This is a genomic window from Kocuria sp. UCD-OTCP, from assembly GCF_000349605.1.
GTDB classification, from domain to species: domain Bacteria; phylum Actinomycetota; class Actinomycetes; order Actinomycetales; family Micrococcaceae; genus Kocuria; species Kocuria rosea.
In genome coordinates, this window is the sequence record NZ_AOSQ01000016.1 from 57672 (window position 1) to 98474 (window position 40803).

The following is a 40803-nucleotide window of genomic DNA, read 5'->3' on the forward strand; positions in this document are numbered from 1 at the left end:
CCCGGCCCGTGCGGGCGTAGAAGGGCCCGCACACGGCCGGGGCGCCGATGTCGTGGGCCAGCCGGATGCAGGCGCTGAGATAGTGCTGGGTGCGGGTGATCACGGCGTCGTCCGCCAGGACGAGCTCGCGCCCGGGCGCCATGGCGCCGACGAGCAGCGGGCTGAGCCCGCCGAGGGCGTCCCGCACCGCCCCGGCCGAGAGGTCGCCGACGTTCTCCAGCGGGAGCTCGACGGCGTCGAAGCCCATGTCCGCGATCCTCGCCAGGAGCGGGGGCAGGTTCGCGTCGGTGAGGGGGGACTCCCACACCCAGGTGTTGACGGCGATCGGGCGCTGCACGGGTCTGCCTCCTCTCGTTGCGGTGGGCTGGATGGCGCCCCGCCCGCCGCCGGGGTGTCCCGGGGCCGGGCCGGTGGCGGGCAGGGCGCGGTCGGGCGGGTCAGGGGATGACGCGGTCCCGCCAGACGTCGGGGTAGCCGGGCAGGTCCTCGCCGCCGAACTTGGCGTAGTGGCCGTCGGGCATCCCCTCGTTGTCGGCGAGGAAGTCCGCCCGCTGCTCCTCGGTGATCGGCTCCTGCGGCAGGACCCACTCGGCGGGGACGTCCTCGCCGGCGAAGATCTGCTCGAGCGCCAGCAGCGGGGTGCGCCACTGGAAGTTCGAGTACACCGGGGCGAGGCCGGTCAGGCCGGTGTCCTCCCACTTGCGCAGGTAGCTCATCTCGTCCTCTCCGGTCATCACCGGGTAGTCCGCGCCGGCGTCCTCGAACGCCTCGATGGCCGCGACGGCGCCGTCGCCGGCGTCCATCCACACGCCCTGCACGTCCCCGGTGGCGAGCTCGTCGGAGATGATCTTCTTGATCTCGGTGGGGTCGGCGCCGGTGAAGTAGTCCGTCGCCTCGATCCCGTTCTCCTCGAAGATCCGCTCGGCCGCGGCCCAGCGCTGCTCCAGGACGTCGACGCCCGGGAGGATGCGCAGGGCCACCACCTTGTCACCCTCCTGCAGGTTGTCCACCAGGAAGTTCGCCGAGTCGATGCCCCAGGCGAAGCCGCCGATGGGGTGGATGAACGTCGTCGCGCAGTCGGTCTCCACCCCGCGGTCGAAGACCACCACCGGTTTGCCGGTCTCGCAGGCGCGCTCCACGGCGGGCGTCAGGGCGGCGGTCGAGTTCGGCGAGATGATGAACCCGTCGCACTCGCCCTCGGCGATGAAGTAGTCGATGTCGGCGATCTGCGTGTTGTCGTCGTCCTGGGCGTCGCGGGTCTCCATCTCGGAGATCACCCCGGAGTCCTGGAGCACCTTCAGCTGCTCGTTCATGGTGATCCACCCGGTCTGGCGCCAGGGGTTGGAGATGGAGGCGTTGGAGAAGCACACCTTCTGCGGGCCGTCGGCGGCGAACTCCCCGGTGGCGGTCGTCTCCCCGTCGATGTACTGCGTCCAGGGCTGCTCCGGGTCCCCCTCGAAGGAGGCGGAGCGCTGCTCGAGCTGCCGGTCGTACTCCGCCTGGTCGAACCACTCGTCACCGCCCTCCGGGGCCGGCGTGGCGGCGGCCTCCGCGCCCCCCGTCTCGGCGGGCGGCGGCTCCTCCATCGACTGGTCGGTGGTGCAGGCGGTCAGTCCCAGCAGCGCTGCCGCTGCCACCACGGTGATCCTTGACTGGATGCTTCGGCGCATCATGTTCCTTCCTCGTCGGTGCCCGGGGTGGGCGGTGCTGCGATGGCACGTCTCGGCTCCTGCGCCGCCGCGGTCCGGCCGCGCCGGCGGCGCTTCCAGGTCTGGGTGCCGGCGGCGACGGCGAGGATGATGATCGCGCCCTGGACGGTGTCCCGCCAGGTCGACTGGACCCCCAGGAAGTTCAGGAGCGCGAAGAGGGTCTCGAGGGCGAAGGCGCCGGCGGCCGCGGAGAGCACCCAGCCGCGCCCGCCGCCCAGCACGACCCCGCCGAGGACCACGGCGGTGATGGCCGTGAACTCGTAGCCGCGCCCCACGGACGGGTGCACGCCGGCGTAGCCGACGAGGATGATCCCCGCCACGGTGGCGGCCAGGGAGGAGAGCATGAACGCCCGGGTGCGCACCCACCAGACCCGGGCCCCGGTCAGCGCGGCGGCCCGGGGGTTGTCGCCCACGGCGACGAGCGTGCGGCCGTAGGGCCGGCGCATGAGCCAGAGGGCGGCGAGCGCGACGACCGTCACCAGGACCACCGGGTAGGGCAGGATCCCCAGGACCGGGACGTCCTGGATGCCGCCGCGGCCGATCTGCCGGAAGCTGTCCGCGGGGTTCCCCGTCGCGGCGCCGCCCGTCCAGTAGAGCACCAGCCCGAGCAGGGCGAGCATGGTGCCGAGGGTGACGATGAAGCTCGGCACCTTCAGGAGCGTGGTGACCAGCCCGTTGACCAGGCCCACGAGGGCGCCGAGGACGAGCATCAGGACCAGCACGGGCACCGTCCGGCTGTCGTCCTGGCCGATGAGGTTGCCGGCCACGAACACCTGGGCGGTGACCACCGAGCCCATGGACAGGTCGAACTCCCCGGAGACGATCACGAAGTACTGCCCGATGGCCGCGATGGCGATCGGCGCCGTGCGGCCGACGAACCGGATCAGCGAGCCCGGTTCGCCGAAGGACGGGTTGACGGCGACGGCCGCGACCAGCAGCACCAGGAGGAGCACGAAGACGGCCCCGCCGGGTGTCCGCAGCCCGCGCAGCACGCGCTCGTGCCACGGTGACCGGTTCTGCTGCAGGACCGCGGTGCGGTCCGTGACGGTGGCGCTCATGCCGTGACCTCCTGCGCGGTCCGTCCGCTCCGGTCGTCGAAGCGCGCGGGCCGGCTGACCACCCGGCGCCGGGCGTAGACGGCCACGGCGACGACGATGACGATGCCGCGGACCACGTCCTTGAGGAACGGGTTGATCTGCATCACGCTCATGATGTTGTCGATCATCGCGAAGATGAGGACCCCGCCCAGCGTCCCCACCAGCGATCCCTTGCCGCCCGCCAGGAGCGTCCCGCCCAGGACCACGGCGGCGATGGAGAGCAGGTCGTACCCGCCCTGGGACCCGATCGTGGGGCTGCCCACCCCGAGCCGCGCCGCGAGCAGCAGCCCCGCGAGACCGGCCATGACGGAGCAGATGACGTGGGCGGCCACGATCGGGGTGCCGGTCCGGATCCCGGACATCCGGGCCACCCGGATGTCCCCGCCGACCGCGTACATGTGGTGGCCCAGGCGACTGCGGGTCAGCATGAGCAGCACCGCGCCCGCGCAGGCCAGCATGATCAGCGTGGAGATGGGGACCGGGCCGATGCCCGTGGCCCCGATGAGGCGGAAGGCCACCGGGGTCTGCCCCGAGCTGCCCTTGTAGTTGGTGGCGAGGTAGCCGCTGACGACGAGCCCGGTGCCCAGCGTGGCGATGAACCCGTGGACCTTCAGCCCGGACACCACCAGGCCGTTGACCAGGCCGATGCCCGCGGAGACGACCAGGGCCAGCGCCACGCCGGGCAGGACGTTCCCGGGCTGGTTCGCCATGAGGCCGGCCGAGAGCAGGCTCGCGAGGCTGATGACGTACGGCACGGACAGGTCGAGGCTCCCCACCAGGATCACGAGCGTCTGGCCGATCGCGATGAAGCCGAGGACGCTGGTCCCGGTGAGGATTGCGGAGATGTTGCCGGCGCTGACGAAGCTGCGCCCGGTGGCGCCCACGAGCACCGTGCCGACCACGACGGTGAGCAGCACCACGAGGTAGACGATGTGGGTGGACGTGAGCCTCGAGAACGCGTTCACGGTCTCGCCCCTTCCGTGCGGGCGCCGGTGGCCAGCCGCAGCACCTGCTCCTCGGTGCTGTCCGGCGGGAGCTCACCGGCGATCCGGCCGTCGCGCAGGACCACGATCCGGCTGGACATGCCGAGGACCTCCGGCAGTTCGCTGGAGACCATGAGGATGGCCCTGCCCTCCGCGGCGAGCATGCGCATGAGGTTGTAGACGGCGATCTTGGCGCCCACGTCGATCCCTCGGGTGGGCTCGTCGAGCAGCACGACCCGCGGGTCCACGGCCAGCCACTTGGCGAGGACGACCTTCTGCTGGTTCCCGCCCGAGAGGTACTGGACCTCCTGGTCCAGGTCCCGGGCCACGACCTCCAGCGAGGAGAGGACCCCGGGGACGTCCTTGCGGGCCGCGGCGGTCCGCCGCGGGAAGACGGAGCGGATCACGCCCAGGGCGTTGTCCAGGATGGACTGGTCGAGGCTCAGCCCCTGGGACTTGCGGTCCTCCGTGATCAGGGCCACGCCCTGCCGGACGGCCTGCCGGGGCGAGGTGGCCGTGTACGGCCTGCCGTCCAGCGCCATGGACCCGCGGGTGAAGGGGTGGACGCCGAAGACGGCCTCCACCAGCTCCGTCCGCCCCGAGCCCTGGAGCCCGGCGACCCCCACGATCTCCCCGGCGCGCAGGGTCAGGTCGATGCCGTCGAGCTGGTCGTTGCCGCCGCCGTCGATCCTCAGGAGCTCCCGCCCCACCCCGGTGCCGGGCACCGCCTCCGGGAAGTAGGCGGAGATCGGGCGGCCCACCATCATCCGCACCAGGGCGGCGTCGTCCATGGCGGAGGCGGGCTCGGTGCCCACCACGCGGCCGTCCTTGAGGACGGTGATGGTGTCGCACAGGTCGAAGATCTCCTTCAGCCGGTGGGACACGTACAGGATGGCGGTGCCGCGCGCCCGGAGCCGGCGGACGATCGCGTAGAGCAGGTCCACCTCGGGGCCGGCGAGGGCCGCGGTCGGCTCGTCCATGGAGATGATGCGGGCGTCGTAGCTGATGGCCTTGGCGATCTCCACGATCTGCTGCTGGGCCACGGACAGCGAGCTCACGGTCGTGGTCGGCCGGATGCTGGTGATGCCCAGGTCCTCGAGCAGCTCGCTCGTCCTCGCGTTCATGGCCCGCCGGTCCACGAGCAGGCCCCGGCGCGGCTCGCGGCCGAGGAACACGTTCTCGGCCACGGTGCGGTCGGGCAGCAGGTTGAACTCCTGGAACACCGTCGACAGCCCGGCCACGTGCGCCTGGGTGGGGTGGTGGAACTCGACGGGGGTGCCGCCGATCTGCACGGTGCCCGCGTCCCGCTCGTGCACCCCGGCGAGCACCTTCATCAGGGTGGACTTGCCGGCGCCGTTCTCGCCGACGAGCCCGTGCACCTCGCCGGCGTGCAGCCGCAGGTCCACGTCCTCGAGCACCGGCACCCCGAAGAAGGACTTCGACAGGCCGGTGACGTCCAGCACCGGGGAGCTCGTGCGCTCGTTCATGCGGTCACTGTGACACGCACCACAGACTTCTGTCGACAGTCCTGCAAAAGTTGTTCCATCACTGTGCGTTTGTGACGTGCTTGACCCCCCTAAGGGGGCATGCTCTACTGAAAAAGTGCTGCAGAGTCCTCCGTCGGCGCCGTCGCCGCGCTCCTCGGACTCGCCCGCCCCGGGGGCGAGCGAAGTCTTCCAGCTGCTGCGCGACGGCCGCCCGAGGACCCGGGCGGAGCTCGCCCAGCTGACCGGGCTGGCCCGCTCCACCGTGGCGTCCCGCGTGGACACCCTCATGACCCTGGGACTCGTCGCACCCTACGGCGGGGCCGCCTCCACCGGGGGGCGCCCACCCTCGCTCTTCGCCCTGAACCCGGGCGCCCGGGTGGTGGTCGGCGCGGACTTCGGGGCGACGCACGCCCGGGCCATCCTGGCGGACCTCTCCGGCCGGGAGCTCGCCGAGGAGCGCCAGGCGCTCGCGATCGGCGAGGGCCCCGAGGCGGTCCTGGGCTGGCTCGTGCGCACGGTCGCCGCGCTGCTCGAGCGCGCGGACCGCCCTGCCGCGGACCTCGCCGCCATCGGCATCGGGCTGCCCGGTCCGGTGGAGCACGAGACGGGCCGGCCGATCAACCCGCCCATCATGCCGGGGTGGGACCGCGTCGACGTCCCCGCCCTCGTGCAGGCCCACTACGAGGTGCCCGTGCTGGTGGACAACGACGTCAACATCATGGCCCTGGGCGAGCGCAGCCTCTTCTGGCCCGCAACCACCGAGCTGATGTTCGTCAAGGTGGCCACGGGCATCGGCGCGGGGATCATCTCCGGCGGCGCGCTCCAGCGCGGCGCCCAGGGCACCGCGGGGGACCTCGGCCACGTCCGGGTGCCGCGCGGCGACGAGCTGCTCTGCCGCTGCGGCAACACCGGATGCCTCGAGGCGCTCGCCGGCGCTCCCGCCCTCGTGCGGACGCTCAACGAGCAGACCGCCGGCACGCTGTCCACCAGCCAGGACGTGATCGACCTCGTCCGCTCCGGGGACCCGCTGGCCGTGCAGGCGATCCGCCAGGCGGGGCGGGACATCGGCGACGTCCTGGCCACCTGCGTGAACCTCATCAACCCGTCCGTGATCGTGATCGGCGGCAGCCTCGCCCAGGCCGGGGAGCACCTGCTGGCCGGCATCCGGGAGGTCGTCTACCGGCGGTCCCTGCCCCTGGCCACGGAGCACCTGAGTGTGGCGCCCTCGGTCGCCGGCGAGCGCGCCGGCGTCATGGGGGCGGCGGTGCTGGCCATCGACCACGTCCTGTCCCCGGAGTCCATCGAGGCCGCGTGCGCGGCCCTCGGCGCAAGCTGAGCCCGTCGCCGCTCCGGGCCGCCTCCGGCGCTCTCGCCCCACGCCGTCGCGGCCGGCTCCGGCCGGACCCGTCCGCGCGGCGGGTCAGTCCTTCTGCAGGCGCTCGTAGTACTCGCTCCACTTGGCCTCACCGCGGTCGTAGACGGCCCGCCAGTCCTGCTGGTGCCGGTCGTCGGCGGCGCCCCAGTTGGCCTGGTGGGTCCGGTCGCCCCAGTCCCAGACCGTCGCGCCCCGCTCGTCGAAGAAGTCCCAGACCTCGCGGCGCACCTGTTCGTCCACGTCGGCGCCGAGCAGGTTGGCCACGCGCTTGCCCTGGTTGGCCTCCTCGTTGGCGGTCCGCTTGATGCGGTTGCCGACCTCATTGGCGAGCCGCTTGTTGGCGTTGCCCGCCTCGTTGATCTCCCGCAGCTCGGTGTTGCGCCACTCGTTCCAGGCCCGGGCCATCGCCGTGTTCTGCTCCCGCCAGTAGGTCTCGAGCTCCGCCCGGGAGCCGGCGCGGGTGTACTCGCCGCCCCCGGCGGCGGCGATGTCGGCCAGTGCCCGCTGGTCGGTGTCACCGGCCTGGAAGCCGATGACGTTGATCACCGGCTCGACACCGGACCCGCTCAGCCGCTCGGCAGCCGCCACGGGGTCGCCGCCGCAGGTCTCCACGCCGTCGGTCACCACGTAGACGATGCCGTCGGTCGCGTCGTCGGGAAAGTCGGCGGCGGCCTCCTCGATGGCCCGGGCCAGTGGGGTGTAGCCGGTGGGCCGCACTCCGGCGAGGACGTCCGCGAGCTCCGCGGCGTCGGCGTCACCTGAGTAGGCGACCTCGGTGGTCGTGCACGACTCCTTCTTCCCCGGCGCAGAAGTGTCCCCCGCGTTCCCGTAGAGCCGCAGGCTCACCGTGCTGCCCTCCGGCAGCTCCTCGACGAACCCGGTCAGCGCCGTGCGCGCCGCGTCCATCCGCGAGCCGTCGCCGGAGTCCCCGGCCATCGAGTCGCTGGCGTCCAGGACGAGCGCGAAGTGGTTCGTGCCCACGCTCCGGTCGCCCACCGGTCCGGTCACGGCGTCGGTGGGCTCCGCGCCGCGCTCCCCGGTGCCCGGGTCGAAGCGCACCACCGTCTTGACGTCCTCGGCGTAGTCGCCATGGATCTGCGCGAGGATCGCCGCGCTCCACTCCCCGGCGGTGCGCGGATCACGCTCGCGGGCGGCGGCCAGCACCTCATCGTCGGTCCCGTCCTCGGCGTGCGGTCCGGGTTCGACGAGCAGGGACCGCTCCAGGGCGGTGAGTTCCCGCGGGGCGTCCTCGAAGGACACCGCGGCCAGCCCGTGCTCCACAGACCCCGGCCCGGTCTCCGCCCTGCCGGCCGAGGACGCGGTGGTGGACGGCGTGGCGGTCTCCCCCGGTTTCCCCGCGTCCCCGACGGCGCACCCTGCCAGAAGCACCACGACGCAGACGGCTGTCAGGGATGAGCACACACTGTTCCGCACGGGGACCCTTCCTCGGTCATCCAAAGTTTTCCATTGCACACTCTAAGCCTCACCGGTCGGGATGCCGCGGACGAGGGACACCGTCGAACGGACGCACCCGCAGAACCGTCGAGGACGGTGGTGTCCCGCTGCGGGAGCGGGTGGCCGACGGGCCGCTGCCTTCACGTGCGGCCCCGGCATGGCCGATGGACGACGAACGCGCCGCGGGCCGGGACGGGAATCGGGGCGCTGTCCGTGCACCCGCTGCGGCGGCGGACCGGCTGCGCCCTGGCCGCATCGGAGCGGCTCGGGGTCGGTGAGCCGGTCAGCGGGTGAACTCACCGCAGGCGTGCAGCAGTGCCAGGGCTGAGGCGGTGGTGGTGTCCGTGATCCGCCCGGAGCACAGGTGCTGGAGCAGCTGCTGATCATCGGCCCACTCCACCCCGGGGATGCCGGCCGGCTCCAGTGCCTCGCCGTACTCGGCATCGGTCCGGCGCGCCACTGCGAGCAGCACGTCGATCCGCTCCTCCTTGCGCGGATCGACGTAGAGGATCCCCAGCGGAGCGATCACCGCCGCGGACATGCCCTGCCCGAACTCCTCCTCCAGCAGCACCGCCGCCCCGGCGCGCAGTTCGTCGGGGTCAACCACCGGGCCCTGCGGGAAGATCAGCATCTGCCCGCCCGGGTCCAGTTCGGCCTGCACCAGCCCGTAGCGGGTCCGGGCGCCGGAGCCGTCGTGCACCCTCGGAATCACGACGATCGAACGCTGGGCTGGTACGGGGTGCAGCATCGCCGGTCGGTCCGGAGCGACGTCAGTCATCAAGCAGTCCTCATGTCGGGGAACGCATCGGCGCCTGCGGCCTCGGAACACGCAGGCGATGCGCACGAACAGCCTACGATCGACTGCTCAACGCAGCCCGGGAGGAGCACGTGCGGGACCTCCACAGGCTCCTCTCCCAGGTCCCAGGGTGGTTCCGCTCCGTGAGTCAGGTCACTAGGGTGGAAGGCACGGCTCAGCACAGGAGGTTCTCCATGACCACCCCGCACAACGACGACGCCCCGGACCTCGACGACGTCATCGAGCCCGAGGGCGACGCCCTGCCCGACCCCATCCACCAGGGCCACGCCGGGATGCCCGAGCATCTCGACGACGAGGCACTGGCCGCAGCCACCGAACAGGAGCGGGTGGCCGCCGGGCTGACCGACTACGCGCCCGGGCAGGTCCCACCGGCCACCGACCCGCTGCCGGAAGACGCCTCCGAAGCGGCCGACCGCGCCCAGCGGGGTCTGCTCGAGGAGGACGGGAACGCCTGACGGGCCGTCCCACCGAAGTATGCCGTCCCATCCCTGCAAGGAGATCGACAGGGCCGAGCGAGGCAACACCAAGCACAGCGCGGAACTGGACGACCAGATGAAGCACGAGGTCGCCGGCGAGGTGGCCGGCATCCAACCCGACCACGTGGAGGAGCACCGCCAGACCGAGCCCTGGGTCGACGACGCCGACGACCCGGAGGTGCGCTCCGCGGTGGAGGAGCGCGAACGCGCCCCCCCCCGTCCCGACAACCAGCAGCAGCGCCCCCGGGCGGGTCGGGTCGGTTCGGTGCTGGCGAAGAACTCTCCCGCCGGGCACGACATCCTGCTTACCCGTCGGGGCGGCTCCCCGACACGACGTCCGTCGACTTCAGAGCCGGAGCCCGTTCGGATGCCCCGCGTTGCGGATTCCGGTTCCCGGCCGGCGGGCCCACCCCCATGTGCCGTTCGGTCGTGGGCGAGGTCCCGGTGGATCCCGTCGGCACGGCCGTCCGCTCCGCGGTGGACCCGGGCTCAGAGGATCGGCTTGCCGCCGGTGACGGCGACCCGCGAGCCGGAGATGTAGCTGCCGTCGTCCGAGGCCAGCAGGACGTAGACGGGCGCGAGCTCGGCGGGCTGGCCGGCACGGCCCAGGGGTACGTCGTCGCCGAAGGCTCCCACCTTCTCCGCGGGCATGGTCGCCGGGATCAGCGGCGTCCAAATCGGACCCGGGGCCACGCTGTTGACCCGGATGCCCTTCTCGCCCAGCATCTGCGCAAGCCCGGCGGAGAAGTTCGCGACCGCCGCCTTGGTGGCCGCGTAGGGCGCCAGCTGCGGGGACGGCTGGTCGGACTGCACCGAGGAGCTGCCGATGATCGCCGAGCCCGGAGGCATGTGGGGCACGGCGGCCTTGGTGAGGTGGAACATGGCGCCGATGTTGAGCCGGAACGTGTAGTCCCACTCCTCGTCGCTGATCTCGTCGAGGCTGTCGCGGCTCATCTGGTAGGCGGCATTGGAGACCAGCACGTCGATCCGACCGAACTCCTGCACGGCCCTGTCGACGACAGCCCGGCAGTGGGCCGGGTCCGAGAGGTCTCCGCGGACCAGGACGGCGCGACGCCCGGCCTCCTCGATCCAGCGGGCGGTGTCCTGGGCGTCGTCGTCCTCCTCGAGGTAGGCGATCAGGACGTCGGCGCCCTCGCGGGCGTAGGCGATCGCGGCGGCACGGCCGATGCCGCTGTCCCCGCCGGTGATGATGGCCGCCTTGCCCGCGAGCTTGCCGGAGCCGCGGTAGCTGTGCTCGCCGCAGTCCGGGACGGGGGTCATCGCGGCCTGGACGCCGGGGACCTCCTGCTGCTGCTCTGGCTGGCTCATGGCGTGGTCCTTCCGTGGTCGAGTGGTCCGGACGGTGCGCGCGCTGCTCACCGGGCTGCCCCGATGATCAGCACACTGTCCACTTTAGATGCTCGTGACGGAGTTGTCGTGCTCCGTCCCGCGCCGCAGGCCGGGCACGACGACCAGCAGGGACGACCCGGGTCCCCGAGACCCCTCAGCCCGGTCGAACTGCTGACCCCCAACGGATTGCGCGCCCACGGGCCTGCCCCACTCCCACCTCGCACCGCCCGCAGACCCTGGGGCGGAACGACCCAGGGTGCCCGGCCTCAGCTCATCTGATACCCCCCTCCATTCAATAAGCAGGCTTCCCTTTTGGGGGCCGGATCACTAGCGTGGAGATCAGAGCCGGGAATCACGGGCGCGGTGTGCCGCGCCACCGCCGGCCGCAGCAGCCGATGACGGAGGTCAGCATGTTCTTGCACCAGCAGAAGCTCCAGTACAAGTCCACCCCCGAGGCCCCGGACGCGGTCTACGCGCGCAAGCTCCAGGAGGTGATCGGCGGGCAGTACGGGGAGATCACCGTGGCCATGCAGTACAGCTTCCAGGCCTGGAACGCCCACATCCCGGGCAAGTACCGGGACCTGCTCTTCGGAACCGCCGCCGAGGAGTTCGGTCACATCGAGATGCTCGCCACGATGGTCGCCCAGCTGTTGGAGAAGGCCCCGCTGGGCATCACCGAGGACGCCGTGCAGGGCGACCCGGCGGTCGCGGCGGTGATCGGCGGCACCGACCTGCAGCACGCGATCGTGGCCGGGGCCGGGGCACGGCCGGTGGACTCGATGGGCAACCCGTGGTCCGGGTCCTACGTCACCGCCTCGGGGAACCTGCTGGCGGACATGACTGCCAACGTCAACGCCGAGATGCAGGGCCGCACCCAGGTCGCCCGGCTCTACCACATGACCGAGGACAAGGGGATCCGGGACATGCTGTCGTTCCTGCTGGCGCGGGACACCATGCACCAGAACCAGTGGATGGCCGCGGTCAAGGAGCTGCAGGCCGACGGGCTGGAGCAGATGCCGGTGCCCTCGAACTTCCCGCAGGCCAAGGAGGCCACCGAGTTCTCCTACGACTACTACAACTTCTCCGACGGCGCGGCCGCCGCGGAGGGGTCCTGGGCCTCCGGGCCGACGCCGGACGGCAACGGGCAGTTCGGCTACCAGGACCAGCCCATGGCGGGGGTGCCGATGCCGCCTCCCACCCACCCGGACGCCCGGTTCTACGGCACCACCGAACAGCCCAACATCATGGAGAAGGCCGCTGGCAGCATCCAGGACAAGCTCAAGAAGGAATAGCCGCCGGCTGGGTCCGCATCTGAGGCCCACCGACGGACACCGTTCGTTCCCACGGAACAACGAGAAGCGGCTCCCCACCACGGGCGGGGAGCCGCTTCTCACCGGTCCGGCGACGGGACCCCACCCCAGGGTCCGGTCGAGAAGTCCACCCTCAGCCGGCCGGGGCAGAGCCCGGGAGCGGCTCCGGCTCGTCGCCCATCGCCGGTGAGGCCGGCCTCTGCCCTGGCGCCCTGCTCCCGGCGCGGCCCGTAGTAGCGGGTCAGCCAGCGGGACAGTCCGTCGAGGCCGGGGAAGAGGACGCGCTCGGTCATGTTCGCCTGGTCGAGGTGGTCGCGGATCCGCCACTTCAGACCCGCCGGGATGACGACCTTCCGGCAGAGCTCGGGGTGCTCGCCCAGCCATTCGTGCAAGGACGCCGTGGCCGCGGACATGGCGGAGAACACCGCGGCCTGGTTCACGATCCGCTCGTCCAGCGACGGAGGTTCGAAGAACAGCGGCACCGCCCGCCCGTGCTGGTCCCGGAACCGGTCGAAGTCGGCCATGCTGTACGCGACCCGCCCCAGCATGTCGGTGGTGAACAGGCCCGCCGCGTGCGCGGTGATCTCCTCGCGCAGCGGTGCCGGCAGCAGATCGTGCACCGCCGAGTAGGCCACGCACCACACCGCTCCGGGGAGGTCGTAGCAGCGCGGGTCCGCGGTGGCGAAGTGCAGCGCCACGTAGGGCGAGTTGGACCAGTCCAGCAGTCTCGTGGGCAGCCCGTGGTGCTGGGCGACGGACAGCCAGTTCCAGTCGGAGTCCCCCGGGGAGGTGTCCCGGGCGGCGTACTTGCGGAAGTTCCGCAGGATGCGGGGCTCGATCTGCTCGCTCGAGGTGCCCCGGAGCCAGAAGAGACTGGTGTCCAGGTCCCGGTCGGCCACCGCGTGGCCGCGGTAGACCACGTTGATCCGCAGGCTCCCGCCCGAGGGCTGCCAGTCGTTGTGGGTCAGGGTCGCGATCAGCCCGTACAGGTCGTCCTCGGCGATCTCGACGACCGGACCCGCACCCGCCGGCCCCGTCCCCACGCTCACCGCCGCGCCCTCACCCGTCCGGTGCCGGCGTCGACCAGCAGCCAGTCCTTGCTCGGGCCGCGCAGGCGCCGGCGCAGGGCGGCTCGGGAGTGCCCGGCGGTGCGCAGCCGGGACCCCGCGTAGGACACCCCGCCGCGCGCCCGGACGACCACGGCCGCCCACACGCACACCGACCGCTCCAGCACCCACAGCGGAACCCACAGCACCGTGCCCCCCGGGTAGACCGCTGCTCCCCCGTGCCGGCGTCGGCCGAACTCGGCCACCCCGCACACGGCCAGGGCTCCGGCCGCGCACCGCCCCGGTCGCCGCACCGCCCAGCCCAGCAGGGGCAGCAGCGACAGCTCGGCGAGCAGACGGGCGGGTTGGGCGAAGTCGTCGTAGGCCTGACGGACGCGCTGGCCGAGGAAGTGGGACACGGTGGGCGGCATCCTCCCCACCAGCACGTCCAGGGCCACGATCTCTCTCCCACCGGCCGCCCGCACGGTGCGCACGAGCTCGAGGTTCTCGAACAGGACGTAGCCGTCGTAGCCTCCCGCGTCCAGCAGGGCCGACCGGCGCACGCCCAGGGTGCCGGGCCAGTCCCCGCCCAGAGCCCGGTTGAGCAGGGTCCGTCCGGTGTCCCAGCGGGCCTGCCAGGGAAGTTGCAGATAGTAGTTCTGCGGGCGGACCACCTCGGCCTCCCCCAGCAGCCCCACGATGCGCTCCAGGGTGCCCCGGGTGTGGCGCACGTCGTCGTCGGCCACCACGATCCGTTCCTCGGCCGCCCGGCGGACACCGGTCATCACCCCCGCCACCTTGCCGTTGGCCCCCTGCCACCGATCGGGGCGCACGTGCTCGACCGTCTCCGGCAGCGCCGTGCGATGAGCTGCGAAGAGCTTCTCGGCGGAACCGTCGACGACGGTGACGGGCATCCACGTGACGACCTCGGCCAGGTAGTGGGCGAGTTCGTCCAGGCCGGTGTCGTCGGACCACTTCAGCGGCAGGACATACCGGGCATCGGCCAAGAGGCCGGACATGGGAGCGGTCCTGCGGAGGCGGCCCGGAGTCGCCTCGGCAGAGGGTTCATCGCGGCGGGCGGCCTCGGCCGGCACGAGCACGGTGTGGTCCACAGGAGCTTCCTCCATCGACAGCGGCACACTGCGGGCCAGCTGCTCGACCACACCTCACCCTAACCACAGTTCCCTCAGACGGACCAGGCATCATGCGGGAATCGGCTCCCCGATCCCCACGGCACCTCGCGACGATGCCGCACGACAGTGCCCCGGGCAGTCCACGGGAGGCAACCGCGGGAACCGTCCACGAGGTCCCGGGCCCGGTCGAGCACCGACAGCGGAACGGCCGCCAGCACGTTGCCCGGCGGCCGCCGAGCCACCACCGGGTGGGCGTGCGTGGGTGCGGTGCGCCGCACCACCTCCCAGGCCGGCCCGAGTGCCCGCAGCCGGGTCCGGCTCAGGACCGCCTGCGGCCGCGGAAGCAGGACGTCCTCCTCGTCGTCCATCGAGGAACCGGCGGTCCGTCGGCATCCTTCCGGACGATGCACGACTGCTTCGCCGGGGCACTCCCGTGCCGTCTGCGGCCTTCCGCTGAGGGGTCAGCCGGCGTAGGAGCGGTACGACAGCTGGAGCGGGCCGCTCTCGCGGACTTCCAGCGCGCCGGTGACAGAGGCCGTGAGGCTGTTGAGGATGTGAGCGCGGGCCAGGTCGGCAGCGGCAGGCCCATCTCCGGCGATCACCAGCTCGAGGAGCCGGTGGTGCTGGTTGAGGTCGATGGTGCGCGGCTCGTCGCCGGCGGGGAGCTCCAGTCCGATCCGCCGGTACCGGTCGGACTTGTCCCACAGATCGTCCAGCAGCCGGATCATCACGGTGTTGTGCGAGGCGAGGTAGATCGCCCGGTGGAACGCCCGGTGGGCGGTCACGGCGTCCTCACCCCAGGTGCGGGTGACGGGCAGGAGCTTCTCGGCCGCGGCCCGCATCACGGCGACCTCCCGGTCGGTGCGCCGGAGGGCGGCCAGCTCGGTGGCGGAGGGCTCCAGGGAGAGACGCACCTCCAGGAGCTGGCGCGCTTCGGAGGCGCTCATCGGCGCCACCCTCACGTCGCGGTGGGTGTCCACCTCCACCCAGTCCTCGCTGGCCAGCTGCCGCACCGCCTCGCGCAGGGGCGTGATGCTCATGCCCATCTCCTCGGCCAGGTCGTACTGCGACAGGCGTGACCCCGGGGCCAGATCGCCGGAGAGGATCCGGCGGCGCAGCTCGGTGTAGGCGATCGCCCCCTTGCTCGAGGAAACCTTCGTAGTGCTCATGGCCGCATCGCTCCCGGGTTCTTCTCCACAGGGGTTGTGCCCTGCATCACGCCCAGTGTAGTGTCCTGAACATCTTATAAGCGTCTTATAAGATGTCTACCGTCAGGAAGAGGACCATGAGAATCGTCTCCGCCCACGTCGACACCATTCCGATCAGCTCCTCGATGCGCAACGCGTACATCGACTTCAGCAAGATGGACTGCACCGTCCTCGCGCTGGTCAGTGACGTGGTCGTCGACGGCAAGCCCCTGGTCGGCTACGGCTTCAACTCCAACGGCCGGTACAACGCCACGGGCATCCTGAAGGAGCGGATGCTCCCGCGCGTGCTCAACGCCCCGACCGAGGACCTCCTGGACGAGCACGGCGAGCTCTCCCCGGGGAAGGCCTGGGATCTGATGATGAGCAACGAGAAGCCCGGTGGCCACGGGGAGCGCTCAGTCGCCGTGGGCGTGGTGGACATGGCCCTGCACGACCTGGCCGCCAAGATCGCCGGGGTCCCGCTCTACCGCTGGATCTCCGACCACTACGGTGACGGCGACCCGGACCAGGACGTCTTCGTCTACGCCGCCGGCGGCTACTACGCCCCGGGCAAGACCCTGCAGGACCTGCAGCACGAGATGCGCGGATTCCTCGACGCCGGCTACGACGTGGTGAAGATGAAGATCGGCGGCACCGACCTGGCAGATGACCTCACCCGCATCGAGGCGGTCCTGGAGTGCCTGGGCGGTGACGGGTCCCGCCTGGCGGTGGACGTCAACGGCAAGTTCGACCTGCAGACGGCTCTGGAGTACGGCAAGGCCATCGACCAGTACGGCCTGTTCTGGTACGAGGAGGTCGGCGACCCGCTGGACTACGCCCTCAACGCGGCCCTGTCGGAGCACTACACCAACCCGATCGCCACCGGCGAGAACCTGTTCTCGGTCCACGACGCCCGCAACCTCATCCGCTACGGCGGCATGCGCCCGGATCGCGACTACATCCAGGTCGACCCCGCACTGAGCTACGGGCTGACCGAGTACCGCCGCGTGCTGGACATGCTCGCCCAGCACGGCTGGTCCTCCCGCCGGTGCATCCCCCACGGTGGTCACCAGTTCTCCCTGCACATCGCCGCGGCCCTGAAGCTGGGCGGCAACGAGTCCTACCCGGGGGAGTTCCAGCCCACCGGCGGCTTCACCGACGACGCCGTCGTCGTCAACAGCCGCGTGGCCCCCGGTGACCTCCCCGGCATCGGCCTGGAAGGCAAGGCCGAGTTCTACAAGGTCCTGAGCGCCCTGCACCACTGATCACCTCGAGATCGGCAGTTCCCGGCCTGATCCCGGAGACGGGAACTGCCGATCACGGCACCATCGCTTCACCCCATCAATGGCGCACCAACAAGTCCTCTGTGTGACTGCTGCCCAGGGGTACCGGTCCCGCGACCGAGCTCGTCAGCTCTTCTCCTCCTGCAGAGCGCCCGCAACCCTCCAGTGGTTCGCGACCGATGTCGACCCATGCGACATCCGCACCGTGTTCCTGCAGTCGACCCTGCTGAGTCAACCAACCCAGAAAGCGCTGCCATGGCAACATCTGCCTTGAATTCCCTATGGGGAAAACTGTGGACCTCGCACCGAGAGACCAAGCGTCTCCTGACCTTGTCGAGAATCAGGCAGTCGGCGGGGCACACCCCGACGGCCGCCGACCAGGACAAGACCAGCCCGGCGCCGGCCCAGGACGCGACGAAGGGTCCCGGATCGCCGCAGAGCCCCGGAAACCCAGGGCCTGGCTACACGCCCGCACGCCTCACCGGTCTGATCCTCGGCCCGGCACTGTTCGTGGCGGCCATGCTGTTCTTCAACCCGGCAGGGCTCTCCCCGGAAGGGCAGGCGGTCCTCGCCGTCACCCTGTGGGTGGCGACCTGGTGGATCACCGAGGCGATCCCGATCCCGGTGACCTCCCTGCTGCCCGTGGTGCTCATGCCATTGACCGGGGCCCTGGAGGGCGACGCGGTCGTCTCCGCCTACGGCAACGACATCATCTTCTTGTTCATCGGAGGCTTCACCCTGGCGATCGCGATGGAGAAGTGGAACCTCCACCAGCGCATCGCCCTCTCGATCGTCTCGGCGATCGGCACGAGTCCGAAGCGCATCGTGCTCGGTTTCATGGTCGCCACCGCCTTCCTGTCGATGTGGGTCTCCAACACCGCGGCCACGATGATGATGATCCCCGTCGGCCTGGCCGTGGTGTACCAGGCGGCCCACACGCTGCGCGGCGGGGAGCATGCAGCCGAACTGCCGAAGTTCGAGAAGTCCATCGTCTTCGGCATCGGCTACGCGGCGACCATCGGCGGCCTGGGCACCCTCATAGGCACCCCGCCCCTGGCGATTCTCGCCGCGACGACCGGGGAACTGTTCGGGGAGACCATCTCCTTCGGCCAGTGGATGATGTTCGGGGTTCCCATCGTCATCCTCCTGCTGGCCTTCACCTGGTTCTTCCTCACCAACGTCTCGTTCAAGGTGCGGTTCAAGCACCTTCCCGGCGGTGCAGAGCTGATCCGCAGTGAGAAGAAGGCACTGGGCGCGATGTCGCACGAGGAGAAGGCCGTGCTCGCGGTCTTCCTGGGCGTGGCCTTCCTGTGGGTGACCCGCTCCTTCATCTGGGAGGACGTGCTCCCGGGCATCAGCGACGGCATCATCGCGATCATCGCCACCGTGGTCCTGTTCACCCTGCCCACCCGCCGTGCCGACGAGAGGCGCATCATGCAGTGGGAGGACTCGAAGAAGATTCCGTGGGGGATCCTCCTGCTCTTCGGCGGAGGCCTGGCCATCGCGGCGGGGTTCGTCGAGACCGGCCTGTCGGGATGGATCGGAGAGCAGCTGCGCGCCCTCGACGGGGTCGACGTCATCCTCATCATCCTGCTGGCCACCGCCCTGGTGCTGTTCATGACCGAGATCACCTCGAACGCGGCCACCGCCACCATGATCCTGCCGGTCATGGCAGCGTTCGCGATCGCTCTGGGCATCCACCCCTTCGCCCTCATGGTGCCCTGCGCCATGGCCGCCAACTGCGCCTTCATGCTCCCGGTGGGCACACCCCCGAACGCGATCCTGTTCGGCACCGGGAAGGTGACGATCATGGAAATGGTCAAGACCGGCTTCTGGTTGAACATCGCCGCGCTCCTGCTCATCGTCGCCGCGGTGCTCTACGTCCTGCCGTCCCTGTGGGGCATCGATCTGATGTCCACCCCGGCGGCCTTCCAGTGACCCACCATTCCGGCCCGGCACCCGTGCAGCCGTCACTCGAGGGCAGCCCAGAAAGCCACCGGTGATCCCGTCACCGGTGACCTCGGCGCCCGGCATCCCGGGTGCCGAGGTCGCCGGGACGGCGCGCTCGAGCTTCCCCGTCCCAGGGCACCGCACCGAGAATGACTGAGACACCACACACCACACCACACATGGAGGACACCCGATCGTGGGACGCATCCTGATCACCACCGACTACCTCGTCCCCGGCGACGACGTGGACCGGCTCCTGCGCCGGCACGGCCACGAACCCGTGCACTCCCCCTTTACCGGAACCCGACAGCCCGGCGATCGGGCGGTGTTGTTCGACGGCATCGACGGGGCCATCCTGGCCAGCGAACCGGTCACCGCCGACATGCTCACCGACGCCCACAGTCTGAAGGTCCTGGCTCGCAGCGGCGTCGGGTACGACTCCATCGACGTGCCCGCCGCCACCGCCGCCGGCATCCGGGTGTGCAACGCCCCGGGCACCAACCACCACTCCGTGGCCGAGCTGACCATCGGGCTGATCATCATGGCCGCCCGCCGCCTGGCCGACGTCACCACCGCCGTCCGGGCCGGCCGGTGGCCCCGCGACGCCGGCCACGAGCTCCGGGGCGCCACCCTGGGCATCATCGGCTACGGGCCCAGCGGCCGGGCCACCGCCCGGCTCGGTGCCGCCCTGGGAATGACCGTCATGGTCAGCACCTCCCACCCCGACGCCGATGATCCGTCGGTGGAGTTCACCGACCTCGACACCGTCATCCGTACCGCCGACTACCTGTCCCTGCACACCCGGGCCGGTGGCACCACCGGGCGGCTCATCGACGCGCCGCGGTTGCAGGCGATGAAGCCGACCGCGGTGCTGGTCAACACCGCCCGCGGCTCCTTGGTGGACGAGAACGCCCTGGCCGCCGCCCTGCGCGACGGCAGCATCGCCGCCGCCGCCCTGGACGTGCTCGAGACCGAACCGCTCCCCCAGGACAGCCCGCTGCGGGCCCTGGAGAACGTCATCATCACCTCCCACCTCGCCGGCCAGACCGTCGAAGCACGCGCGCGCGCCGGGCTGGCCGCAGCCCAGGCCGTCATCGACGTCCTCGCCGGCCGCGAACCGGCCCACCCGGTGGACCGCTGAGCCCCACCGTCAACCCTGCAACGTCACCAGCACAGATTAAGGAACAGATCCTGATGTCGAACACCCACCGCATTGCGGTCATCCCCGGCGACGGAATCGGCACCGAGGTCGTGCCCGAAGGACTGCGCGTCCTGGACACGGTCGCCGCCGCCTTCGAGCTGAATCTCGAGTTCGAGCACTTCGACTTCGCCTCGGCGGCCTACTACTCCCAGCACGGCAAGATGCTGCCCGACGGGTGGTTCGACCAGCTCAACCAGTTCGACGCCATGTTCTTCGGGGCCGTCGGCTGGCCCGAGGTCGTCCCCGACCACGTCTCGCTGTGGGGAAGCCTCCTGCAGTTCCGCCGCCACTTCGACCAGTACGTCAGCCTGCGCCCGGTCAAGCTCCTGGCCGGGGTCCCCAGCCCGCTGGCCGGCCGTACACCCGGAGATGTCGACTTCTATGTCGTCCGCGAGAACACCGAAGGCGAGTACTCCAGCATCGGCGGGAGACTGTTCGACGGCACCGAGCGGGAAACCGTGATGCAGGAGACCGTGATGACCCGCACCGGTGTCGACCGGATCCTCAAGTACGCCTTCGACCTGGCCCGGACCCGCCCCAAGAAGCACCTGACCTCGGCGACGAAGAGCAACGGCATCTCCATCACCATGCCGTACTGGGACGAGCGCGTGGAAGCCATGGCCGCCGCCTACCCCGACATCGACGTGGACAAGTACCACATCGACATCCTCACCGCGAACTTCGTCATGCACCCCGACTGGTTCGACGTTGTCGTGGCCAGCAACCTCTTCGGCGACATCCTCTCCGACCTCGGACCGGCCTGCACCGGAACCATCGGCATCGCCCCCAGCGGCAACATCAACCCCGAACGCAAGCACCCCAGCCTCTTCGAACCCGTCCACGGCTCCGCCCCCGACATCGCCGGCAAGGGCATCGCCAACCCCGTCGGACAGATCTGGGCCGCCGCCATGATGCTGGACCACCTCGGCGAAGCCGACGCCGCCGCCGCCGTCACCACCGCCATGGAAGAGGTGCTGGCCGGCGGGCCCCAGGCCCTGACTCCCGACATGGGCGGCAGGTCCACCACCGAGGAGCTGGGCAAGGCCGTCGCAGCAGCCATCACCACGCCCTGACCCGCCCACCCCACGGCCTGCGCGCGGGTCACGCCGTGGGGCTCAGGACCGGTGGGCGTCGGCGGGCTCGGCGACCTGGTAGATCGCTCCGGTGGAGACGTCCTCCTCGAGGTCCTCCAGGGAGCGGTTGCGGGTCTCGGGGACCTGGGTGGCCACGAAGATCAGGGCGATCACGCCGATGCCGGCGAAGAGGAAGAACGTGCCGGAGATCCCGACCGCGGCAACGAGGGAGGGGAAGAACAGGGCCAGGAAACCGTTCATGGTCCAGCCGAAGAACACCGAGATGCCGATGCCCAACCCGCGCATGTGCAGCGGGAAGATCTCCGCCAGCCACACCCAGACGGCGACGTTGAGGAACGTCTGCATCGAGAGCACGAAGGCGACCACGAGGATGAGGATCACGATCGGGCGGGCCGGGTGGCCCTCGGGCAGCAGGTTGCCGGCGATCCCGATCAGCAGGTGGCAGGTGGTGGTGAGGCTCAGGCCGATGATGAAGGTCTTGCGCCGGTCGAGCCGGTCCATGTTGTACAGGGCGATGATGCCACCGATCACCGCCACGACACCGAAGGCGATGTTGGCCAGCACGGCCTGCTGCGCTGTCATCCCGGACTCCTCCAGAATACGAGTGCCGTAGTACATGACGGAGTTGATGCCGGTCAGCTGCTGGGTCATGGACACCCCGATACCGACCAGGATGATCCGCAGCAACCACTTGTTCGTCAGGACCGCTTTCAGCCCGATCTGGTGCGACTGGACCTCGATGGCGGCGATGCGCTCGATCTCCTGCAGCTCGGCCTTGGCCCGGTCGGCCGGGCGGACCGTCTCCAGCACCGCCAGAGCCTCGTCGTACCGGCCCTTCTCGGTGAGCCAGCGCGGGGACTCGGGCATGCGCAGCATCCCGATGAACAGTCCGATCGCCGGCAGCGCGGAGACGGCGAACATGATCCGCCAGATGCCCTCCACGACGTCGCCGAGGGTGACGGCGATGACCGCGTTCATCACGAAGGCGGAGAGCTGTCCGAACACGATCGCCAGTTCGTTGCGGCCGGTGATCGACCCGCGGATCTCGTAGGGGGCGAGCTCGGCCAGGTACACCGGCACGACCGTGGAGGCTCCGCCGACGGCGAGGCCGATCAGGATCCGGCCGCAGACCAGGACCGTGTACCCGGTCAGGGAGAACGTTCCCTCCTCAGCAGGTGTGGGGGTGAGGACCACCAGGGCGGTGCCGAGGAAGAACAGCACGGCCAGCAGGATGATCGTCCGGCGCCTGCCCCAGGCGTCCGAGACCCGACCCCAGACCAGGGCGCCGACGGCGGCGGCGAAGATGAGGGAGCTGATCACCACGCCCAGCTGGAGCAGGTTCAGTCCCAGGTCCTGGGCCATCGGCCCCTCGGCGCCGTTGGTGACACCGGTGTCGTAGCCGAACAGCAGCCCGCCCAGGCAGGCCACGACCGAGATCAGTCCGAGCCGCTTACGGTGCGGCCCCTGGGTCAACGGTGGGAGGGCGACCCGGCTGTCGCTCGGAGAATGGTGGGACATGGGAACTCCTTGGGTGATGACCTCGTGAAGCACGGTCGAACCGTGTGCGGCACCGGTCGGATGGTGGGTTGTTCGTGCGGGTGGATCGGGGATCGGCCGAGAAGGCAGGACGCCGCTGAAGGCCGGCGGGCGTGCCGGCGGAATGCACTTCGCCGCCCGGACGGGCTCGCGGCTTCTCCGGTCGGTTGCCGCACCCGACATCCGGTGCGACGGTCGCGAAACGTCTACAGCGACTGCTGCGACGTGGAGTGCGCCGGAGGGCGCGCCCACCGGTGGGGAGGGGTGACGTGCGTGCCGGATCCGGGGGTGCGTACCACCAGGCCGGCCTCGACCAGATGCTGCAGAGCGCTGCGCACGGTGACCCGGGCAATGCGCAGTCGGGACGCGAGCTCGAGCTCGTTGTCCAGCTTGGTGCCCGGCGCCAGATCCCCGCTGTGGATTACCCCTTCCAGGAGGAGGGCGAGTTGGTGGTAGAGGGGCACCGGGGAGTTCCTGTCGATCGGCAGGGACAGCGTTTCGGTCATGAAAGGTCTCCTCTTCTGGCCGGGCCTCGGCCCTTCGACGCGCTGCCGGAAACTTGTTCGGCAGAGGTGTTGGCGATCACACTAATACGTACTAGTGTTTCTGCCAAGGGTTTGTCAGGACATGTTGAGGACACCGTTCCCGGGCATCCCCTTCCGCGCTCCAACCCTGACCTGAAGGAGAATCCCGTGTCCGAGCCCCGTACCCTGAACATCGGCCTGATCGGCGCCGGCCGGATCGGTTCCAGCCATGCCGAGCTGATCACCCGCACCGTGCCCAACGCCCGACTGGTCGCGATCGCCGATCCCGTCGAGGGCGCCGCGGCACGCCTGGCGGAGGCGTTGTACGTGCCTGCGGCCTACACCGACATCGCAGAGCTGCTGGCCGACCCGGAGGTGGAGGCGGTGGTGATCACCGCACCGGCCCGGTTCCACACCGAGCTGGTGGAGCAGGTCGCCGCGGCCGGCAAGGCGATCTTCTGCGAGAAGCCGGCCGGGATGACGCTGGAGGAGATCGACCGGGTCCACCAGGCCGTCGAGACCCACGGAGTGCTGTTCCGGATCGGGTTCAACCGCCGCTTCGCCGACGGATTCCCGCAGGCCCGGGCGACCATCGAGGCCGGGCGCATCGGCTCCCCGCAGCTGCTGCGCTCGACCACCCGCGACCCGGGACTGGCGAACCCCGGCGCGGTGGCCCCGTGGACGATCTTCCTGGAGACCCTGATCCACGACTTCGACACCCTGAACTTCCTCAACCCCGCCGCCCGGGCGGTACAGGTCCACGCGGTGGCCGACGCCCTCGTGGCCCCGGACTTCAAGGACGCCGGGCTGCTGGACACCGCCGTGGTCACCATCCGCTACGACAACGGGGCGATCGCCACCGCCGAGGCCAGCTTCTCGGCCGCCTACGGCTACGACACCCGGGCGGAGGCCTTCGGCTCCGCCGGCATGGTCACCGCCGGGGACCTGGCGGCCTCGAGCATGCGCTACTACGGCCCGGAGGGCATCGCCGCCGAGACCGTCCGCGCCGACACCCAGTCGATGCGCGGCGCCTACACCGCGGAGCTGCAGGCCTTCACCGACACCGCCCTCGGACACCTCTCGCCGGGTCCGGGGGTGGAGGCGGCCCGGGACGCGCTGCGGATCGCCCTGGGGTGCGTCGAGTCCTGCCGCACCGGCGCCCCGGTGAGCCTGGACCCGGTGGGAGCCACCCGATGAGCGGCTTCACCCTGGCGGCGAGCGCGGAGATGGTCTTCGTCGACCTGCCGTTCGAGCAGCGGGTGCGCCGGCTGCACGAGGCCGGGTTCGAGGTGGAGATCTGGGACTGGACCACCAAGGACCTGCCCGCCCTGGCCGCCACCGGGGCCCGGTTCGGATCGATGACCGGCTACGTGCGCGGGGCCCTCGTGGACCCGGACGGGGCGGCGGAACTGCTGCGCACCGCAGAGGACTCGCTGGCCGCCGCCGAGGTCCTCGACTGCCCCCGGCTCAACGTCCACGGCACCGGCTTGGACCCCCAGGGGCTCCCCGTGGTGCCGCACGAGGTGGTCACCGGGGCGGACTGGCTGGCAGCGGCCCGCACGCTGGAGCGGCTGGCCGTCCTGGGCGAGCGCCACGGGCGGGTCTTCACCCTGGAGAACCTCAACCGCGCCGTCGACCACCCGGGGGTGCCCTTCGGGGCGGCCGAGGACACCCTGGCGCTGGTCGCGGCGGTGGACAGTCCGCACCTGCGGCTGAACCTGGACCTCTACCACGCCCAGATCGGGGAGGGGAACCTGGTAGAACTGTGCCGGAGGGCCCTCCCGTACGTGGGGGAGATCCAGGTGGCCGACGTCCCCGGGCGGTGCGAGCCGGGCACCGGGGAGATCCACTACCCCCGGGTGGCCACCGCCCTGGCCGAGGCCGGATACGAAGGAGTGATTGCGATGGAGGCCTTTGCCGCCGCCGACCCCGAGCTGGCGCTGAGACGATTCCGGGACGCCTTCACCGTTCCCCGCCCGTGAGCCCGGACGCCCCGGGGCGGGAAGCCCCCGGCCACCCGTCCGGGCGCCGCGTCACCATGCGCGACGTCGCCCGGGCGGCCGGGGTCTCCCAGCCCCTGGTCTCCATCGTCTTCCGCGACGCCCCCGGCGCCAGCGAGGAGACCCGGGCCCACGTCCTGCGGGTCGCCGCCGAGCTGGGCTACCGCCGCGACGAACGTGCCCGGCTGCTGCGCCAGGGCCGCTCCCGGCTGCTGGGGGTGGCCTTCGAGCCCGTGCAGCCCTTCCACGGAGAGATCCTCGACGGCGTCCACACCGCCGCCCAGCAGCGGGGCTACGACGTCGTGCTCTCGGCCGTCACACCGCACCGGGCGGAGGACGCCGCGGTGGAGGCCCTGCTGCGCGACCGGTGCGAGGCCCTGGTCCTGCTGGGCAGCGCCCTGCCGCGGACCCGCCTCGAGCAGATCAGTGCGACCCTGCCGGTCGTCTCCGTCACCCGGGCTTTCGACGCGGCGGCTCTCGACAGCGTGGCCACCGACGACCACCGCGGCGCGGTGCTGGCCGTGGAGCACCTCCTCGACCTGGGGCACCGGCGGATCGCCTACATCGACGCCGACCGCGAGGCCGGCGGGGCGAGGCGCCGGGCCGGCTACCAGGACACCATGGCCGCCGCGGGCCTGGTCGACGAGATGCTGATCGTGCGCGGCGGCGCCTCGGAGGCCGGCGGCGCCACCGCCATCACCGGGCTCCTGGCCCAGGACCCCGCGCCGACCGCTGTCATCGCCTTCAACGACCGCTGCGCCGTCGGGGTGATCAGCCAGGCCCGCGTCCTGGGCCGGTGCGTGCCCGAGGACCTGTCGGTGGTCGGCTTCGACGACTCCGAGCAGGCGTCCCTGCCCTACCTCGACCTCACCACCCTGGCCCAGGACCCCTGCCTGCTCGCGCACACCGCCGTGGACCTGGCGCTGCGCCGCTTGGATGCGACGGCTGAGGACACCGCGGTGACCGGCGAGCACGTGGTGCTCCCCGCCCGGCTGGTCACCCGCACCAGCACCGCACCCGTCCCCGCTGCCCCCTGAGGCGGCTCCCTCGCCACTCCGGCCCAGGACCGGGCAGGCGGCACTTGCGGGACGGGGCCCTTCCGCACCGATCAGGAGCCCCGCCTGTCCCCCGATGAACGGACTACACGGGGCCCCCGACGAGGTCGTGCCGGGGCACGCTGCGCTTCACGAGCAGGTACGGGGCCCACAGCAGGGCCGCGGAGAGGACGGTCAGCCCGAAGCCGATCATCGCTGTCTGCTCGGCAGCCGGCCCCATCTCCACGCTGCCCACCAGCACCGAGAAGGAGATGACCACCAGCAGAAGCCAGCACACCAGCCCGTGGAACCAGCGCAGGCCACGGCGCAGCGGCAGGAAGAAGAGCGCGGCCGCCGGCAGGACCACGAGGAGCTCCAGCGGCCAGACGGCGGCGGGCAACCACCCGTGCTGGACGAGGTAGGGCAGCAGGAAGCCGGCGCTCAGGGCGTACATGCCGGCGAACCATGCACCGAGGATCCAGTGCCGGCCGGTGGGCCGCTGACGCGCCTCCCGCAGCGCGGGGTCCCGGCGCTCCGCCTGCTCCTGGGCCTGCGCGGCGTTCTGATGCCAGCGGTTCTCCAGCCGGATCGTGTTGTCCAGCCACCCGCCGGTGGCGGGGAACGGGATGACCTCTTCGGTGGTCGCGAGGTGCTCGAGCTGGGCCTCGGGGCCGAGGTAGGCCTCGCCCTTCCACGAGAGCGGCCGGGCGGTGTAGCCCAGTTCCACGCCGTGCTTCCGCAGCGCTGCGATCCAGACGTCGACCGCGGGGTCCTTGTGCGAGGAGAAGGGGACGCTCGTGATCCGGCGGCTCCCGTCCTGGTCGAACAGGATGTGCAGGACGGGGGCCGTCTCGGTCAGTGTTCCGCCGCCGTTCTCGACGAGGATCGTGCGGCGCAGGATCCGGTAGGAGGCCACGACGGAGGCCACGGCCTCCCACGGGATGGCCCGGCGGACCGGTGCGTCGGCGCCGAAGGTGTTCCACTCGGTCGTCTCGATGCCGGTCTCGCGCAGGGTATAGGTCGAGCGGTGGCGGGCGTGCCAGGCTCCCCTGCGCACCAGGTCCACCGTCCTGACCAGGAGCAGGACCCCGGCCGCCACGAAGACCAGAGTGAACAGCAGCCACGGGTTCCAGAACGCGATCATCAGCCAGACGGGGACGCCGATGAAGAGCGCGACGATGGCCGCGACGAAGAACAGGCCGACCACCGCGGCGCCGCGCCAGAACAGGTCCTCCCGCTGCTCGCTCTGGACGTGGACGACCGGACTTCCGGTCACGGCGGTCCGGGAGACGGGGTGGGGATCCGGTGTCACGACAGGTGCTCGCTCTCGGTGCAGGGGCGGGTGCGTCCCGGGCAGGGGTGTTCCGGCGCTCTCGGAGCCTATCGGGGACCAGGGCTCGGGGCGCTGACCCGACACGGCGCCGTCCCGTCGCCTCCGCCCGTCCGGAGAGCGCACGCAGAAGGGCGGGGAGCCTCCGGAGGCTCCCCGCCCTTCGCGAGAGTTCTAGTTGCGCGAGCTGCCGGTGTTCGTGCCCTCGCCGGAGTCGTCCCGGTGGTAGAGGTACTCGTTGCCGTGCTCGTCCTTCTCCACGTAGAAGTGTTCCTGGACCTCCTGGTACCAGGTCTGGGCGGCCTCGCTCATCCTCTCGCCCTCCTGCGCCTGGGCCAGCCGGTCCCCCGGCCCGTAGACGCGCATCGCGATGGCGTTGAGCCGGTCGAGGATGCGGTGCTGCTGCTCGCCGTCCCGGTTGGTGTTCTGCCTGTTCCGCGCCATGACGTCCCCCGTTGCCGACTGTGATGGTGATCACCAGTCTAGCGCCCGGGTGCCGGCAAGGACCGGGCCCACCGGCGGGTGTGACGCCGGTGGGCCCGTACGGTCCCTGGTGTCCGGGCGGCTACTCGACGTCGCGGATCTGCTTGAGGGAGCCGGTGCTCGTGCGGTACTCCCGCACGTAGTCGGGCTGCTCCGGGTGCTCGATGGCCGGGGCGTTGGCCGGCTCCGAGCCGTGCACGTAGTCCGGGGCCACGACGATCTCCTCGTCCACCTCGGCGCCGGTGGAGGTGCGGCGGCGGAACTCCTCGGGCGGCAGCACCCGGCGCCACTGGCGGGTGGGCAGGACGCCCACCTCCCCGGCGTCCTCGCGCAGGGCCCGGAGCAGCGAGTAGATCATCACGTACCCGAGCACGAAGAACGGCAGGCCGATGAGGATCGCCACGTTCTGCAGCGCGGCGAGCCCGGTGGCGCCGGTGGCGGTCAGCAGGATCGCGGCGATGAGGCCGATGGCGACGACCCAGAACACGCGCTGGTGCACCGGGGACTCCTCCTCGTGGCCGCTGCCCATGGTGTCCATGACCAGGGCGGCCGAGTCGATCGAGGTGATGAAGAACAGCACCACGATGAGCACGCCCACGGCGGAGGTGACGGTGGAGAACGGGAAGTTCTCGAGGAAGACGAACATCGCGCCGGGGATGTCGCCCTCGTCGACGACGGCCTCCACGAGCCCGCCCCCGCCGTTGAGCTCGATGTCGAACACGCCCATGCCGAAGATCCCGAACCAGATGACGGAGAACAGCGTGGGGAAGGCGAGCACCCCGGAGACGAACTGGCGGATGGTGCGGCCGCGGGAGATGCGGGCGATGAAGATGCCCACGAACGGGGACCACGTGATGGTCCACGCCCAGTAGAAGACGGTCCAGCCGCTCTGCCACCCGGTGTCCGCGAGCGAGTCGTTCCAGAAGGCGAGCGCCGGGAGCATCGACAGGTACGTGCCGGCGGACTCGACCATGCCCTTGAGCATCAGCACGGTGGGCCCGGAGACGAGGATGAAGACCAGCAGGGCGATCGCGATGAGGATGTTGGTGTTGGACAGCCGCTTGATGCCCCGGTCGAGGCCGAGGGCCACGGAGACCGAGGCGACGAGGCTGACGGCGGCGATGATGAGGATCTGCGACAGCGCCGACTCGGAGATGCCGAAGAGCCGTGCCAGGCCGCTGTTGATCTGCATGGTGCCGAGCCCGATCGAGACGGCCACGCCGAAGAGGGTGCCGACGATGGCCAGGATGTCGATGAGCCGCCCGACCGGCCCGTGGATGCGCTCCCCCAGCAGCGGCTGGAACATGGAGCTCACCCGCGGCGGGAGGTTGCGCTTGTACATGAAGTAGCCGAAGGCCAGTGCCGGGAGGGTGAAGATCGTCCAGGTGTGCAGCCCGAAGTGGTAGAGCGTGAAGCCCATCGCCTCGGTGGCGGCCTCCATGGAGGCCGGCTCGACGCCCTGCCGGGGCGGGTTCGCGAAGTGGTTCACCGGTTCGGCGACGGCCCAGAACATCAGGATCGTGCCGATGCCCGCGGCGAAGAGCATCGAGAACCAGGACAAGTTGGTGTGCTGGGGCCGTTCGTCGTCGGCCCCGAGCCGGACCTGACCGAAGCGGCTGACCATGAGGTAGATCAGGAACAGCAGGAAGACGGTCACACCCAGGATGTAGAACCAGCCGAGCTGTTCGATCACCCAGGTCGAGCCGTCCGCGAAGACAGCGTCCATGAACTCCGTGAACACCAGCGTCAGGACCACGAACGCGGCGATCACCAGCGCGGAGCCGAAGAAGATGGTGGGACTGGTCCGCAGTCGCAGGGAGTCGTGCAGTCTGTTCAGCATCGCCGTGCTTCCCCGGCTGCCCCCGGCCTCGGACGAGCGGACGGCCGCCGTGTCTCGGTTGTGTGCGTCGGTCGTGTGCGTCGGTGGTGCGTTCTGGTTGCTACGACCCTACCGCGTGGTCGTCCTGAGGTGGAGGCTCACTCCCGGGACGGCGTGGACGCCAGGCGCGGCTCCACGTGCCACTCCCACCACGCGTCCACGCGGTCGAGCAGGCGCTGCACGGTGCCGTCGTTGACCAGCACGGTGCTGGAGACGGCGGCCCGCTCCTCGTCGGTGGCCTGGGCGGCGATCCGGGCGCGGGCGTCGGCCTCCGTCATGCCGCGGTCCTCGACCATCCTCCGCACGCGCTCCTCCACCGGGGCCTGGACCGTGAGAACGAGGTCGAAGCGCCCGTGCTGGCCGGTCTCCACGAGCAGCGGGATGTCCTCGACCAGGACGGAGTCCTCCCCGGCCCCGGCCGCGAGCCGTTCCGCCTCCGCCCGGACGAGGGGGTGGATGATCGCGTTGAGCCGGGCGCGCGCCTCCGGGTCCGCGAACACGCGGGCGCCGAGCGCGGCCCGGTCCAGGCGGCCGTCCGGGGTCAGCACGGAGGGTCCGAACTCCTCCACGATCCCCTCGAGACCGGGCCGGCCCGGCTCCTGCAGGGCGCGGGCGATCGCGTCGGCGTCGACCACGGTGGCCCCGAGCTCCATGAGCCGCCGGGAGACCGTGGACTTGCCCGAGGCGATCCCGCCGGTGAGTCCGATGGTCAGCATGGGACCATGCTATCGGCCGGTCCCGGCCGCGCCCCGCCGGGCGCTCAGGCCTCCCCGGCCCCGGCCACGGTGGTCATGACGTCCGGCAGCGTGCCGGGCCCGTGCGCCCGCTGCACCCGCAGCCAGCGGTACCCGTAGCCCTCCAGGGCCAGCTCGGCCGAGGAGTCGGCGTCGAGGGTGCACGTCCCGCTGCCCAGCAGGTCCAGCAGCTCGGTGCCCTCCTCCTCGTCCGGCAGCCGCAGCGGCACCGTGGTGGGCTCGGCGGAGAAGTTGTGCAGCGCCACGATGCCGGAGCCCTCCCACGAGCACCGGTGGGCGAGGACCTCCCGCCGCGGCTGGTCCAGGACCTCGGCGGGCCCCCAGGCCAGCTCGGTGCACTCGCGGTAGCGGCGGGCCAGGGTGGTGACGAAGTTCAGCAGGGAGTCCGGGTCCCGCTTGGCGTCGGCCACGTTCACGGCCGCGGGGCCGAACTCCCCCTCGACGACGGGGCCGGAGAGGTCCTCGGCGCCGGCGGAGGAGAACCCCCCGTTGCGCCCGGAGGTCCACTGCATGGGCGTGCGGACGGCCATGCGGCCCTCGGCGGCGAGATTCTCGCCCATGCCGATCTCCTCGCCGTAGTACAGCACCGGGGTGCCCGGCAGGGAGAAGAGCAGCGAGTAGACCATCCGGATGCGCTGCCGGTCCCCGTCCAGCATGGGCGGCAGCCGCCGGGTGAGGCCCCGGCCGTAGATCTGCATGCGCTCCTCGGGCCCGAAGGCGGCGAAGACCTCCTCCCGCTCGGACGCGGAGAGCTGATCGAGGGTGAGCTCGTCGTGGTTGCGCACGAAGTTGGCCCACTGGGCGTCCTGCGGGATGCGGGGCCGGTTCTTCAGGGCGGTCGCCAGCGGCCCGGCGTCCCGGCGGGCCAACGAGAGGTAGAGGTTCTGCATGGCCACGAAGTCGAAGATCATGGTCAGCTCCCCCGCGTCCTCCGTGCCGAACAGCTCGAGCTGCTGCTGGTAGGGCAGATTGACCTCGCCCAGCAGGGCGGCCCGGCCGTTGCGGCGGTTGGCGAACCTGCGCAGCGAGCGCAGGAACCCGTGCGGGTCCGTGAACCCGCCCTGGTTCTCGAAGTCGTCGCCCTGCGCCAGCGTGAGCAGCTGGGGGATCCCGTCCACGCGGAAGCCGTCGAGGCCCAGGTGCAGCCAGAACCCGACGATCTTCGCGATCTCGTCCCGCACCTTGGGGTGGGAGAGGTTGAGGTCCGGCTGGTGGCGGTAGAAGCGGTGCAGGTACCAGTGCCCGGTGATCTCGTCCCGGGTCCAGATGCCGCCCTCCTGGTCGGGGAACACGGCCTTCCCGGAGGTGTCCGGCGGCTCGTCGGCCCGCCACACGTAGTAGTCGCGGTACGGGCTGTCCGTGCTCGAGCGGGCGGCCTGGAACCACGGGTGCTGGTCGGAGGTGTGGTTGACCACGAGGTCGGCGATGACCCGCAGACCGCGGTCCTGGGCGGTGCGGACGAGCTCCACGAGGTCGCCGAAGCTGCCCAGCCGCTGGTCGACGCCGTAGAAGTCGGTGATGTCGTAGCCGTCGTCCCGGTTGGGCGAAGGGTAGAACGGCATGAGCCACAGGCAGGTGACGCCGAGCTCCGCCAGGTAGTCAACCCTCTCGGCCAGCCCGGCGATGTCGCCGACGCCGTTGCCGTCCGTGTCCAGGAACCGCTCGACGTCCACGCAGTACACGACCGCCTGCTTCCACCAGAGGTCGGAGGTGTCGGCGATGCGCATGTCTGCTCCCTCGGTCGCGGCTGCTCCCCTGTCTAGCACCCCGTCCCGGTCCCGTCGAGGGCGCGCGGGGCCCGGCCTAGAGTGGGGAGCATGGACCCGGACCCCCTGCTCAGCCGCGCGACCCGGTACACGACGCTCGCCGCGGGCACGGAGGCGGTGGCCGAGCTGGAGATCAAGCGCTCCCGCTTCCTGGCGGTGCTGCGCCGGGCGCCCACGGAGGCCGAGGCCCGGGCCCTGGCCGAGGAGCTGCGGCGCGGATTCCACGACGCCCGCCACCACTGCTCGGCGTTCGTCCTGGGCCCGGACCGGGACGTGCAGCGCTCCTCGGACGACGGCGAACCCGCGGGCACCGCGGGTCTGCCGATGCTCGAGGCCCTCGTGCTGCGGCGCACCGCCACAGACGCGGCCGGCCGGGACGTCACCGACCTCTCGGACGTGAGCGCCGTGGTGGTCCGCTGGTTCGGCGGCACCCTGCTCGGCGCCGGAGGGCTGGTCCGGGCCTACTCCGAGGCCGTGTCCCAGGCCCTCGACGGCGCGTCCCTGGTGGTCCGCCGGCGGCAGCGCCTCTACCGGCTCCCCGCCTCCCACGCGGACGCGGGCCGGATCGAGAACGAGCTGCGCGCGGCCGGGACCACAGTCCTGGACACCGCCTACGGGGCGGCCGGCGCGGAGCTGGGCCTCGCCCTGCCCGACGACGACGCGGCCGTCGCCGCGCTGCACTCCCGCGTGGCCTCGCTGACCGCCGGCGCCGGTGTCCTGCGGCCCGTCGGCACGGACTGGGTGGACACCCCCGCCGGCAGCCGGCCCTGAGCGGCGCCCGGCCGGTCCGGCGGCCCCGGGGACAGCACGACGGCCCCCGCCCTGCGAAGGGTGGGGGCCGTCGTGGTCAGCGCCGTGCGGAACGGCCTGGCGGTGCCTGTCGGATCAGGCTCCGGTCAGCTTCTCGCGCAGAGCGGCCAGGGCCTCGTCGGAGGCCAGGGTGCCGGAGTCGGCGGCCGGGGCCTCGGAGGAGTAGCTGGTCGGGGCCGGCGCGGACGAGGAGGAGGACGAGGACGAGGAGCTCGTCGTGCCGCCGGCAGCGGCCTCGGCGTCCTCGGCGATCGACTTCCGGACCTGCTCCTTGTGCGCCTCCCAGCGCGACTGGGCGTCGGCGTACTGCTGCTCCCAGGCGGCGCGCTGGGTCTCGTAGCCCTCGATCCACTCGTTGGTCTCGGGATCGAAGCCCTCGGGGTACTTGTAGTTGCCCTGGTCGTCGTACTCGGCGGCCATGCCGTACTGGGCCGGGTCGAACTCGGTGGAGTCCGGGTCCACGCCCTCGTTGGCCTGCTTGAGCGACAGCGAGATGCGGCGGCGGTCCAGGTCGATGTCGATGACCTTGACGAACAGCTCGTCGCCCACGGAGACGACCTGCTCGGCCATGTCCACGTGGCGCTGGGCCAGCTCGGAGATGTGCACCAGGCCCTCGATGCCGTCCTCGACGCGCACGAACGCGCCGAAGGGGACGAGCTTGGTGACCTTGCCCGGCACGACCTGCCCGAGGGCGTGGGTGCGGGCGAACAGCTGCCACGGGTCCTCCTGGGTCGCCTTCAGCGACAGGGAGACGCGCTCGCGGTCCATGTCGACGTCCAGGACCTCGACGGTGACCTCCTGGCCGACCTCGACGACCTCGGAGGGGTGGTCGATGTGCTTCCAGGACAGCTCGGAGACGTGCACGAGGCCGTCGACGCCGCCCAGGTCCACGAAGGCACCGAAGTTGACGATCGAGGAGACCGTGCCCGTGCGGACCTGGCCCTTCTCGAGCTTGTGCAGGAAGTTGGAGCGGACCTCGGACTGGGTCTGCTCGAGCCAGGCACGGCGGGACAGAACCACGTTGTTGCGGTTCTTGTCCAGCTCGATGATCTTCGCCTCGATCTGCTGGCCGATGTACGGCGCGAGGTCGCGCACGCGGCGCATCTCGACGAGGGAGGCGGGGAGGAAGCCGCGCAGGCCGATGTCGAGGATGAGACCGCCCTTGACGACCTCGATGACGGTGCCGGTGACGACGCCGTCGTCCTCCTTGATCTTCTCGATGTCGCCCCAGGCGCGCTCGTACTGAGCCCGCTTCTTGGACAGGATCAGGCGGCCTTCCTTGTCCTCCTTGGTGAGGACCAGAGCCTCGACCTCATCACCCACGGTCACGACCTCGTCCGGGTCGACATCGTGCTTGATGGACAGCTCGCGGGACGGGATGACGCCCTCGGTCTTGTAGCCGATGTCGAGAAGGACCTCGTCGCGGTCGACCTTGACGACGGTGCCCTCGACGAGGTCGCCGTCGTTGAAGTACTTGATGGTCGCGTCGACAGCGGCGAGGAAGTCCTCGGCGGACCCGATGTCGTTGACGGCAACCTGCGGGGTGGTGGTGGTCATGTAGTAGGGGCTCCGATGGGGATAGTTTGTGATCAGTCGGAACGGAGATTGTCCGGCCGGACCGCGGCCGTTCCGAAGGATTGCTGGACAGGGCACGTGCAGAGCACGCACCGGGTCAGTCTACGGACGGAGGAAAAGGGGCGCAACACGCGACCCGCCGTGCCGCGCGGGCTCAGAACTGTGTGACGCCGTACGGGGCGGTCGGGGTCTCCATGAAGTCCTGCAGGTCCCGCAGCGCGTCCTCGTCCCGGGCCACGATCAGTCCCGCCTGCGCGAGGGTGCTCGCCTTCACCGCCCCGAGGTACAGGGACCCGAGCACGTCCACCCGCATCGCCACGTCGGCCCCGTCGGGCAGCTCCACCGCGGGGACCGACCGCCCGGCGTCGTCGTCGGCGGTGCGGGGCCGGTCGCCCAGCCGCTCGACCACGGGCGTGCCGCTGCTGGTGTCCAGTGCCCAGACGCCGTCGGCGTAGCCCATCGAGTCCACGAGGGAGATCACGATCCGCCCGCGGAAAGTGTACGGGCGGGCCTCCAGCGCGGCGGCGGGGTCCAGGACCCGCACCCACACCTTGTCGGACTCCGCGGTGACGCGGTACTTGGCCCGGTCCGCCATCGCCCACACCAGCGGGTCCTCCACGGGGGCGCGGCCGAAGCGGACCTGGTCCACGAGGTCCAGGGAGGTCACGAACTCCCACAGGGCGATCGACACGTCCGGGGAGGCGCCCACGAGGTCGAGCACCGTCAGGGTCAGCGGGTAGGAGGTGTTGGGCTCGAACCGGTAGGTCACGTAGCCGTCCGGGCGCATCGCGTCGTCGTAGTGCACGGCGCAGCGCACCTCGGGGTCCGCCTTCTGCGGGGTGATGGCGTACTCCCCCGTGTACTCGGGCCAGTGGTAGGCCACCCGGCTCACCGACCCGTGGGAGCTCTCGTGGAAGCGCTGGAAGAGCACGGGGGCGAGCTGGCGCACCGCCTCACCGTCGGCCATCTCCACGCTGCCCACGGTCGGGGCCTTGAGCTGCAGGCGGGTCGTGGCGTCCACGGTGACCTCGCGGTTGAACGTGGCCGCGCCGAACCCGAACCGGCCGTAGATGGTGGCCTCGGTCGCGGTCAGCAGCGCCACGGGGTAGCCGTCCCGCCGGGCGCGGTCGAGCTCTCCCGTCATGAGCCGGCGCAGCAGCCCGCGGCGGCTGTGCGTGGGCCGCACGGTGACCTCGGAGATGAGCCGGGCCCGCAGCAGCCGGCCGCGGCCCGCGTTGAGCGAGCCCTCCCAGGAGGTGAAGGTCGCCACGGGCCGCCGGGTGGGGAGTGCCGCCTCCGGCACGGCGTGCGGGTACGCCGCCCGCAGCCGCACCCGCTCGGCGTGCATCCAGGACAGGGTGCGCTCGAGGGTCTCGTCGGTCGGCTCCGCCTGGTGGAAGCCCTGCCGGATGGCCCGCACCCACTCCACGGCGGCCGGGTTGGCCGCGACGCCGCCGGGGCCCACGCCGAACTCCGCGAAGGTGTAGTCGTGCCCGCCGGCCGAGTAGGACTCGGTCACGGTGCCGGGGGTGGACGGTGTCGTCGGAGCGTCGTGCTGGGGGTCCATGGTGGGTTCCTCGTTCGCGGTGGGGTCGGGGAGCGGGCCGGCCGGGGCGCCGGTCCGGCCGGTCAGTGGGCCGCCTCGTGCCAGGAGCGGCCCGCGCCGACGTTGACCTCCAGCGGCACGGACAGCTCGGCGGCGCCGCCCATCTCCTCGCGCAGCACCCGCTCCACGGTCTCGCGCTCCCCGCGCACGACCTCCACCACGAGCTCGTCGTGGACCTGCAGGAGCATCCGGGAGCCGAGGCCCTCGTCGGCGAAGCGCCGGTCCACCCCGAGCATCGCCTTCTTGATGATGTCGGCGGCCGAGCCCTGGATGGGGGCGTTGAGGGCGGCGCGCTCGGCCATGGAGCGCAGCTGCCGGTTGTCGCTGGAGAGGTCCGGGAGGTACCGGCGGCGGCCGTCGATCGTGGCCGTGTAGCCGTCCTCGCGGGCCTGCTCCACGACGCCGCGCAGGTAGTCGCGCACCGCCCCGAACCGGGTGAAGTAGTCGCTCATCAGGGTGCGGGCCTCGTCGACGGGGATCCGCAGCTGCTTGGAGAGCCCGAAGGAGCTCAGCCCGTAGACCAGCCCGTAGCTCATGGCCTTGACCTTGGAGCGCATGGGCGCGGTGACCTCCTCCGGGGCCACGCCGAAGATCTTCGAGCCGACGAAGCGGTGCAGGTCCTCGCCGCTGCGGAACGCCTCGATCAGCGCCTCGTCCCCGGACAGGTGCGCCATGATGCGCATCTCGATCTGGGAGTAGTCGGCGGTGAGCAGCTGCTCGTAGGCCCGCCCGTCCTCCGGGCGCCCGACCACGAACAGCCCGCGAATGCGGCGGCCCTCCTCGGTGCGCACGGGGATGTTCTGCAGGTTGGGGTTGGTGGAGGACAGCCGGCCGGTGGCGGCGACGTTCTGCATGTAGGTGGTGTGCACGCGGCCGTCCTCGGCGATGGCCTTCTGCAGGCCCTCGACGGTCTGGCGGAGCTTGTTGGCGTCCCGGTAGGCCAGCAGGCCGGCGAGGAAGCGGTGCCCCTTGGAGTCCGGGTCGGTGCGGGTGAGCAGCTCCGCCACGGCGTCGGCATCGGTGGTGAAGCCGGACTTGATCTTCTTGGTCTTCGGCAGCCCCAGCTCCTCGAACATCACCTGCTGCAGCTGCTTGGTGGAGCCGAGGTTCACGGGCTCCGCGATCTGGGCGTGCGCCTCCTGCTGCGCCTGCTCGATCACCCGGGCGAAGTCGTCGAGCAGGACCTGCACCCCCTCGGGGTCCACGGCGATCCCGGCGAGCTCCATCCGGCCCAGCACCACGGCCAGGGGCAGCTCGAGGTCCGTGAGGAGGGCGGTCTGGTGGGTCTCGGCCAGCTTCTCCAACAGGTGCTCGGAGAGCTGGACGGTGGCGACCGCCAGCTCCGCCTCCCGCCGGAGCACCGCCGGGGCGGGCCAGGGCTCGGCGTCCAGGGCGAGCTGCTGCTGCCCCTCGGCGGCGGGGCCGTCCGCGGCGGGGGCCACCGCCAGGCCCAGCCGGTCCTCGAGCAGCGCGGGGAGCTCGTAGCTGCGCCGCGCCGGCTGCAGCAGGTAGGCCGAGAGCTGGGGGTCGTCCACGACCCCGGCCAGCGGCAGGCCGCGCACCGCGAGGGACTTCCAGACGTCCTTGAGCCCGTCCACGATCTTGGGCCAGTCCGCGTCGGCCAGCCAGCGGGCCAGTGCGGACTCGAGGTCGGAGTCGGCGGCCGCGAGGTCCAGGAACAGCGCGGACGGCTGGTGGCCGCCGCGGGCGAGGACCACTCCGGAGAGCTCGCGGGCGCCCGGCAGCACGGGGTCGTCGTCGCGGTGCAGGGCGTGCAGCACCACGGGGCCCTCCCCGCCGGCCAGCCACTGCTCGAGGTCCTCGGCGGTGCCGGGGCGCTCCACCTCGCCCAGGCCGAGGTCGGCCGGCGGGGCCGCCTCCTCGGCGGGGCGCCCGAAGGCGTCGAAGAGCCGGTTGCGCAGGCCGTCGCCGAACTCGAGGTCGTCGAAGACCTCCCCCACCGCCTGGGCGTCGGGCACGGGCAGGCCGGCGTCGGCGAGGTCGACGTCCAGCGCGAGATCGGTGATCAGGCGGTTGAGCCGGCGGTTGCGCTCGACGTCGGCGCGGTGCTCGCGCAGCGCCTCGCCCTTCTTGCCCTTGACGCGGTCCGCGTGCGCGAGGATCGCGTCGACGCCGCCGTAGGCGAGGATCCACTTGGCCGCGAACCCCGCGCCCACGCCGGGGATCCCGGGGAGGTTGTCGGCCTGCTCCCCGGTCAGGGCCGCGAGGTCCGGGTAGTGCTGGGGCGGCACCTTGTACTTCTCCACCACGGCGGCGGCGTCCATGTGCTTGAGGTCGGACGGGGTGCGCCCGGGGTAGACCACCGTGACGTGCTCGTCGATCATCTGGAAGGCGTCCCGGTCCCCGGAGAAGACCAGCACCTCGTAGTCCTGCTCGGCGCCGCGGCGGGCGAGGGTGGCGAGGACGTCGTCGGCCTCGTGGCCCTCGGCGGTGACCACGGGCACGCCCAGGGCGTCGAGGATCCGGCGGATCTGCGGGACCTGCCCGTGGAACTCCTCGGGCGTCTCGTCCCGTCCGCCCTTGTACTCCTCGTACTCCTGGGAGCGCAGGGTGGGGCCGTCGAGGTCGAAGGAGACCACCAGGTGGGTGGGCTTCTGCTCGCGGATCAGCTTCACGAGCGTGTTCACGAAGCCGTAGACGGCCTCGGTGTGCCGGCCGTCGGAGGTCACGAAGGCGGGCCCGCCGCCGTACTCCGCGGCGCGGGACAGCGCGAAGAACGCGCGGAAGGCCAGGGAGTGGCCGTCGACCAGCAGCAGCTTGCGCTCGGGCCGGGAGACCGGGTGGGGGATCTCGACGTCGACGGGGTGGTCGGTGTCGGTCCCGACGGTCACCGTGCGGACAGCGGTCTCGGGGCTCGGGTCGGTCTGCGTGTGCTGCGTCGTTTTCTCCACGGACCCATCCTAGGGCCGGGCGGGAGCCGGGACCGGCGGTCCGCCAGGGCCCGGCGGGTCAGCCGGCGCGGCCGGACGGTGCGCTCAGGCGACCTGGTTGATGATGGCCTCGGCGACCTCCCGCATGGACAGCCGGCGGTCCATGGAGGTCTTCTGGATCCAGCGGAACGCCTCGGGCTCGGTGAGGCCCATCTTGGTGGTCAGCAGCGACTTCGCGCGCTCCACGAGCTTGCGGGTGGCGAACTGCTCCTTCATGTCCGAGACCTCGCGCTCGAGCGCGGCGATCTCCTCGGCGCGGGAGATCGCGATCTCGATGGCGGGCACGAGGTCGTCCACCGTGAACGGCTTGACCACGTAGGCCATGGCCCCCGCCTCGCGGGCCCGCTCCACGAGCTCCCGCTGGCTGAAGGCCGTCAGCAGGACCACCGGGGCGATCCGGTCCGAGGCGATCTGCTCCGCCGCGGTGATCCCGTCGAGGACGGGCATCTTCACGTCCATGAGCACGAGGTCGGGGCGGTGCTCGCGGGCGAGCTCCACGGCGCGCTGGCCGTTGTCGGCCTCCGCGACCACCTCGTAGCCCGCATCCTGGAGCATCTCCACGATGTCCAGGCGGATCAGGGTCTCGTCCTCGGCGACCACCACCCGGCGGGCCGGGCGCAGGTCGTTCTCCGCCGCCTCGCCGGACAGGTCGTCGCGGGTCTCGGGCTCCTCCGCCGGGGAGGGGTTCGGCTGCTCCGTCACGCTGACTCCTTGGCTGCTGGTGCGTCGTTGCCCGCGCCGCGCGGGCGGCGGGGCCGGCGGCGCCAGACTGCCCGGCGCCGCGCATTCCGTCCGATCAGCCCCAGCCTATAACTGTTGTAGAGTGGTCGAGCGCAGGAGCCGCCCTCCCGAGGCGGCGCGGACTGCGACCGCAGGCCCAAGTGGCGGAATTGGCAGACGCGCCGCACTCAAAATGCGGTTCCCCTGGAGTGTGGGTTCGAGTCCCACCTTGGGCACCAGCACCCCGGACCTCTCGGTCCGGGGTCTTCTCGTCCCACCCCCGTGCCGTCAGCCCGCGGCGCCCCGCTCCCGCACCAGGTTGGTGACCCGGGCGGTGGACAGCCGCCGCCCCCGCTCGTCGGTCATCACGACCTCGTGGACGGTGAGCGTGGCGCCCAGGTGCAGCGCCGTGCACGTGCCGGTGACCGTCCCGGAGGCCACGCCGCGCTGGTGCGTCGCGTTGACGTCGACACCCACCGCGTACCGCCCCGGACCGGCGTGCACGCTCGCCGCGGTCGAGGCGAGCGTCTCGGCGAGGACGCAGTGCGCCCCCCCGTGCAGGATCCCGCCCGGCTGCGTGTTCGGCTCGACCGGCATCGTGGCGACCGCCCGCCCGGGCGTGAGCTCCGTGAACCGGATGCCCATCGCCCGGGCCAGACCACCCATCCCGTGACCGGGGAAGGCGGCGTGCAGCTCCTCGGGGACCCCGTGCTCGCGCAGGTCCCGGGAGTGCTCCTCGGGGGTCATGGCCGGGGGGCTGCTCACCCTTCCCGCCACGGTCCCACGCGCTCGCGCCGCTGCCCGCTGCCCAGCAGCTCCCCGGCGTCGGCGACGTCGCCCACGCGGTGCACCTTGACGAGGTTCGTGGTGCCGGCGACCCC

Annotated in this window: 34 protein-coding genes and 1 tRNA gene (1 of these 35 cut by a window edge); 12 read left to right on the forward strand and 23 right to left on the reverse strand. The window is 71.4% G+C overall.

Going from position 1 to position 40803, the window contains the following annotated elements:
* From H488_RS24765 to H488_RS24785, 5 genes are all read right to left on the reverse strand, one after another.
* Positions 1 to 337, reverse strand: partial view of a sugar phosphate isomerase/epimerase family protein gene (locus H488_RS24765; protein WP_017832831.1) — the beginning only. The gene continues 533 nt to the left of window position 1, outside the view; the window shows 337 of its 870 coding nt (coding positions 1-337); it begins with the start codon at positions 335 to 337; its stop codon lies beyond the left edge, outside the window.
* Between the two features lie 100 nt (positions 338 to 437).
* The gene (locus H488_RS24770) at positions 438 to 1670 is read right to left on the reverse strand and encodes a substrate-binding domain-containing protein (RefSeq protein WP_031282668.1); all 1233 of its coding nucleotides are present in this window, start codon (positions 1668 to 1670) and stop codon (positions 438 to 440) included.
* The gene (locus H488_RS24775) at positions 1670 to 2767 is read right to left on the reverse strand and encodes an ABC transporter permease (RefSeq protein WP_017832833.1); all 1098 of its coding nucleotides are present in this window, start codon (positions 2765 to 2767) and stop codon (positions 1670 to 1672) included. The genes H488_RS24770 and H488_RS24775 overlap by 1 nt, the downstream gene beginning before the upstream one ends.
* A complete protein-coding gene (locus H488_RS24780) occupies positions 2764 to 3771 on the reverse strand; it encodes an ABC transporter permease (protein WP_017832834.1) in 1008 nt (335 codons plus the stop codon). The genes H488_RS24775 and H488_RS24780 overlap by 4 nt, the downstream gene beginning before the upstream one ends.
* Positions 3768 to 5276 (reverse strand): sugar ABC transporter ATP-binding protein, encoded by a 1509-nt coding sequence (locus H488_RS24785; RefSeq protein WP_017832835.1) that lies wholly within the window; start codon positions 5274 to 5276, stop codon positions 3768 to 3770. The genes H488_RS24780 and H488_RS24785 overlap by 4 nt, the downstream gene beginning before the upstream one ends.
* A gap of 115 nt (positions 5277 to 5391) precedes the next feature.
* Here H488_RS24785 and H488_RS24790 point away from each other — a divergent pair, with 115 nt between their 5' ends.
* A complete protein-coding gene (locus H488_RS24790) occupies positions 5392 to 6612 on the forward strand; it encodes an ROK family transcriptional regulator (RefSeq protein ID WP_017832836.1) in 1221 nt (406 codons plus the stop codon).
* An 84-nt stretch (positions 6613 to 6696) separates the two neighbouring features.
* On the opposite strand, the gene H488_RS36025 is transcribed toward H488_RS24790, so the two are convergent.
* Positions 6697 to 8043 carry a vWA domain-containing protein gene (locus H488_RS36025; protein WP_141246803.1) on the reverse strand — a complete coding sequence of 449 codons (1347 nt, stop codon included), beginning with the start codon at positions 8041 to 8043 and terminating at the stop codon, positions 6697 to 6699.
* 346 nt (positions 8044 to 8389) lie between these two features.
* Positions 8390 to 8884, reverse strand: coding sequence for a hypothetical protein (locus H488_RS24800; protein ID WP_031282671.1), 495 nt, complete (start codon positions 8882 to 8884; stop codon positions 8390 to 8392).
* A 212-nt stretch (positions 8885 to 9096) separates the two neighbouring features.
* Between H488_RS24800 and H488_RS24805 the strand changes: the two genes are divergently transcribed.
* On the forward strand, positions 9097 to 9378 hold the full coding sequence (locus tag H488_RS24805) for a hypothetical protein (RefSeq protein WP_017832839.1): 282 nt from the start codon (positions 9097 to 9099) through the stop codon (positions 9376 to 9378).
* A gap of 510 nt (positions 9379 to 9888) precedes the next feature.
* Here the strand turns inward: H488_RS24805 and H488_RS24815 are convergent.
* Positions 9889 to 10728, reverse strand: a complete 840-nt coding sequence (locus tag H488_RS24815) for an SDR family oxidoreductase (protein ID WP_017832840.1) — start codon at positions 10726 to 10728, stop codon at positions 9889 to 9891.
* Positions 10729 to 11159: 431 nt separating this feature from the next.
* On the opposite strand from H488_RS24815, the gene H488_RS24820 reads away from it, so the two are divergent.
* Positions 11160 to 12041 carry a manganese catalase family protein gene (locus H488_RS24820; protein WP_031282674.1) on the forward strand — a complete coding sequence of 294 codons (882 nt, stop codon included), beginning with the start codon at positions 11160 to 11162 and terminating at the stop codon, positions 12039 to 12041.
* A 98-nt stretch (positions 12042 to 12139) separates the two neighbouring features.
* Here H488_RS24820 and H488_RS24825 read toward each other — a convergent pair whose 3' ends face one another.
* The 3 genes from H488_RS24825 to H488_RS24840 form a co-directional block, all read right to left on the reverse strand.
* Positions 12140 to 13108 (reverse strand): FRG domain-containing protein, encoded by a 969-nt coding sequence (locus tag H488_RS24825; RefSeq protein ID WP_017832842.1) that lies wholly within the window; start codon positions 13106 to 13108, stop codon positions 12140 to 12142.
* On the reverse strand, positions 13105 to 14124 hold the full coding sequence (locus H488_RS24830; RefSeq protein WP_109222835.1) for a glycosyltransferase: 1020 nt from the start codon (positions 14122 to 14124) through the stop codon (positions 13105 to 13107). The genes H488_RS24825 and H488_RS24830 overlap by 4 nt, the downstream gene beginning before the upstream one ends.
* A gap of 575 nt (positions 14125 to 14699) precedes the next feature.
* Complete coding sequence (locus H488_RS24840) at positions 14700 to 15407, reverse strand: GntR family transcriptional regulator (protein ID WP_017832845.1); 708 nt, start codon at positions 15405 to 15407, stop codon at positions 14700 to 14702.
* Between the two features lie 116 nt (positions 15408 to 15523).
* Between H488_RS24840 and H488_RS24845 the strand changes: the two genes are divergently transcribed.
* From H488_RS24845 to H488_RS24860, 4 genes are all read left to right on the forward strand, one after another.
* Positions 15524 to 16690 carry a mandelate racemase/muconate lactonizing enzyme family protein gene (locus H488_RS24845; RefSeq protein ID WP_031282675.1) on the forward strand — a complete coding sequence of 389 codons (1167 nt, stop codon included), beginning with the start codon at positions 15524 to 15526 and terminating at the stop codon, positions 16688 to 16690.
* Between the two features lie 348 nt (positions 16691 to 17038).
* On the forward strand, positions 17039 to 18646 hold the full coding sequence (locus H488_RS24850; protein ID WP_207307494.1) for an SLC13 family permease: 1608 nt from the start codon (positions 17039 to 17041) through the stop codon (positions 18644 to 18646).
* A gap of 208 nt (positions 18647 to 18854) precedes the next feature.
* Complete coding sequence (locus H488_RS24855) at positions 18855 to 19799, forward strand: phosphoglycerate dehydrogenase (RefSeq protein WP_017832849.1); 945 nt, start codon at positions 18855 to 18857, stop codon at positions 19797 to 19799.
* A 53-nt stretch (positions 19800 to 19852) separates the two neighbouring features.
* Positions 19853 to 20932, forward strand: coding sequence for a tartrate dehydrogenase (locus tag H488_RS24860; RefSeq protein ID WP_017832850.1), 1080 nt, complete (start codon positions 19853 to 19855; stop codon positions 20930 to 20932).
* Between the two features lie 42 nt (positions 20933 to 20974).
* Here H488_RS24860 and H488_RS24865 read toward each other — a convergent pair whose 3' ends face one another.
* Both H488_RS24865 and H488_RS24870 read right to left on the reverse strand, forming a co-directional pair.
* Positions 20975 to 22471: a sugar porter family MFS transporter gene (locus tag H488_RS24865; RefSeq protein WP_043738773.1), complete on the reverse strand. Its 1497-nt coding sequence runs from the start codon at positions 22469 to 22471 to the stop codon at positions 20975 to 20977.
* A gap of 224 nt (positions 22472 to 22695) precedes the next feature.
* The gene (locus H488_RS24870; RefSeq protein WP_017832852.1) at positions 22696 to 22995 is read right to left on the reverse strand and encodes a GntR family transcriptional regulator; all 300 of its coding nucleotides are present in this window, start codon (positions 22993 to 22995) and stop codon (positions 22696 to 22698) included.
* Between the two features lie 186 nt (positions 22996 to 23181).
* Here H488_RS24870 and H488_RS24875 point away from each other — a divergent pair, with 186 nt between their 5' ends.
* Genes H488_RS24875 through H488_RS24885 form a run of 3 tightly spaced genes read left to right on the forward strand, consistent with a single transcriptional unit; the run spans position 23182 to position 26050 of the window.
* Positions 23182 to 24210 (forward strand): Gfo/Idh/MocA family oxidoreductase, encoded by a 1029-nt coding sequence (locus H488_RS24875; RefSeq protein WP_017832853.1) that lies wholly within the window; start codon positions 23182 to 23184, stop codon positions 24208 to 24210.
* Positions 24207 to 24995 carry a TIM barrel protein gene (locus H488_RS24880; protein WP_017832854.1) on the forward strand — a complete coding sequence of 263 codons (789 nt, stop codon included), beginning with the start codon at positions 24207 to 24209 and terminating at the stop codon, positions 24993 to 24995. Before H488_RS24875 ends, H488_RS24880 begins: the two co-directional genes overlap by 4 nt.
* A complete protein-coding gene (locus H488_RS24885; protein WP_017832855.1) occupies positions 24992 to 26050 on the forward strand; it encodes a LacI family DNA-binding transcriptional regulator in 1059 nt (352 codons plus the stop codon). The genes H488_RS24880 and H488_RS24885 overlap by 4 nt, the downstream gene beginning before the upstream one ends.
* A gap of 103 nt (positions 26051 to 26153) precedes the next feature.
* On the opposite strand, the gene H488_RS24890 is transcribed toward H488_RS24885, so the two are convergent.
* From H488_RS24890 to H488_RS24910, 5 genes are all read right to left on the reverse strand, one after another.
* Entirely contained in the window at positions 26154 to 27323 is a 1170-nt protein-coding gene (locus H488_RS24890) for a hypothetical protein (RefSeq protein WP_031282680.1), read from the reverse strand.
* Between the two features lie 228 nt (positions 27324 to 27551).
* The gene (locus tag H488_RS24895) at positions 27552 to 27821 is read right to left on the reverse strand and encodes a hypothetical protein (RefSeq protein WP_017832857.1); all 270 of its coding nucleotides are present in this window, start codon (positions 27819 to 27821) and stop codon (positions 27552 to 27554) included.
* Between the two features lie 121 nt (positions 27822 to 27942).
* A complete protein-coding gene (locus H488_RS24900; protein WP_017832858.1) occupies positions 27943 to 29700 on the reverse strand; it encodes a BCCT family transporter in 1758 nt (585 codons plus the stop codon).
* A 137-nt stretch (positions 29701 to 29837) separates the two neighbouring features.
* Positions 29838 to 30455, reverse strand: a complete 618-nt coding sequence (coaE, locus tag H488_RS24905) for a dephospho-CoA kinase (RefSeq protein ID WP_017832859.1) — start codon at positions 30453 to 30455, stop codon at positions 29838 to 29840.
* Between the two features lie 44 nt (positions 30456 to 30499).
* Positions 30500 to 32221, reverse strand: coding sequence for an alpha-amylase family protein (locus tag H488_RS24910; protein WP_017832860.1), 1722 nt, complete (start codon positions 32219 to 32221; stop codon positions 30500 to 30502).
* A 90-nt stretch (positions 32222 to 32311) separates the two neighbouring features.
* Between H488_RS24910 and H488_RS24915 the strand changes: the two genes are divergently transcribed.
* A complete protein-coding gene (locus H488_RS24915; RefSeq protein ID WP_017832861.1) occupies positions 32312 to 33031 on the forward strand; it encodes an IMPACT family protein in 720 nt (239 codons plus the stop codon).
* A 114-nt stretch (positions 33032 to 33145) separates the two neighbouring features.
* On the opposite strand, the gene rpsA is transcribed toward H488_RS24915, so the two are convergent.
* The 4 genes from rpsA to H488_RS24935 all read right to left on the reverse strand — a co-directional run bounded on the left by rpsA (position 33146) and on the right by H488_RS24935 (position 39850).
* On the reverse strand, positions 33146 to 34627 hold the full coding sequence (gene rpsA, locus H488_RS24920; RefSeq protein ID WP_017832862.1) for a 30S ribosomal protein S1: 1482 nt from the start codon (positions 34625 to 34627) through the stop codon (positions 33146 to 33148).
* Positions 34628 to 34799: 172 nt separating this feature from the next.
* Entirely contained in the window at positions 34800 to 36212 is a 1413-nt protein-coding gene (locus tag H488_RS24925; protein WP_017832863.1) for a GNAT family N-acetyltransferase, read from the reverse strand.
* A 62-nt stretch (positions 36213 to 36274) separates the two neighbouring features.
* Entirely contained in the window at positions 36275 to 39163 is a 2889-nt protein-coding gene (gene polA / locus H488_RS24930; RefSeq protein WP_017832864.1) for a DNA polymerase I, read from the reverse strand.
* Positions 39164 to 39247: 84 nt separating this feature from the next.
* Complete coding sequence (locus H488_RS24935; RefSeq protein ID WP_031282683.1) at positions 39248 to 39850, reverse strand: ANTAR domain-containing response regulator; 603 nt, start codon at positions 39848 to 39850, stop codon at positions 39248 to 39250.
* Between the two features lie 227 nt (positions 39851 to 40077).
* Between H488_RS24935 and H488_RS24940 the strand changes: the two genes are divergently transcribed.
* A tRNA-Leu gene (locus tag H488_RS24940) sits at positions 40078 to 40161 on the forward strand.
* A gap of 49 nt (positions 40162 to 40210) precedes the next feature.
* Here the strand turns inward: H488_RS24940 and H488_RS24945 are convergent.
* Positions 40211 to 40687 (reverse strand): PaaI family thioesterase, encoded by a 477-nt coding sequence (locus H488_RS24945; protein ID WP_017832866.1) that lies wholly within the window; start codon positions 40685 to 40687, stop codon positions 40211 to 40213.
* Positions 40688 to 40803: the final 116 nt, after the last annotated feature.

What these genes read in the sequence shown, in the direction of transcription:
- H488_RS24805 (WP_017832839.1), top strand. Translation starts at nt 9,097, where the DNA reads ATGACCACCCCGCACAACGACGACGCCCCGGACCTCGACGACGTCATC.
- H488_RS24820 (WP_031282674.1), top strand. Translation starts at nt 11,160, where the DNA reads ATGTTCTTGCACCAGCAGAAGCTCCAGTACAAGTCCACCCCCGAGGCC.
- H488_RS24865 (WP_043738773.1), bottom strand. Translation starts at nt 22,471, where the DNA reads ATGTCCCACCATTCTCCGAGCGACAGCCGGGTCGCCCTCCCACCGTTG.
- H488_RS24845 (WP_031282675.1), top strand. Translation starts at nt 15,524, where the DNA reads ATGAGAATCGTCTCCGCCCACGTCGACACCATTCCGATCAGCTCCTCG.
- H488_RS24880 (WP_017832854.1), top strand. Translation starts at nt 24,207, where the DNA reads ATGAGCGGCTTCACCCTGGCGGCGAGCGCGGAGATGGTCTTCGTCGAC.
- H488_RS24840 (WP_017832845.1), bottom strand. Translation starts at nt 15,407, where the DNA reads ATGAGCACTACGAAGGTTTCCTCGAGCAAGGGGGCGATCGCCTACACC.
- H488_RS24770 (WP_031282668.1), bottom strand. Translation starts at nt 1,670, where the DNA reads ATGCGCCGAAGCATCCAGTCAAGGATCACCGTGGTGGCAGCGGCAGCG.
- H488_RS24925 (WP_017832863.1), bottom strand. Translation starts at nt 36,212, where the DNA reads ATGGACCCCCAGCACGACGCTCCGACGACACCGTCCACCCCCGGCACC.
- coaE (WP_017832859.1), bottom strand. Translation starts at nt 30,455, where the DNA reads ATGCTGACCATCGGACTCACCGGCGGGATCGCCTCGGGCAAGTCCACG.
- H488_RS24860 (WP_017832850.1), top strand. Translation starts at nt 19,853, where the DNA reads ATGTCGAACACCCACCGCATTGCGGTCATCCCCGGCGACGGAATCGGC.
- H488_RS24800 (WP_031282671.1), bottom strand. Translation starts at nt 8,884, where the DNA reads ATGACTGACGTCGCTCCGGACCGACCGGCGATGCTGCACCCCGTACCA.
- H488_RS24785 (WP_017832835.1), bottom strand. Translation starts at nt 5,276, where the DNA reads ATGAACGAGCGCACGAGCTCCCCGGTGCTGGACGTCACCGGCCTGTCG.
- H488_RS24870 (WP_017832852.1), bottom strand. Translation starts at nt 22,995, where the DNA reads ATGACCGAAACGCTGTCCCTGCCGATCGACAGGAACTCCCCGGTGCCC.
- H488_RS24910 (WP_017832860.1), bottom strand. Translation starts at nt 32,221, where the DNA reads ATGCGCATCGCCGACACCTCCGACCTCTGGTGGAAGCAGGCGGTCGTG.
- rpsA (WP_017832862.1), bottom strand. Translation starts at nt 34,627, where the DNA reads ATGACCACCACCACCCCGCAGGTTGCCGTCAACGACATCGGGTCCGCC.
- H488_RS24775 (WP_017832833.1), bottom strand. Translation starts at nt 2,767, where the DNA reads ATGAGCGCCACCGTCACGGACCGCACCGCGGTCCTGCAGCAGAACCGG.
- H488_RS24830 (WP_109222835.1), bottom strand. Translation starts at nt 14,124, where the DNA reads ATGTCCGGCCTCTTGGCCGATGCCCGGTATGTCCTGCCGCTGAAGTGG.
- H488_RS24895 (WP_017832857.1), bottom strand. Translation starts at nt 27,821, where the DNA reads ATGGCGCGGAACAGGCAGAACACCAACCGGGACGGCGAGCAGCAGCAC.
- H488_RS24900 (WP_017832858.1), bottom strand. Translation starts at nt 29,700, where the DNA reads ATGCTGAACAGACTGCACGACTCCCTGCGACTGCGGACCAGTCCCACC.
- H488_RS24815 (WP_017832840.1), bottom strand. Translation starts at nt 10,728, where the DNA reads ATGAGCCAGCCAGAGCAGCAGCAGGAGGTCCCCGGCGTCCAGGCCGCG.
- H488_RS24915 (WP_017832861.1), top strand. Translation starts at nt 32,312, where the DNA reads ATGGACCCGGACCCCCTGCTCAGCCGCGCGACCCGGTACACGACGCTC.